Source organism: Pseudomonas sp. FSL R10-2189 (genome assembly GCF_009600325.1).
Lineage (GTDB): Bacteria > Pseudomonadota > Gammaproteobacteria > Pseudomonadales > Pseudomonadaceae > Aquipseudomonas > Aquipseudomonas helleri.
Genome location: NZ_WIVZ01000031.1, coordinates 1 through 56849, shown reverse-complemented (window position 1 = coordinate 56849; position 56849 = coordinate 1). Strand labels below are relative to the sequence as shown.

Sequence of the window (56849 nt, the reverse complement as noted above, 5' to 3'; positions counted from 1 at the left end):
CGCGCCAGCGAGGAACGCGTGCCGCCCAATTCGAACAGACGGTTACTGGCTTCCAGGGCGATTTCAGTGGTCAGCACCTTGGCTTTGGCCACTGCTACCGAAGCGCGCGCCACGCCGTCTTCACCGGGGTTTTCGCGCTCGCGGTCGAGCACCCGTCCCGCCCGCTCCAGCAAGGCCTCGGAGGCGTCCAGCTGGATGCTCAACTTGCCGATCTGGATGATGGTCAGCGGGTCTTCACTGGCTTTATCCAGCCCCGAGTCGATCCATGGGCGAGCGTGATCACGCACAAAACTCAGGGTGTCGCGCAAGGCGGCGCGGGCAATACCGGCATCAATGGCGGCGGTGGTGATTTGTGCAATCGGTCCGGCCAGGGTCGGGTTTTCATAAGACTGGTACGTCTTGAACACGTTAAAGGCCGGCACCCGCAGGTTTTCTGCGAGCACCGTGCCGCTGGCGGTGTTGCGCTGGCCAATGCTCGACCAGTCATCCACCACGGTCAGGCCCGGCGTGCGCCGTGGCACAAACGCCAAGTGCGCTTTATCGTCGGCATTCAGCGCCAGCACCCCCAGCCAATGGGCGTACAACGAGCCGGTGCAGTAGCCTTTGCGGCCATTGATCACCACCTCATCGCCTTCGCTGACAAAGCGCGTCTGGATGTCTTGCACGGTCTTGCCGCCGGTTTCGGAAATGGCATTGGCAAAACGATTACCCTTGAGCGCCAGCCCCAAGAACCAGGCCTTCTGTTCTTCTGTGCCTTGCAGACGAATGTCTTCGAGCAGGCAGTAATGGTTCTGCGGGATCTGCCCGAGGGAAGCATCGGCCGCCGAAATAATGGCAATCACCTCGGCCAGCGTGGCGAACGACACCTCAGCACCGCCGTACTCCTTGGGCACGGTAATACCCCACAGGCCGCTGTTGGAGAATACGTCCACCACCTCAGCAGGTACTTCGCGCTGGCGGTCGCGCTCGGCATCACCTTCGAGTAAAAAAGCGGCGACTTTATGGGCAACTTCAATGGCTTCTGCGTCCGTGCGGATGACATGGGCATCGGGAACAGACAGTGGGTAATGGGCGTCGGCTGGGGTGTTCGACATGGGGTTCTCACTCTTGACTCGTGTTTAATCGCCAACAGATGCGATCGTTATTCACAACAGAGCAGAATCCATGCCAGATAATTTTTTGTTTAAATTCAGTAAGTTATTGTTTATTCGAAGCATCAATAGTTGGCCTGGCAACAGTCTGTAGAACAACTGTTGCCAGGCCAACACTGCCTGCGCAAACCCAGGATCACAGCCTTCGTGCCTCGGCAGTTCCTACAGGGTTGGCGCTACGCAGGCGAGCTTGTGAACATCAATGACCGACGACAGCAGCCCCGGCCTGGCGCCGCCCCTTGGGAAAACCGTGCTGACGAGCGTTGAACACGATCAACAACCCTGCCAGCAACAACACCAGCAACGCCCAGGGCAACGCACTCACACCGACTTGATCGAGCAACACGCCACCCGTGAGCGCTCCTGCAGCGATGGCGCTGTTCCAGACCACCACGTTCATCGACAACGCCACATCGGCACCCTCACCTGCCGCGTCTGCCAGCGCCGTCTGCAGCAAGGTTGCCGCGCCGCCAAAGGACAGGCCCCAGATGAAAATACCGGCGTACACCACCGGCGCAGACTGGAAGAACAAGCCAAACAACAGGGCAATCGCGGTAAACGCCGCAAGACTGACCAGCACCACCCTGCGTAAATGGCTGTCGACCAGCCGACTGGTCAGCCAGATGCTCAACAGCGCCGCCAGGCCAAATACCAGCAACACAAGATCCACCTGATCGGCCAGCCCCGCTGGCGTCACAAACGGGGCGATGTAGGTGTAGAGCATGTTGTGCGCGAGCATCCAGGTCATCACCACCGCAAGCACGGAGCGCACCCCGGGGGTCAGCAGTACCTGACGCAAGCCGATGCGCCGGGCGCTAACCTGCCCCGGATAATCCGGCACTTTGGCCAGCACCCAGACAATCAGCACCACGGTCAGTATCGACATCAGGCCGAAGGCGCTGCGCCAGCCCATCAGCGCCCCCAGCCAAGTGCCCAGTGGCACACCCAGTGACAGCGCGATGGGCGTACCGACCATCGCCACCGCCATGGCACGGCCCTGCAAGTGCGGCGCAACCATACGTCGTGCGTACCCCGCCAACAGGCTCCAGGCCAGACCGGCCGAGGCGCCCGCGCAAAAGCGCGCCACCAGGGTCACGCCATAGTGTGACGACCACGCGGTGATCGAGTTGAACAGCAGAAAACCCACAATGGTCAGCAGCAAAACATTGCGCCGCCGCCAGCCCTGGGTGGCGATGGTCAAAGGAATCGCCGCCAGCAATGAACCCAGCGCGTAGACCGTGACCATCTGCCCGGCCATTGCCGAGGAGATCTCAAGGCCGCTGCTGATTTGGGTCAGCAAACCCGCCGGCAACGTCTCGGTGACAATGCAGATAAACCCGGTCATGGCCAGCGCCAGCAGCGCGCCCATGGGTAATCGCTCAGTAGTGTCGCGCTCTTCAACCATCGCCTGTCCCAACCTGCCTTAGTTATGTATCGATAGGTACAGATGTTGGCGATGCAAAAGCGATTGGTCAACAACTTTTGTATCGACTAGTATTTATGTCTTGTGAAAAAGGAGGCTGACAATGGCCCAGATGGGACGCCCACGTACGTTTGACCGTGACGCGGCAATCACTCAAGCCATGCACCTGTTTTGGCAGCATGGTTATGACTCCACCTCGCTGAGCCAGCTCAAGGCGAACATCGGCCCAGGCATTTCGGCACCGAGTTTTTATGCCGCTTTTGGCTCCAAGGAGGCCTTGTTCAAAGAAGTCATGGAACGTTATCTGAACTCCCATGGCCGCGTGACCGAGAGCCTGCAAGACCCCGGCATTGCCCCGCGTGAAGCCATCGAACTGGCGTTGCGCCGCTCAGCCCGCATGCAATGTGAACCGGGGCACCCACGTGGCTGCCTGGTAACGCTGGGGCTGATGAGTGCCTGTTCGGCTGAAACCCTGGAGATATGCGCGCCACTGGCCCAGGCACGCGCACGCAACCGGGCCGGGTTTATTGCCTGCATCGAGCGCGGCGTCGCCTCGGGCGAACTGTCGGCGCAGACCAACGTTGTTGCGTTGGCCACTGTGTTTGAAAGCTTTTTGCTGGGGCTGACGACGCTTGCCCGGGACGGCCTGGAGCACGCAGTACTGGACGCCGCTGTCACCCAGGTGATGAGCGCATGGGACGTGATGCGCGTGGCCGCGTAACGGCTTGCGCTCACGTCTGTTTTTGCCGGGTCAGCTCATCAATCAGCAGTTGCGTCGGGGCGGTTAATGCCACGCCTTTGCGGGTGACGATTTCGTACGGCTCGCTGCGTGATTTCAACTCCAGCGCCAAGCGCATCAGCATGCCGTGGGTCACGGCCATTTGCGCAACGTCCACCGGCATTACGGCGACCAGTTGCGGGTCCTGCAAGAGCAATGACAGCGTGGTGAAGGTCGATGAGGTTTCAATCGGATACGCCGGAAAGTTAAGCCCCGCTTCCCTGAACTCCCGCTCAAGGGTCAGGCGCATGGGCATGTTGACCGGGAACACCACCCACGACGAATCTGCCAGTTCGCTCAACGCCAGCGACGTACGGCGCGCAAACCGGTGCGCGGTGTTAGCGACCACGATCAGCGGCTCCTGCTCGCGCAGGCGGCTGTCATAAACCGCCGGATGTTTGCTGACGCTGGTGCGGCATATGGCCAGATCCAGGCGCCCTTCGTCGAGTAATCCCAACAGGCGAGCGCTGGTGTCTTCAACGATTTCTACCGATAGCTGCGGCTGTTTGGCGCGCAATTGCGCCAGGCATTCCACCAGCACCGGCACTGCCCCCATGATCACCCCCACCGACAGACGCCCGCCATGGCCTTGCAAAATGCCGAGCATTTCTTCGCGCAGGTGTGCCACATCGGTGTGTATCAAACGCGCGTAACGGATCACGCAACGCCCCAGATCATTGGGCGTCAGGCCTTTGGGCGTGCGCTCGAACAAGGTTGCGCCCAGCGTCGATTCAATTTCGTGCAGCGCTTTGGTCGCGCCGGGCTGGGTAATTGCCACAGACTCGGCGGCCTTGTGCAGCGAGCCAAATTCGTCCAGCGCAATCAACAACCGCAGTTGTTTGAGGCGCAGGCGGGAAATGATGGTGGTCAGGGATGGCAGCATGGGGATGACTATTGGTTATCGCTCAATCAGCATCTGTCATTAGGCAGCATCCCTGACAAAAATTAAAGTGAGCGCCAGAAGGGGTTAACAACCCGCCATAAAAATAATCTGCGAGAGTTCACTGTATGCGCTTGATCCAGTTTGAAACAGCTCAAGGCCAGCGCCACGTCGGGGTGATCGAGGGCGATGAGATCCATGTGGTGCTGGGCACCGAAACCACCCGCGAACTGGCCCTGGAGGCCATCCGTAAAGGCCACGGCCTGGTCGCTGAAGTGCTGGCCCGTGGCACCGAGGCAAGTCCTGTCAGTTATAGCCAGACACTGGAGCAAGGCCGCGTACTCCCGCCGCTGGACCATGCAGATCCGGCCCACTGCCTGATCAGCGGCACCGGCCTGACCCACTTGGGCAGCGCCTCGACACGCGACAAGATGCACCAGCAAAACGCAGCCGATCACAGCGCCATGACCGACACCGCACGTATTTTTCAGTGGGGCATTGAAGGTGGCCGCCCGGCATCCGGCACGGTGGGCGTGCAACCGGAGTGGTTCTACAAGGGCGACGGCTCGATCGTGGTTCGCCCCGGCAGTGCGTTCAATAAACCGACCTTTGCTGAAGATGCCGGCGAAGAACCCGAGCTGACCGGCCTGTATGTAGTAGGCGACGATGGCAAGCCCTACCGCGTAGGCTTTGCGTTGGGCAATGAATTTTCTGACCACGTCATGGAGCGCCGTAACTACCTGTACCTCGCCCACTCTAAATTGCGCAATTGCAGTTACGGCCCCGAGCTGCGTGTCGGCGAGCTGCCGCGTCACCTGACCGGCATGAGCCGCATCCTGCGCGGGAACGAGGTAGTCTGGGAAAAAGAGTTTCTCAGCGGTGAAGACAACATGTGCCACAGCCTGGAAAACCTTGAATACCACCACTTCAAGTACCCGCAGTTCCTGCGCCCTGGCGATGTACACGTGCATTTCTTTGGTACCGCCACTCTGTCGGTGGCCGACAACATTCACACCCAGGAAGGTGACCGCTTCGAAATCAGCATGCCGGAGTTCGGTGCACCGCTGATCAACGGCATACAGGCAGGCGCCGCTGAACTGCCAGCCGGGCACGTCGTAACGTTGTAGCAAGGCTTTGTGGGCTTGCCTGCAAGCCCACTCCCCGCTTGATAAAAAACATAAAAAAGCGAGACGAACATGAACAGCAAAATTGCACCGGCCGCCCCCAGCCAGGCCGCCGGGCTTGCAGACGCCTCACGACCTACCACGGTGCGCTGGCGCATATTTTTGATCCTGCTGCTGTTGTCGGCGATCAACTACATCGACCGCGCGTCACTGTCGGTGGCCTTGCCCCTGATTTCCAGCGAATTTGAAATGACCCCGGCCCTGGAAGGCCTGATGCTCAGCGCGTTCTTTTGGTCCTATGCGCTGATGCAAATCCCTGGCGGCATGCTCCTGGACCGTTTTCAGGTGCGCAATATCGTCGGTGTGGCGACCGTGGGCTGGGGCTTCTTCCAGGCCATCGCTGGGGGCGCCCACAGCTGGATGACTTTGCTCGCCACCCGTATCGGTCTGGGCGTTGCCGAATCACCGATCATGCCCGCCGGGGCCAAATTGAACGGTGCCTGGCTGACGCCCAATGAGCGGGGCCGCGGGGCAACCCTGGTGGATGGCGGCGCACCCTTGGGCACAGCCTTTGGCGCCATCATCATCGCGGGTCTGATTACCTGGTTCGACTCGTGGCGCATTGCGTTCGTGATCGCCGGTGTCGGCACCATGATCGTCGGTGTCTGGGCCTGGTGGTACATCCGTAATAACCCGGCCGAACACCCTAAAGTCAACGCGGCTGAACTGGCCTATATCACCAACGCCAATGCCGAGGCGGCGAAAACCAACGGCGAACGCAAAGCCATCCTCAAAGACTTGCTGAAAAGCCGCTCGGTATTGGCCATGTTCGCCGGGTACGCCTGCTACAACAGCGTGTTCTACGGCTTGCTGACCTGGATGCCGAGCTACCTGCACAAGGCGCACAACCTCGATATCAAGGCCATGGGCGGTGCAACCTTCCTGATCTTTATGTGCGGGTTTATCGGCGAGATCTTCGGCGGTTGGCTGGCGGACAAATGGAAAGACGCAGGCGGCGCACCGAACAAGGTGATGCGCACCATGTTCGGCGGTTCGGCGGCGATTGCTGCGCTGTGCATCCTGCTGGTGGCCTACACCCCGGACGCTTTCACCGTGATTTCGCTGCTCTGCGTGGCCCTGTTTTTCATTCGCTGGTGCGGTATGTACTGGTGCTTGCCAGCCATTTTGGGCGGTAAATCCAAGGCGGGCGTACTGGGCGGCAGCATGAATTTCTGCGGCAACATGGTCGGCGTCATCGTACCGATCCTGATCGGCCTGATCGTGCAGTTCACCGGTTCGTACTTCCTCGCGCTGATCTTCTTCGTGGTGATGGCTTTCGGTCTGATGCTGTTCTCATCCCTCATCGACTACCGCGAGCGCGGTCTGGCCTGAGCCTTTCACTGAGGTAACTGTTGATGCAACTCATAACTAAAACAGGCAGTGAAAATGCTGCCAACGCCGTGATTCGACTCAACCCGCTGGACGATGTGCTGATTGCCCGCCAGCCCATTCCCAAAGGCCTGATCCTTGAGTCCGAAGGGCTGACAGCGCTGGACGCCATCCCTTCGGGCCACAAGATCGCGACCCGTGATCTGCAGGCCGGCCAGGCGCTACGCCGTTATGGACAGATCATTGGCTTCGCCAGCCAGCCGATCAAGGCCGGTGAACACGTGCATGTGCACAACCTGGCCATGGGGGATTTTTCGCGCGACTACGCCTTTGGTGTGGATGCGCGGGGGATTCATACGCCCAACCAGGACACCTTTATGGGCATCGTGCGCCCGGATGGCCGCGTCGCTACCCGTAACTACGTGGGCATCCTGACGTCGGTGAACTGCTCGGCGACGGTGGCCAAGGCCATCGCCGATCACTTTCGCCGCGACATCAACCCGCAGGCCCTGATCGACTACCCCAACGTGGATGGCGTGGTCGCCCTGACCCACAGTTTTGGGTGCGCAGTCGACCCCGGCGGCGAAGCCCTGGCCATGCTGCGCCGGACCTTGGGCGGCTATGCGATTCACCCCAACTTTGCCTCGGTGCTGATGATCGGCCTGGGTTGTGAAACCAACCAGATCGCGGATTTGCTGGAGGCCCAAGGCCTGGAAAAAGGTGAATTCCTGCGCGCCTTTACCATTCAAGGCACAGGCGGCACGTCGAAAACCATTGCCAGCGGTATCGAGCAGGTTAAATCCCTGCTGGCCGAGGCCAACCGCGTCGAGCGTGAGCCAGTCAGCGCCAAACACTTGATCATCGGCTTGCAATGCGGCGGTTCCGATGGCTACTCCGGCATCACCGCCAACCCGGCACTGGGCAATGCGGTAGATCGTCTGGTCGCAGCGGGTGGGACTGCAATCCTCTCCGAAACCCCGGAAATCTATGGCGCCGAGCACCTGCTCACACGCCGTGCGGTCAGCCGTGAAGTCGGTGAAAAGCTGATCAAGCGGATTCACTGGTGGGAAGACTACTGCAAGCGCATGAACGCCGAGCTGAACAACAACCCGTCGGCGGGCAACAAGGCCGGAGGCTTGACCACCATCCTCGAAAAATCCCTGGGCGCCGTGGCCAAAGCCGGTTCCAGTGACCTGGTCGATGTCTACGAATACGCCGAGACGGTGCGCGCCCACGGCCTGGTGTTTATGGACACGCCGGGCTACGACCCGATTTCGGCCACCGGCCAGGTGGCGGGCGGCGCCAACCTGATTGCGTTCACCACAGGGCGCGGTTCGGCCTATGGCTGCGCGCCCTCGCCGTCGATCAAGCTGGCCACTAACACCCGCCTGTGGGAGACCCAGGAAGAAGACATGGACGTGAACTGCGGCGGCATTGCCGACGCCAGCATGACCATCGAAGAACGCGGCGAGTACATCTACCGCCTGATGTTGCGCATCGCCTCCGGTGAGCGCAGTAAAAGCGAGCAGCACGGTTACGGCCAAAACGAATTTGTGCCATGGCAGATCGGTGCAATTACCTAAGCCCGTGATGACACACCACACCTGTGGGAACCGGGCTTGCCCGCTCCCACGGGTTTTATTGTTTTTTCAAGGAGATGGACATGACCCAGATTACCGGCCAGAACTTTATTGGCGGCCAGCGCAGCGGCGCTGGCGCTGTTCATTTGCAAAGCCTGGATGCAACAACCGGTGAAGCCTTGCCGTATCAGTTTGTGCAGGCCACCGACGCCGAAGTAGACTCCGCCGCCAACGCGGCCAGCGCCGCCTTCGCGGCATTCCGCAGTTTGCCCGCCAGCCGCCGTGCGGAATTTTTAGAAGCCATTGCCGAAGAAATCGACGCGCTGGGCGACGAGTTTGTGGCCATTGTTTGCCGTGAAACCGCCCTGCCCGCCGGGCGTATTCAGGGTGAGCGCGGCCGCACCAGCGGGCAGATGCGTTTGTTTGCCCAAGTCCTGCGCCGTGGCGATTTTTATGGCGCGCGGATCGATCAGGCCCTGCCCGACCGCCAACCGCTGCCCCGCGCTGACCTGCGCCAATACCGCATCGGCGTCGGCCCGGTCGCTGTCTTCGGCGCCAGTAACTTTCCGCTGGCGTTCTCCACCGCAGGCGGCGACACCGCAGCCGCACTGGCCGCCGGTTGCCCGGTGGTGTTCAAGGCCCACAGCGGCCACATGGCAACCGCCGAATGGGTGGCACAGGCGATTATTCGGGCTGCTGAGCGTACCGGTATGCCTGCGGGCGTGTTCAACATGATCTACGGCGCCGGGGTTGGCGCAACGCTGGTCAAGCATCCGGCGATTCAAGCAGTCGGCTTTACCGGCTCGCTGTCGGGTGGTCGCGCCCTGTGTGACATGGCGGCGGCACGCCCGCAACCGATCCCGGTATTTGCCGAGATGTCGAGCATCAACCCGGTGGTGTTGCTGCCAGAAGCCTTGCAACAGCGCGGCGAACAGATCGCCAAAGATCTGGGTGGCTCGGTGATGCTCGGCGCCGGTCAGTTCTGCACCAGCCCTGGCCTGGTGCTGGGGATTGCCTCACCAGCGTTCAGCGCCTTTGTCGATGCGCTGGGCTCGTTTTTCAGCGCCCAACCAGCGCACACACTGCTCAATGCCGGTGGCCTGAAAAGCTATGTCAAAGGCCTTAGCCATTTGGCCTCGGTCGAAGGCATTCGCCATCTCGCAGGTTCGCAACAACAGGGCAATCAGGCGCACCCGCAGTTGTTCCAGGCCGATGCCAGCCTGCTGATCGGCGGTGCCGAGGTGCTGCAAGAAGAAGTCTTTGGCCCGACCACCATCGTCATCGAAGTGGCCGACAAAGCGCAGTTGCTGCAAGCGCTGCACAGCCTGCACGGTCAACTCACGGCCACGCTGATCAGTGAACCCGCTGACTTGCAAGCCTTTGCTGAAGTAGTGCCGGTGCTTGAGCACAAGGCTGGCCGCTTGCTGATCAACGGCTACCCGACCGGGGTTGAGGTGTGTGATGCCATGGTCCATGGCGGGCCTTATCCGGCGACATCGGATGCCCGTGGCACATCGGTCGGCAGCCTGGCCATCGACCGTTTCCTGCGCCCGGTGTGTTTCCAGAACTACCCGGACAGCCTGCTGCCCGATGCGCTCAAGAACGCCAACCCGCTGGGGATCCAGCGCCTGCTCAACGGTCAGCCAAGCCGTGAGGCGCTGAACTGACGCTTACTGGTCAGCCGCGTAAATAACCGTTTGCGCGCTGTCCGGGGCCACGGACTTGAGGGTGAAGTAGGTGTCACCCTCATCCGTGAGAATCTCGTACTGCACTTTGCCGGGTACGCGATTTGCCACGCTGACGTGCTTGATGATTTTCAGCACGCGCTGGAATTTCACATTCTGGGTGCCGTTCTGCGCGGGACCGGTGAGCACGTTGACGGTCTGGAACCAGTCTTGATTCTTCTTGTGCGACACCAGCGTATCGGTCAATGCCTCAAAGCGTTCAAGGCGGGTAAACCCCCACAAGGTTTGCTCTGCCGACGCCTTGCCCTGAGCGTTTGAGCCGGTAAACACAAACAGATTAATGGCCGGATTGTCTTCACAAAAAAAATCGTAGGGCACCAGCCCATCGACCATTTTCTTGCCCGCGACAAAGCCTTTTTTATGCACCAAAAACATGTTCACCTCCACTCAATGGCATCACCACAACCTCAGACAGTGCTGAGCGGGAAGTCTACGGGGGCAAGGCGTACAGAGCCGTCAAGGCTATGTAATATCGTGTAAAGATCATAAAACGTGTGAGCTGCCGCCCCGTCTTCGACGCCGCGCTGTCGCGCAGCAAACAGGCCGCCGAGTATCTTCAGCATCCCCCAATCGGTTCCCTCTCCTTCGGGAGAGGGCTAGGGTGAGGGGGCTCTTGACTTGAGTACATATCCGTTGCTGCGGCAACGGCCACTTAGGGTTCCGGCCTTACGCCGCGTCACTTTGCAAAAGCGGCAAAGTAACCAAAACGCTTTTGCCCCTACCCCTCGGTGCCTCGCTTTGGCTCGGCATGCCCTCACCACAGGCCTTGCTCCGTAGGCCCGCCGCGATCGGCCATCCATGGCCGTGTCGCGGCTAACCCGGCGTCCTGCCGGGTTACCCACTGCGCAAAACCTGCGTTCGGCCAGCGTGGTTTAATGGGGCCTTTTAGATCAAGATCAAAACCAAGATCTAGATCAAAAGATCGCGAGGCGAGCTCGCTCCTACACGGGGTCTTTGGGCAGGCTGATTTCTACGGTGAGGCCGCCCGAGGGTTGGTTGTAGGCGACGATGGTGCCGCCGTGCATTTGCACCGAACGTGAAGCAATTGCCAAGCCCAATCCAAAACCGCCACCGGGCTCGCTGGCGCCGCGTTCGAAGGGCTGGAAAATGCTCTTCAGGCGCTGTTCTTCAACCCCCGGCCCATGGTCGGTAATTTGCACCTGCAAGCTGTTGCCCGCCAGACTGGTCTGGGTGGTTACCCGCACACGCGTGCCGGGGCGGGTATGGCGAACGGCGTTGCGGATCACGTTTTCAAAACAGCGATACAGCAGTTCACCGCTCACCCGACTGACAAAAGGTGGCCCCGCCTGCAAGGTGACTTCGCAGTCTTTGACCCCTGCCTCAAACTGCGCATCCTCAACGATCAATCTGAGCAATTCGATGATGTCGACCAGCTCCCGCTCGATGCTGTCGGGCCGCCCCTGAACACGGGCCAGAGTCAGCAGCGTTTCAATCAGGGTGTCCATGCGTACCGACTCGCGCTCGATGCGCTCGACCATTTCTTTGCGTCCGGGGTCTTGATGCAACAGCCCGATCGCCACTTGCATGCGCGTCAGCGGTGAGCGCAATTCGTGGGAGATGTCATGCAGCAAGCTCTGTTGCGCCTCGACCAGCAGCCTCAGTTGGTTGGCCATGCGGTCACAGTCTTCAGCCAGGTCGACGATTTCATCACGGCGCCCGCCCATCATCGGTTTGACCCGCGTACCAAAACGGCCCTGGGCCACGTCACTCATGGCGCGGCGCAAAAAGGTCAACGGCCAGGTCAGGTAAAAGGCCATGTAACCGCTGAATAACGCGCTCATCACCGTGCCGATAATCAACGGCATCAGCCCCGGCCCCTCGCCGAACTCCGGCCCGGGCTCGCCGTGTTCACCCGGCGCGCGGGTCGAGCGGATAAACAGTTCGATGCCTTCCTTGCTCAGCACCGCGCGCTCGAACACCGGGTGCAATACAGGTGACCCGGCCAACAATTGCCCGCTGCTGTCATACACGCCAATGGCCTGGTCATCGGGGTGGCGCCAGACCGTGAGCAGTTGCATGCCCGATTCGACACCAAAGGTTTCAAGCAGGTGAATTTCGCTGGTCAGGATGGTGTCGAGGTGCGGGTCTCCCGGTTTTGATTTACTCAGGATCACAAAACCCATGCCAACAAAAAACGTCAGCGTGGTGGCCAGCCAGAACGCCAGAAACAGCTTCCAGAACAGTCGACTCGCTTTCATTATTCAGCGATCAACAGGTAGCCCAGGCCGCGCACGCTCTGGATCCAGGCTTTGGCATCTGGCCGCGGACCGAGTTTTTGTCGAATGCTGCTGATATGCACGTCGATACGCCGGTCGTAGCGGGTTAACGGGCAGCCCAGGGCATTGAGTGACAAGTCTTGCTTGCTCACCACTTGCCCGGCGCAACGGGCCAGTTCTTCGAGCAGGCTGAATTCAGTGCTGGTCAGGCCCAACTCATTGCCTTGCCACAGCGCCTGGCGTTTGCCGGGCCAAAGCACCAGTTGCCCGGTCTTGATCGCTTCGGTGGCGGTCTGATCAGGGGCGGGGTTGACCCGACGCATGATCGCCCGCAAACGCGCCACCAGTTCACCCGGCGAGCTGGGTTTGGGCACGTAGTCATCCGCGCCCAGCTCAAGGCCGGTGATGCGGTCAATGTTGTCGCCACGGGCGGTCAGCAACACCACCGGTACCTGGCTGCGTGCACGAATGCGCCGCAGCACTTCAATCCCCGACAGCCGGGGCAGCATGACGTCCAGTACAACAATGCTGTAGCGACCGGACAACGCCTGGACTTCGCCCTCTTCGCCGCTGTGCACGGCGGTTGCAGCAAAACCTTCGCGCTCCAGATATTCACTGAGCAGTGCAGTCAGTTCCTGGTCATCGTCGACGAGCAATACACGGATCATGGCGAACTCTTGCAAAGGGGGGCCAGGCATTATCGTAGCTGAACCGTGCAGCGTCATCGCGTAACGCCAACCTTTACCTAACTTGACACTGGGTTAACCGCACCAAACGCCCCGAGCTTTTATGCTGGCGCTCCACCCGCTTGCGTGGCTCGCGGAGCATGGCGTCTGCTCGAGTCATCCGCACGCCCGCCAGCGCTGCTTGTCGATGTGTTCTGGAAATAAAGATCTTGATGAATTTTCCGCGCCTGCTCTGCTCGGTTGCACTGCTGCTCAATGCCACCCTTGCACATGCCCAGGGTTTCAAAATTTCTGATATTCGAATCAACGGCTTGCAGCGGGTTTCCGCCGGTAGCGTGTTCGGCGCCCTGCCCTTGAATGTCGGCGAAGAAGCGGATGATCAGCGCTTGGTCGAATCCACCCGCGCACTGTTTAAAACCGGGTTTTTCCAGGACATTCAGTTGGGCCGCGATGGCGACGTTCTGGTCATCACCGTGGTTGAACGCCCGTCTATCTCCAGCATTGATATAGAAGGCAACAAGGCCATCTCCACCGATGACCTGATGAAGGGCCTCAAGCAATCGGGGCTGGCCGAAGGCGAGATTTTCCAGAAGGCCACCCTTGAAGGCGTACGCAACGAACTACTGCGCCAATACGTGGCCCAAGGCCGTTACTCGGCCTCGGTAGACACCGAAGTCGTCTCCCAACCGCGTAACCGCGTGCAGTTGAAGATCAAAATTGACGAAGGCCAGGTGGCGGCGATCAAGCACATCAACGTGGTCGGCAATAGCGTGTTTGATCAGGCAGAACTCGACGACCAGTTCACCCTCAAGACCACCAACTGGCTGTCGTTCTTCAAGAACGATGACAAATACGCCCGCGAAAAGCTCACCGGTGACCTTGAGCGCCTGCGCTCTTATTACCTGGACCGCGGCTACATCAACATGGAAATCATCTCGACGCAGGTCTCGATTTCGCCTGACAAAAAGCAGGTGTTCATCACCGTCAATATCAATGAAGGTGAAAAGTACACCGTGCGCGACGTGTCTTTGCGCGGCGACCTGAAAATCCCCGAGGACCAGATCAAAGCCTTGTTGCTGGTGCAGAAAGGTCAGGTGTTCTCGCGCAAACTGATGACCACCACCTCGGACTTGATCACCCGGCGCCTTGGCAACGAAGGCTATACCTTTGCCAACGTCAACGCTGTGCCAACGCCGAATAAAGACGACCACACGGTTGATATCGTGTTTGTGGTCGACCCGGCCAAACGCGCGTACGCCGACCGTATCAACTTCCGTGGCAACACCAAGACCGAAGACCAGGTGCTGCGCCGTGAAATGCGCCAGATGGAAGGTGGCTGGGCCTCGACCTACCTGATTGACCAATCCAAGGTGCGCCTTGAGCGTCTGGGCTACTTCAAGGAGGTCAACGTTGAAACACCGGCTGTGGCGGGTGTCGACGACCAGGTGGACGTGAACTACACCGTTGAAGAACAGGCCTCGGGCTCGATCACTGCCAGCGTAGGCTTTGCCCAGAACGCCGGTTTGATCCTCGGCGGCTCGATCACCCAAAACAACTTTTTGGGCACGGGTAACTCCGCCAGCCTTGGCCTGACCCGCTCCGAGTACCAAAGCAAATACAACATCGGCTTTACTAACCCCTACTTCACCCCGGACGGCGTGAGCCTTGGCTACAACGCGTTCTACAACAAAACCGACTACAACGATTATTACGACGATGGCGTGTCGTACTACTCGATCAACAGCTACGGTGCCGGGATCACCCTGGGTTACCCGATCAACGAAACTTCACGGGTCAGTTTTGGCCTGACCGCGCAGCACGACGAACTCAAGCCCGGCACCTACAGCGCCGATGAGATCTATGACTTCATCCAGCGCGACGGCAAGTCCTTCACCAACTTCAAGGCCAACCTGGGCTGGTCGGAATCGACCCTGAACAAAGGGATTCTGGCGACACGCGGTTACTCGCAAAACCTCAACCTGATGGTCACGGTGCCCGGCAGCGACCTGAGTTTCTACAAAATCGATTACAGCGGCCAGACCTTCCTGCCGCTGACACAGTCCACCTCGCTGCGTTTTCATACCAACCTGGGCTACGGCAATGGTTACGGCTCAACCGACGGCCTGCCGTTCTATGAAAACTACACCGCAGGCGGCGAAGGTTCAGTGCGCGGCTTTGAAAGCGGCACCCTCGGCCCACGCAACACCCCGGCCACCGGCAAGTACGCGAGCATGGGCCAGGAGTACTACACCGATCGCAAAACCGACGCGCTGGGCGGCAACATCATGATCACCGGCGGCGTCGAATACCTGTTCCCGATCCCCTTCATCAAGGACAACAAATCACTGCGAACTTCGTTGTTCTGGGACGTCGGTAGCGTGTATTCGGACAAGTGCTACTTGAGCACCACCACCGGCTGCGACGGCGTAGACCTGAGCCAGATGGCCAGCTCGCTGGGCGTGGGCGTGACGTGGTACAGCCCGATGGGCCCGCTGAGCGTCAACCTGGCCTTCCCGGTGCGCAAACCGACCGATGCCGAGACGCAAATCTTCCAGTTCTCGCTGGGGCAAACGTTCTAACCCGCCCAGCGAGAACGTTATTTACATAAACCAGCGGTACTCACGTGCGCTGATGTCTTGCATAAACGCCAGATGGTCCTGGCGTTTGTTTTCGCAATAAACGTCGACGAACTCGGCCCCCAAACCTGCGCGCAACTGCGGTTGGGGCTGCATGACGCGCACGGCTTCGAGCATGTCCAGCGGGAAGTCGACGCCGCTGTTGCGGTCTTCGTTGAGCGGCGCAATCGGCTCTTTGGCCGATTCAAGCCCGTGCTCAAGCCCCACCAGAATCGCCGCCAGCACCAGATACGGGTTGGCATCGGCGCCCGCCAGACGGTATTCCACCCGCAGGTTTTTGCTGTCTGACTCGGGAATCCGCAAACACGCATCGCGGTCCTCAAAGCCCCAACTGGCGCGGGTGGCGATGTTGGTGGTGCCGCCCAGACGGCGGAATGCGTTGTGGTTGGGAGCAAAAATCGGCATGCACGCGGGCAAGAGTTCCAGACAGCCCGCAATGGCGTGGCGCAACGGTTGCTGTTGATTGGCCGCCAGCAGGTTGTTGCCCGCCGCGTCATACAGGCTGACGTGGACGTGCATGCCGCTGCCCGGCTGATGCAAGTAGGGCTTGGACATAAAGCTGGCCCGGTAACCGTGTTTCATCGCAACACCCCGGGTGCTACGGCAGAACAATGCTGACCAGTCGGCGGCACGCAAACCATCGTCAAGGTGGCCAAAGTTGATTTCAAACTGGCCCGGGCCCAGTTCGGCAGTGATGACCGTGGCATCGATACCCTGGATTTGCGCCGCCTCAACCATCTCATTGAGCACCGGGGCAAAACGCGACAGGCGCTCGATGTGCATGTTGGGCTGGTCATCGGTGTCGTCGGTGAACGGGTCACGGGCAAATTGCGGCAGGCCATCGCGCAGGTGCTTATCAAAGAGGTAAAACTCCAGCTCAAACGCCACCACCGGATGAATGCCTTTGCTGGCCAAGCGATTAAGCACTTGCGCGAGGACTTCACGCGGCTCGAATTCGATGGGTTTTGCCGTGCCGTCGGAGGTAATCAGCATCTGCCCCAGCGGCTGGCCTTCCCAGGTTACCGGCTTGAGTGTGCCGGGCACCAGACGGCGCACGGCATCGGGGTCACCATCGTTAAAGCAATAATCACCGATCTTGAACAACCCGCCCTGCGCCCCCAGCAGCACGCAGTTTTGCGGCAACTTGAGCGCGCTGTCCCCCGCGACTTTTTCCAGCATGTCGATCGGATAACGTTTGCCGTAGAAATGCCCCGGTATGTCCAGCGAAATCAGGTCGACATACCGCACATCCGGGTAGCGCTGGCGAAAGGTCCGCACTTCGGCCAGCAGGTCAGAGCACGCAGCATCCATCGTATTCATCCTTAACTCAGGTGTAGACCCACAGCACGCGTGTGAGCTGTTCGGTCAGGTTGGCGTAACGGCACAAGGTGTTGCTGTCGAACTGAAAGCTGTCGCCGGCGCGCAAGGTCACCGGGTCTTCGTCGTCGCCCAGCCATAAGGTCAACTCGCCCTCCAGCACATAGCCGCCCTGCTCGGAGCTGTCGAGCATATGCCGCTCGCCGCTGGTGGCACCCGCCTCCAGCAGACTTTCGAGCATGGAAAACGATGCGCGGATTTTCGGCGAAACCAGAATGTCGGTGATGCCGTTAGCCAGGTACAGGGTGCGGCGCTCGTCCGGCCGGGTGACCCAGGACAAGGCTTTGGGCTTGGGCATGTTGTAGAAATAGGTGGTCGGCACGTCCAGCGTTTCGCTGATGGCGGTGAGATCTGCCACCGTCGGCCGCGACAGACCGCGTTCGACCTGAGACATAAAACCCACCGACCGGCCAATTTTGTCGGCCAGTTCCGTGAGGGTGACTTTTTTGTGCTTGCGCAGATCGTGAATGAGGATCGCCAGCGCAGCGATTTCTTCTTGTTTATTCACGCCCTGATTCCGCACAGCCTTGAAGGCACATTTTTACCGCCATGAAATTTATTTAGCTTAATTTCATGAAAAATTACTCGGTAAATTTCACAAGCGCAAGGCTATTTTTTGACCAGAGAAGAGCGCGCCAGGGCAAAAAACCTCTCGGCATACCCTTGAAAAACACTAAGCGGCTGTTTTTACGTGATTTTTTTCATTCAGGGGGTTCACAGGTCGAGAAAATGTCGATATATTCTCGCCCACTCTTACAGCAGATCTTAAAGACCTCGCAGTAAGCAGCGTCACACAGAGTGCAAGGCACTCTTCGCAACAGATACAGGGGCGTCGCCAAGCGGTAAGGCAGCAGGTTTTGATCCTGCCATGCGTTGGTTCAAATCCAGCCGCCCCTGCCATTTTCCAGTGTTATTCAGCCGCCAGGCACCCAACGAATAACCCATTAAACCCGTAAAACCTGTAGTCGCTGCCGAAGCATGAGGCTGCGAAAACCATTTCATACACCTCTTCTCGCAGCCTTCGTGCCTCGTCAGCGATTACAACGTCGGGTAGTCGATATATCCGGCAGCGCCACCGCCATACAGGGTGTTCGGATCCAGTTCAGCCAGAGGCGCACCGGTTTTCAGGCGTTCGACCAAATCCGGATTGGCAATAAATGGCCGCCCGAAAGCGAATAAATCTGCCTTGTTTTCGGCCAATTGCTGCTTTGCCAGCGCCAGGCCATAACCGTTATTGGCGATGTAAGTGTTTTTGAAACGTCGACGCAGCCCGGCATAGTCAAAGGGCGCAACATCACGCGGCCCGCCGGTCGCACCTTCCACTACATGCAGGTACACCAGGTCGAGCGCCGATAACTGGTCGACGATGTAGTCAAACTGCGCCTGCGGGTCGCTGCAGGTAATCCCGTTGGCCGGGGAAACCGGCGAAATACGGATACCGGTGCGCTGCGGGCCGATCTCGCTGGCCACCGCCGACGCCACCTCCAGTAACAAGCGGGCACGGTTGACGATGGAACCACCATAGGCGTCGTCACGCAGATTGGCGCCGTCTTTGGCGAACTGGTCCAGCAAGTAACCGTTTGCGCCATGGATCTCGACCCCGTCAAAGCCTGCCGCGATGGCATTGGCGGCGGCCTGACGAAAATCGCTGATGATGCCCGGCAGTTCCTCAAGCTTCAGCGCCCGAGGCTCAGAGACATCCACAAAGCTGTTATTGACGAAGGTTTTACTCTCGGCCCGCAGCGCTGAAGGCGCGACCGGGGCACCGCCATCGGGTTGCAGGTCTACGTGGGAGATCCGCCCCACATGCCACAACTGGGCAAAAATCCGCCCGCCCTTGGCATGCACGGCATCGGTCACTGCACGCCAGCCGTCAATCTGCGCCGGGGAATAAATACCGGGCGTGTCCTGATAGCCCTGCCCTTGCTGGGAGATTTGCGTGGCTTCTGAGATCAGCAAACCGGCCGAAGCCCGCTGGCTGTAATACTCTGGCGCAAACTCACTGGGCACAAACCCTTTACCCGCACGGTTACGCGTCAGCGGCGCCATCACAATGCGGTTGGCAAGCGTAAGGTGCCCAAGGGCGTAAGGCTCAAACAACGTCTTTTCGGTCATGGCTGCGGTCCTTTTGAGAAATGACAAAGGACTGTGAGCATAGACCGCGGCGCCTCATGCTGCCGGTGCCAGCAAAAGATCTTTACGACTGCTTCGCAGCCGGACGTAGCCTCGCTGAACTCGTCAATTGATACGGGGTTATTGCCTATTTAGCCCACTCAATTGTCTCGCTGTAAGGCGTTTGGATGTCGCGCTCGGGGATTTCCCAGATCACCAGTTTGGGCGGGGTGTCTTTGAAGGCCGGATTATTGAAGTAGGTGTTCGCCCCCCCCGGAAAACTCGCCGCCATCCTTAGAGAAGTTGCCCACCGGCGCGGCCAGCGCCTGTTGCAGGAAGCCGAGGAAGTTGGAGTTGCGAGAAAAGGAGGTGCCTATTAACGCGATGTTGGGCAGGTTGTCGTCACCAAACAGGTCGTCTTCGCTGGCTACCCCGCTGCTGCCTTCGGTCTTTTTCTCGCTGAATTCGCTAGCCGCCACTGTTTCCGGGGCGGGCTGAGCACTTACTGGCAACCAGTCCAGACCCGCCAGGTGCACCAGGTCGCCCGGGCGGCGGGCCGGGCTTTGCACGGTACGCTCATAGTCTGTGTGCGGGGTGGCGTTGATGCCCATGGCCTGCACGTGCTGGGCAATCGCCTTGGCCGCTGCTGATGAGCCCACTTCGCTCCAGTGAGTATCGCTGCGCAGAAACGCCTCGGCGCCCAAGGGTTGCAGGGTGGGCGCCAGGTCGATGGTCTTGACGCCCGCCTTATTGAGCGCGGCAACCCACACCACGGCGCGGTCCTGCAATTGCGCCGGACGACGCAAACCGCACAGTTGTGAAGCGCCAATCCGGCTCTTGTCCGGTACCACCGCCACCAGCAATTGAATGCCGCGCTTGGCCAGGCGCTGTTGAATGTCGACGACCGCTGCCGCCTTGGTGTCGGCGTTGTCCTGGGCGTGACGGTTGATGCGCATTTCGTCGGTCAGGAACAACCAGCCGTCACAACCCGGACGCACCCTTGCGCCGGTGTCATGGAAGGTCAGCCAACTGGCCGCGCGCTCCAGATCGGCGGCGCGTTCAGGCACCGCCGCCATCGACAATTGCTTGGCAATTTTATGGGTGACTTCGCCATGCAGCACTTGGTCTTGGGTGAGGTTGGGCGGCAACAGTTGTACCTTGCCGCTGACCAGCAACCACATAGCCGAAGCAAAGCTTGCCAGCAAAAACGCGGCGAATACCCAGCCGGACAGCTTGCTGATACGGGCCGTGAATTCACTCGGCATAACCGCTTTAGGGGATGAGTCAGGCATGGGCTCGGCCATCAGAACTGGAAGTACAGGAAAGGCACCGCTTCACGGCTCGCGATCAACGCGAACGAGAGCAGAAAGCCCGCCACCGGCCACACGGCCGCTATCGGTGCATACAGCGCTGAGCCGCCGAAGCGTTGCTCATACCGGCTTTTAAAGGCCGGCGCGAGGATGCAGGCGATCCCCAGCAAAGCCGCCAGGCCGTGGGCCGAACGCAGGGTCACGGCCAGCGCGTCGCCCAGTGCAAAGTCGTGCAAACCAATCTGCCCGGCGTACATGTTCAACGCCGAATGGAAGTCCGGCGCGCGGAACAACGTCCAGGCCATAAACACAAACAACAGGGTCAAGGTGTGCGCCAGCACCGGCGGAATGCTCGGCAAGGTCGAGCGTGACCACAGGCGGTCTACGCACAAAGCAATACCGTGCGCAGCGCCCCACAGCAGGTAGTTCCAGCTGTCGCCGCCATGCCAAAGACCGGCGATGGCCATGGTCAGGAACAGGTTGCGATAGGTTTTCCAGGCGCCATTGCGGTTGCCACCCAAGGCGATGTACAGGTAGTCACGCAACCAGCTGGACAGCGACATGTGCCAGCGCCGCCAGAAGTCCTGAATGCTTCGGGCCAGGTACGGCTGATTGAAGTTTTCCGGGAAGTGAAAGCCCAGCATCAGGCCCAGGCCGATGGCCATGGCACTGTAGCCGGCAAAGTCGAAAAACAGTTGCAGCGAATACGCCAGGCAGCCGATCCAGGCATCGACAAAAGACGGGTTATCCAGATGAAACGCCACGTCCACCAACGGCGACAGGGTGTCGGCCACCAGCACTTTCATGCACATGCCGATCATGAAACGGCGAGCACCCAGCGAGAAGTTCTGCCAGTCGAAGTAGCGTTTGACCAGCTCGCGGCGCACCCAGTCGTAACGAATAATCGGCCCGGCAATCGAGTGGCCGAACATCGAAATATAGGTGGCGTAGTTCACAAAGCTGCGCTCGACCGGCACGGTTTTGCGGTGCACGTCCACCAGATATGAGATCGCCTGCAGCACGATAAACGATAACCCGGCAGGCAACGCCACGCGCTGCCATTCCAGCGGCATGGCGCCCGGGTAGGTGATCCACTCCATCCAGGTGGCCGCCAGGATGTTGGCGTACTTGTACCAGCAGAGCACGGCGGTGTTGAACACGATCAGGGCGACCAACAACCGCACACGGCCCTTCGAGTCTTCCCGCGAGCGGTCAATCAGCAGCCCGCCGACCCACGCGACCACGGTCAACGCCATGTGCAACGCGAGAAACATCGGGTTCAGCCAGCCGTAAAACAACCAGCTGCCGATCAACAAAATAACGTTACGCCACTGCGGCTTGCCCAGCGCATAGATGAGCAGGAACGCTGGCAGAAATAACGTCAGAAACTCGAGAGAGGCGAAGACCATGGCGGCGGCACAATCCGATCAGTTGGATTTAAGTACAGTATCCGTTGCGTGCAACAACCGCGGCCCGCTGGCAGACGGCACCACCATCACGCTGTAACGCTCGCCCGCCTTGAGTTGGCCCAGATCCAGCGCAGCGCCGACATTGGCGTTCGCGCACACCAGTTGCACCGACAATTGCACCGGATTGATCAGGCGGCGCTGGGCGGTGTTGACCGGTACAGACTTGAACAACTCAGCGTTACGGCCTGCAGCAAGCAGCGCGGCATCGGCACATGACGCATCAACGTTAAAAAACGCCAGCGATGCCTTTAAAGCGTTGAAGTCATTCTCGGGTTCGCGCACCACCGCCTGCTGAATACCCGCGCCATCCGGCACTGCAAACACCGTCACAAACTCACTGGGCTCGATCTTCAAATCGATGGGCAACTTCTGCCCGCCACTGACCAGCGCGCCCTTGACCGGTTTGCTGGAGTTCACGGGAAACAACAGCGACACCGGCTGCGCCGTCTCCAGACGCAGCGGCGCCTGCCCAGGCTGAGCAACCACCTCCAGCGGCGCAGGGCTGGCGTTGACGAAGCGTATGAATGCCGAGTCTTCAGCCGGGCCGGTGGCGTAGAGCGCAGGCGCAGCATTTGCCAGGGCGCTGCATACCAACACCGGCCCGGCCATTAGCGCCGAAAAGTGCTTGCTCATTTTTTCAGCCCCTTGACCGCAGGCGTGTCCAGCAACGCTTTGTCGATAGCGTCACCCCAGAGCTTGTAGCCAGGCGCGGTCATGTGTTGGCCGTCGACTGTTGCCCACTCTTTTTGCCCGGGAACCGAAAACTTCAAGGAGTCGATGTAATCACAAGGCGCGACGTTGGCCGCCAGGAAACCCGCCACTTGCTTGACCCGCTCCGGGGTCTTTTTGTATTGAGCGCCCACAGAACCCCAGTTCGGCCCCACCCAGACGCAACGCTTGCCCGTTGCAGCAATCGCTTTGGCCAGGTCGGTGGTCTGCTGCCAGGCCCAGGTTTTAGGGAATTGCGGTTTGTCGTAGCCCGCCATGGTGTCGCCCAGTACAACCAGCACCAGGTCCGGCTTATCCGCAGCGATCAACTCACTGATGGGGGTAGTCGCGGTCTTGTCACTCAACACCACCACCTTGCCGCCGTCCTTACGCTCGGCAGCCCCGCACTGCCCCGCCGGGGAGGCTTTGAGCCAATCACCGGCATTGGAGCCGCAAATGCCCAGGGTGTGTACTTTGGCCCCCTGGGCCACAAGGTCTTCATGCAACGACGTAATCAAATACCCCGGCGTCGCCAAGTGGCTGTCGCCGATCATTAGAATTGTCATGCCCGCCAAAAGAGATGCTGCCACGGTCTAGCTCCTGCACATTAGTTCGAATATGGGGAAAGGTAAGGATTGACCGGCATCGGCATGCGCCCGGTGAAATCTTCGAGCGTGTAGCGCAGGTACAAGCCACCGGTCCACTGCTTGTAGTCCTGGGCGTTGTCCATGCCAAAGCTGCCCCCCAAAATCATATTGCTGCCCAAACGGTACTCGGCGGCCGCGCCGAGGTTGTAGCCGATCCCGTTTTTGTTCTGGCCTGAAGATTTGGTCTGCAACGATGAGCCGGCAGCGGCATAAGCCGCCGAAGCCTGCTCCAGCGATGCCTGCATGGCGCCGTCGTTGGCGAAGTACTTGGCCGAGTCCTGCTCGATGTGTTGCAGGCCCACCGAGCCGCGCAGCGTGTAGCTCCAGCGATCCGCGCGTTGCGACCAGCTCACCGGCACGCCGATGGAGAAGTAGTTTTGCGGGCTGAAGTAGCCGCCACTGCCGTAGGTGAAGTTGTCCTGGTTGTTGTCGTACTTCAGCGCCGTGGCGCCAAGGCCGGCCGTCAACTGGCGCTCTTCATCTCGAAGCAGGTACCAGTAAATACCGGCGCCGCCTTCGGCACGGGTGTTGTCCTTGACGTTGTTGCCCAGCAGTTTGTAAAGGCCCGCGTAACCGTACGCGCCGTAGTCACCGTTGTCGTAACCCAGTTGCACGCGCCCGCCGTTGGCGGTCACGCCGCCCCACTTGAGGCCGCTGCGCGCATCTTTGGCACCGGCAAAAGACACCAGGCTGTCGTTCACCGAGCGGCGCGACAAACTCGCCCCGTAACGCACGTTACTGTCCTCGCTCACCGCGCGATCAATGCTCACGCCCCCCACTGGCGTGCTGTACAGAAAGCCCAGCGGGCTGACACCGATGTCGGCCTTTAGCCCTTGCGAAGGCATCTCATAGCCCACCGCCACACCCACGCCTGAGTCCTTTTGCCGACCGGCCGAACCATTCACCCCACTGGCTGCGGCCAGCGCTGCCGGGGTTGGGTCGGGGGCTGCCAGCACGGTTTGCACCGCAGCGATCTGAGCGGCATTAGGGCCGCCAAAGCGGTTTTTGGCCGAGTCACCGACGCTGCCTGCGTTCAGCGACACCGGGGTCACACGCAAGGCAACACGGTCATCGCCCACCGGCAAGCTGATCTCCAGCGGCGCTTCCACGTCGGTCATTTTGCTCAGGCCCGACTCGCTGTCGTTACTGCGAATGGCCACCCCTTGGGTGATACGCGGGCTGCGCTCCTGTTTGATCTCGGTCAAGGCCGTTTGCATCGCCTGACGCGCTTCTTCTTGCGGGTCGCTGACCGGGGCTGAAGCGACTCGGCGTGGCGCAACGTAATCATCGCCGAACTCAGACACGGCATACCCGCCACTGCTGACACTCGGCGCGATACGCGCTGGATTACGGGTATTGCCCGCGTACACCGGCACGGGCGCAGCGATGTCTTCGTCGGGCGCGGCCAGTTGCTCCTGTACAGGCTCGGGAATCAGCGGCACGCTGCCCTGGGCCAAACGTGACTGGCGACGCTGCCCCTCTGCCCCCACAAACGGGTTGGCGGCCACAGCGGTTTTCGCGAAGGGATTGGTGTCTTGCTTGGGCGGCGCCTGCAATGCCAAGGCGCGGGTGTACAGATCCTGAGCCTTGGCGTTTTTGCCTTGGGCGCGGAAGATACCCGCCGCACTGGCGAGGATCTGTGCATCGTTGGGCGCCAGTTCCAGGGCTTTGTCCGCCGCAGCGGCGGCCCCGCTCTTGTCACCCGACTTGTTCAAGGCCTGGGCCATGCCGATCTGCAATTGCGGGTCATCAGGCGCGGCCCGCAACAAGGGCTTGTACAGTGCGATGGCTTTGGCGCTGTCGCCATTGGCCAGGTACATGCGCGCCAGTGCGCCGTTGGCCAATGGGTCGTTCGGCCGTTGGGCCAATGCCGGGGCCAGGGTGTCGTAAGCCGCGACCAAATCGCCTTTCTCCCGCAGTACGTCAGCCTGACGCACGGTGTACAAAAACAGCAGTTCGTCGTAGGTACGCTGATCCGCCGCGGTCAAAGGCTGGCTCTGCAATTGGTGCAGCAACTGGTTAACCTTGGCGTCATCGCCGGTTTTGAGCAGCACACCGGCATACGCCAGGCGCAACGACGCGGGCGGATTAGTGCTCTGCGCAATGGCGTTGCGCAGCATCGACAAAGCGTGATCCGGATAACCCGCATCGACATACGCCGAGGCCAACATGCCGATGGATTGCGGCTTGCCGTTGGCGGCCAGTTCAGCGCGGCGCAACAAGGTCAGCGCTTGCTCACGGTCGCCCTGCTTGGCCAGCGTCGCCGCCTGGGTGACCAGCGCTTGCATCTGCGCTTCGCTGGCCAGTTGCTGCATTGGCGCCGTGCGCTGACTCACAGGGATGCGATCCAGCGTGCTTTGCGCGGCCGACCATTCGCCCAATTGGCTCGACAGCAAGGCACTCGCGTACAAGACCTCGGGGTCTTGCGGGTTGGCCTTGAGCGCATCGGCCATGGTTTGCCGGGCCTTGTCCGGGGTCTTGGCTTGCAGGTAATACAGTGCCAGGTCGTAGTGCGTCCAGGCATTGCCCGGATCATTGCGGATGGCTTCTTGCTGCGCCGCGATCGCACCCTTGAGATCACCACTGCGCGCCGCATTTTTGGCCTTGCCCACCGCTACCGCGGCTTTCAACGGACGCAAGTCGCCCAAACGCTGTTGCTGGGCCGGGGTCATGCGCTCGACCATCTGCATGGCCTGGCTGGCCTGACCGTTTTGCGCCATCACGGTGATCAACCCGAGCAACGCATCCGGGTTGTCGTTGTCCAGGCTAAGGGCCTGACGATAGCTGGCCTCGGCATTGGTCAACTGGTTTTGTTCAGCCTGTACCCCGCCCAGCGCAATATAGCCTTCGGCCTGACGCGGCTTGCTGGCGATGGCTTGCTGCAACAGGCTGCGCGCCCGTGGCAAGTCTTGACTGGCCCGCGCTTTGTCGGCCTGACCCAGCAGGCTCCAGTAGCGGTTACCGTCCAGCGCCGACTGCCAGCGCTTGTCGGAACCGCGGGCAGCGGCCCGGCCCAGCAACTCATTGGCGTCACTCAAACGGCCCTGACGCTGACGCACCAGACCGAGGCCGCCCAAGGCGTCGGAGTCTTGCGGCTGCTCTTTGAGGCGTGCCAGAAACGCTTGTTCAGCGACGTTGAGCTGGTTGTTTTGCAGCGCCTTGTAGCCGCGCGCCAGGTTGGGGTTCATGTTGGCCGTGCTACCCGCTTTGGGACGGCTGAGCATTTGCGTGCGGATCTCGCTGTCGTTCGGGTTGGCCTTGAGATAAGCCTCAAACAAAGGGATGTCCGAAGGGCGTGGGGTGCCCAGCCAGACCAGCCCCTGGCGCCAGCTTTCGGTGGCTTCACCGCCCAGTTCAGGCAGCGTCGACAGCTGCGCAAGGCGCTGCAAACCTTCAGGACGGGTGCCTTCATTGCGAATCAGCAATTTGGCCAGTACTAGCTTGGCCTTGGCGTTGTTCGGGTTCTGTTGCAGCAAGCGCTCCAGCCCCTGACGGGCTTCATTGGCGCCGCCAGCGGTGTAGCTCAGGTAGTTGTAGAACTCCAGCGCCAGCTCACCTTGCGGCGGCTTGCCGGCAAACGCCTGCCGGTACAACGCCACCGATTTTTCCAGCTCGCCGCTACGGGCCTGAGTGCGCGCCTGATCCAGCAGGTCCGGGTTTTTACCGGCTTGCAGGGCAATGGCTTGCTCCAGTTGCAAGGTCAGTGGATCACCGGGATGGGACTGCTTCAACTGCGCCAGGTAATTGCTCGCGCCGGTCACACGCTTGGCCTTGAGTTCCAGCAGGCCCAGGCCGTATAACGCGTCCACTTGTTGCGGGTCGATCAACAGCAGCTTTTTCCAGACCTCCGTGGCCCGGGCCGGGTCGTCTTGGGTCTGCCAGTATTTACCCTGCTCAAGCAGTGCCTTGCCAGCGTCATTGAGCGCGGCAAAACTGCTGCTGTTAATCAGTGCTGCAAGTATCCCGAAGGCTACGGCGTGGTGGCGCGCGGACATGTTGTCTCCCACATCGGTTGCAACTTCCCGTCATCCAGGAAGTGGTAGCGGTTGTCCATATAGCCCAACGAAAACAGGCTCAATACAAAGAAGTAGTACGGCGGCTGTGCCAGCTTGACCGCTTCAGGCGTCAGGCTTTGCGCCATGAGTTGCTCCACACGCACGGCCTGCTCTTTTTGCAGCGTAGTCTTGCCCAGCGCTTTGAGGTACGGCAGCAACGCCGCCGAGAAACCAAATGGCCCTGCCCCGCTGCGCTCGCCGGTGGTGACCTGAACTTTTTCCGGGGGCACGCCGTCTTCGGTGGTGGTCTGCAACATGCCATTCAGGTGTGTGAGCAAGGGTTTGCGCAACCGGTCACGGGCCGGCATCAGCCCGGCCCACATATAGGTGCGAATGGCGTCATAGCTGCCCAAATCACCCTTGGTAGGGTCGGTCACGAACTCGCCGGTTTTGGCGCCGGTGGCGCGATAAGTCACCCAATCCGCGACAAAGCCGTTGTGAGAAACGGCTTTGATCAGGGTGGCGGTGTTCTTGGCGATGTCCGCCCATGGACCTTTGGGATCGACCTCAGCAAAGCGTCGCAGTACCGGAATCGGCATGTAGCTGGGGTTTAGCTGCCACTGATCAGGGCTGGCCGGATCCGGTTTGATAAAGCCGAACTTGCCCGGCAGCAGCATCTTGCCAAGGCCCGGCAAGGTGGCAACCTCTTGGGCGGCGATGTTGTGCAGCAGATGCCGACCGTCTTCGGTGTAATCCATGCGGTGCCAGAGCCGCCCGGCCTCCAGCAGGGCATAGGCAAACCACAGGTCGCCATCAGACGCCGAGTTGCTGTCCAGCAACACCCATTCACCGTGCTCGTCCAGGCCCCAGAACCAACCCGGCAAATGGGTTTTGATGTCGCCCTGGGCGAGGTTATTCACGCTCCAGCGCCACAGTTTTTCAAAGGTCTCGCGATCATCCGCCACCAGCGCAAAGAACATGGCGTACGACTGCCCCTCTGAAGAGCTGTGACGCTGCGGCGTGCTGGCGTCCATCACCCGGCCGTCAGGCTGCACAAAGTGCTCAACGAATGTTTGCCAAAGCGGCCAGGGCGGCACACTGCAAGCCTCTGCGCGCGCGGTAACCGGCAGCAGCCAGGTCAACAGCAACGCACACAGCAGGCCACCCCGAAAGCGGGCTCGCACAACACTCACACCCGTCACGAAAAGCACTGGGCGCTACTCTTTAAGACGCTTGTTGGCACGCGCACGCAATGCCAGGTAAGCCAGCCCGCTGAGCACCACCACGCCCAGGCCGGTCAGCACCAGCACCCACAGCACATGGCGCGACATCAACCATTGCAGGTATTTGATCGTGCCCAGGTTGCCAACGTAGTAATCCTCGTCAGCCACCAGCGCTTCAACGGCTTTGTCGCGCACCACCACCAGGCTGCCCTGGACCGACTGGGTGTAATCCTCCCCGCCAATCAGGGCGTTGGTCGCATCCGCCAGACCTTCTGGGCCGCCACCCGCGATCACCACCACGCTGCGACCACTTTTAAGTGGCGACTCAAAACCCGTCAGGTAAGTGCTGCGCGCACCACCGGAGAACGCCATGGCCAGTTTGGTTTTACGCACGTTGGCTTCCGGGTCCGGGCTGAACCAGTCACGCACGCGCATCGGCAGGTCAGACAGATGGAATTTCTGCTGGCCGTCGGCATCGTAAGCCGGCAAGCGATCGGCCCACAGCGACAGCAACGGCTGGTTGTTGCCCGAGGCAAACACCAGCAGGTCTTTGTCGGCAGCGCCCGCCACTTTGTCGGCTTCGATCACTTGCACACCCACCGCCGGGTAGCCGGTGGACTGGCCAAAACGGCCGAGCACGGTCAGGAATGCATTCAGTTCAGGAATGCCAGGGTGGTCAGGCAGCACCACCGCGGTTTCTGACAGGTCAGCCATGCGGGTGAACGGGAAACCGGCGTCTTTGAACACACCCAGGTTAGGCATCGCGATGAAATGGTCGTAGCCGGTCAGGTCCAGGGTCGACTCAGGGTCGATGGAGCCGCGCATGTTGTCGATGATAATGTCGCGGCATTCGCCCTGCTTGATGTAATCAAACATGTAGCGCAGTTGCAGACGTGATTGCAGGGCTACCGAGTTAAGCGGCAGGCGCACGCTCAGTTCGCGATCAAGGTTGCCGTTGTTGCTTTTAAGAGTGCTCAGCACGCTGCTGTCGAGTTTTTCCTCGGAGGGCAGGCTTTGCGACTGAATCAGCGCATCGTTAAAGCTGACGATAAACGACGAGTTGTTGGATTTTTCTTGCGGGGTGTAACGGTATTTGAGGTCCAGCGGGGCCCCGCTATCGCGCCAGGTGAACAGGTCTGGCGGAAAGTTCAGCGGCACCACGATGTCGCCCGGGTTGTAACCGGAGACATTGAACTGTTGTTCTGGCAGCAGCTCGCCGAGCTTGACCTTGCGGTCTGTCGGCAACCAGTTTGGCGCGTCGTAAGGCTTGCGTGGCTGCACCACCGTCAGGTTATCGATCACCACGCCGTTGCCCGACAACGCCTGGCTGCCCAGCACTAACGCCGTAGCGGCCCGCTTGAGTTCGGCACTGTCACGCCCGGTAATGAGCAACAACTTGCCGTTGGGGTCGTTGGGGTTAGTGATGATGCTCACGCTCGGGCCCTTGGCCGCTGGCAGTGTCACGCCGTCCAGTTGCAAGTCACCCTGGCCGCTGAGCAATACCACGGCGTTACCGCTTGTAGGGATCTGGTTGAAGCTGGAAGAGAACCGCGCACCGCGATAGCTGGACAGTGCACCGAACCAGGAAGACAACGCACCGGCCGCTTCCAGCGTGGTGTTGTCCGGTGAGGCGGCAAAAACAAATGGCAGCTCCAATGGCCGCGCGTCACGACGATCAAAAAAGGGCAACGGTAAAATCGACAAATCATTGGGCAACGGCAGCGGTGACACATCGAGGGTCAAGTTGGTGCCGTTGTTGATCTTGGCCCACAAGCTGGAGTGCTGCGGGTCCTCGCAACTCATGGTGTAGTGCCCGATGAACTGCAAGCTCAAACGGTTGAACTCAGTGATCAGGTGCGGAGGAATATCGATGGTTTGCTGCTGCGGTTGCCCGGCCTTGTCTTTAGGCAGCGGCAGGCTCGCCGCCACTTCGTCATTGATCAGCACGTTGATTTGCGACAGGTCGGCCAGCAACGAAGGCGAATAGGCGTACTGCAGGTTCAACTTGGCGCCCGTGACAATCGAGTCGGCGCGCACGTTAAAGCTGACGCTGTCGGTTGAGTCCACACCGCGCAAGGTCATGGGGTAATTGCGCCCCAGTTGCTTGAGCGTCACGGTGTAGCTATTGGGGGTGGCCGCAGGAGCCGCCGGCGCAGCGGCCGTCTCGGCGTACGCCGTGCCGCCACTCAACGCCAGCCAGGCACAGGTCAGGCCTGCCAGTGCACGACGCGGGTCGCGCAGATTACTGAAAGCGAAAGGCTTTGAATTCATCATTTGTCCAATACGTTTTCTAGAGTGGATGGGGCGACACGACGACGCGCAACGGCGTTTCGTAGTTCCATAAGCGTGGCTTTGAACAGTGCGGTAAAACCGCGCCAACCGATGCGGGTAACGGCACGCAAAGCCACCAAAGGCGTATCGATTTCGCCATGGCCCCAGGTTGAAGCCCAGGTATCGGCACGTGAAAACGTCAGACGAACCAGTTCGCTTTGCTGACGCAAACTCAAGTGGTCAAACTGCAAACCCAGCAATCCGCCACGGCTGAACACAATGATGGCCGGGAACACGCTCGCCTGATCGTTGCGAAACAGCGAGATCTGCACCCGCGCGCCTTGGGGGGCGCTGACGCCCTCGGGTAGACGCAGGCCCATGCCTTTTTGCGAGAAGTCTTGAGTCACGCCTTCGATGACGCTGCCATCAGGCAAGGTCATGAGCGCAGGCATGACAGCAGCCACCCGAGGCTCAGAACGTACCTGGCGGGTTTCACTGGCAACCGCCACGGCCGCACTGGTGATGATCAGGTTGTAGACCGTCCACACCAGGTTGATCAGCAAGGTAACGACCGCCCCCTCGCTGCCCACTGCCAACTGCACAAAGCCGAAAATCATCCCGGCCAGGTTGATGGCCAGCAGCACGATATAAGGACGGGCCAGCTTCCAGTCGAAGAAGGTCTGATCGATGATCCCGCCCTTGCTGGTCACGTTGAAGCCGCCGAACTTGGGTTTGACCAGCGCCATCAGCACCGGCCCCATGATGTACCAGGCCAGAACCGTCTCGTACACCTCGTTCCAGAACGAGTGGCGAAAGCGCCCCTGAATCGCCGAGTTGGTCAACGCCGCATGGAAAATATGCGGTAACGCATACGCCATGATCATCAAGCCGGTGGCATGGAAAATTTGCGCACCAAAAAACAGGTACGCCAGCGGTGCGGTCAAGAACACCAAGCGCGGCAAACCGTAGAAAAAGTGCAGCATGGCGTTGAGGTAGCACAGCCGTTGGCCCAGCTTTAAGCCCTTGCCGAACAACGGGTTGTCGGTGCGAAAGATCTGCGCCATGCCCCGCGCCCAGCGCACCCGCTGGCTGATATGGCGGGACAAACTTTCGGTGGCCAGCCCTGCTGCCTGCGGAATCGCCAGATACGCCGTGTTGTAGCCCGCGCGGTTGAGTTTTAGCGCGGTGTGGGCGTCTTCGGTCACGGTTTCTACCGCGACGCCGCCCACTTCAAGCAGCGGGTCACGGCGCAATACCGCACAAGAACCACAGAAAAAGGTCGCGTTCCACAGGTCGTTACCGTCTTGCACCAGGCCGTAAAACAACTCCCCTTCGTTAGGCACCGAGCGGAAGGTGTTGAGGTTTTTTTCAAACGGGTCCGGTGAAAAGAAGAAGTGCGGGGTCTGCAACATCGCAAGCTTGGGGTCTTTCAAAAACCAGCCAATGCTGATTTGCAGGAACGAGCGGGTTGGCACGTGATCGGCATCGAAAAAGGCCACGTACTCGCCGCTGGTCACCTTCAAGGCTTCGTTTAGATTGCCGGCTTTGGCGTGACGGTTATTGTCACGGGTGATGTAGCCGACGTTGATCTGCTCGCAGAACTCACGGAAGTCTTTGCGATTGCCGTCGTCGAGCACATGAACGCGCAGCTTGTCCTTGGGCCAGTCCATGGCTTGAGCTGCAAAAATCGTCAGCTTTACGATATCCAGCGCTTCGTTGTAGGTCGGAATAAACACATCGACAACCGGCCACTCGCTGGGCGGCCCCTTGAGCAGCACCGGCTGGCGACGCAGCGGCCAGGCCGTTTGCAGGTAGCCGAACACCAGCACCGCCAGGGCATACAGTTCGGCCAGCACCAGACCGTAACCAAACGCAATGTCGAGCCAGCTTTCAAAGTCCAGTGTCGCCGTGACGCGCCAGTACATGTAACGCAGCGAAGCGGTGAGTGACAGGCCGATGAGGATCAACACTGTCAGGCGCCCCGGAATCTTGCGCAACACCAGCGCCACCGCGAAACAGCCCACGGCGAACATGCACTGCGCATAAAACTCAAACGGCGTAATGATGATTAAGATGCCCAGCATCACGCATAACAGCGTCACGCCCAGGCCCAGTACGTGACGCAGCCCGGACGGCCACTGTTCAATGCGATCAGATATCGCCTGGGCCCAACGCTGAGTGCGGGTTGGCGGGGCGGCCGCATCGGCTTCTGGAGTGGTCGTTATCACTGGGCTTCAACCCCTTGAGCACGCGAGGCTTTGAACCGGGCCTTGAGTTGTTCTGCAAGCTGCAACACGCCCTCACTCGCTGGCGAAGGCTCGGCCGCCGACATGGGGTTGCGTCCGTAGGCCAGCGCTTCACCCAGGGTATTGTCCAGAGGCACGACCGCGATCAACTGCTGCCCAAGGCGGCGTTTGAACACCTCAAGCATGTCCCGTGAAAACTCACGGCTGACGTCGAACTGATTCACCACATAGGTGCAATGTGAAGACGCGGCGCGGGCATGGGGCGCATTCAGCAGGCGATCGATCGGGTCCAGTGTGTTGAAGCTGGCCGCATCGGCCGTGGTGACCACAATCACTTCGTCGGCCACGTCCAGGGCTTGCGCCAGTGACGCTGTAGAACCGGTCGGAGTGTCTATGAGCACCACATCGTTTGCAGCCAAGTCCATGTGGTCCAACTGGCGAGCCAGCCAGTGGTGGTCTTCGTGCATGGCATGCGTCAATGCGTGATGTTCGTCGTCGCCCAACACGCCGTAGGCCAGCAACAAGGCGCCATCAAAGCCGGGTTGCAGCCTGTCATGCCAGGAGTGCCCTGCCCCGTTCAGGCTGCCGATGCCGGACTCGCCGTGTTCGACGCCAAGCTGATAGTGCAACGCGTTTTGCGGGTCCAGATCGATGGCCAGGGTGCGGCCGTCCTCCAGGCGCAAACGGCTGGCCAGTCCGGCCGCCAACGTGGTTTTACCGACACCGCCCTTGAGCGACACCACCACCACAACATGCGCCTTGCACTTGGCCGGACGACCCCGCGCAGCCTCTTGGCGCACTGCCTCTTCTGCCAGCGCCTGCGCCTCAACCTCACGAGCCTGAACCACCTCGGCGAGCAGATTGCGCAAACGGTTGGGTGCAGCAGGCAAAACCGTCAGAGATGGCTGTGTAATAAGGGGTTGCGAGGTGGGTGGAACGAGTTGAGCGTCAACAGGGTATGCCAGATTTTGCTCTGCCTCGGCGACCGGCACGGGCTCAGGCTCTGGCTCGCTGACGGGGTGCTCCAGCATTGAAGCGACAGGCTCGATTGAAACAAGGGGTTCGCTGAGCGGCGCTTCAGCACTGTCTGCGACTACTTCAGTAGTCACCGCAACTTCAGGGCTGGCCGGGGCTTTTTCCGGCTCTGGGGCAGGAGGATTCTCTTTGTAATCGATCTGACTTTCGAACTCGTGATAACTACCAGCACTTGCTCCGAATCTGCTGAAAAGACTCGATATGTCATCTGTACGGTTCATAGAGAATTCCCGTGACGCTAGCTTTTTATTAAAGGACATCTGCACGCCACATCGATAGCTTCAAGGTAGGCCATCAGTATGGCATCGTCAATATTTTGAATATGTCAGACCTTAAATCTGGGATCCAATTAAAAAAAAACATTCTATTCGTCATTATTTTGACATATCGGAAATTTTGAAATTGACGCGATAGCCCCTCAATCGCATTGCGGCCGCGCCTGCCGCCCTGCAACCCGCTAACGGCGGGCCTTCTAGCCAAAAAACAGCGATATGCCGGAACTCAAACCTATCTCACTACTGTTACAAATAACGGCACCGGTTTGACGGAGCGAACGCCAGCAGAAAAATAGAAGGTGCCCCGTAGTGTCCGTTAAAAAGACTAGTTCCATCTCATGATTTTGGAGCGGCCACCTGCGCAAAATCAGGCATTTCGTACGACGTTTCCCTTTCAATCCGACGAAACATCCTAGAAAATCTCGCGCGCTTGCGTCGGCCAACATCGGGCACTAGTCTCGGCCCACTGCTGAAAAAAACAGCAGTCGGGTTTAGTAGCTCGGTTTGTAATCCGGCGCATACCGCCACCTCGTTGAGGCGTATTTTTTCGCTCTCGATTTTATGGTGGCCGTGCGCAGGGCGTTCTCGAGCGCGCCGGGTTCCGGATACACCGGTCTACTAACCTGCGTACGGCTACCACCTTAATTCGTTTAGTAGCGAACGGTGATAGCTCCCTTATGCTGTATCCGGAGTTGTAACCATGAAAAAAATCGTACCTGACCCACCTGCTTTAACCCCAGAAGCTGCTGCGAGCCATGAGCTGTCGCTCGATCGTGTCGCCGCTAATCGCGCGCTGGATTTTTACCTGCTCGACCAAAAGCCCTCTCGCCACGCGGACTCGTCCGCGTATGCAATCCCTGATAGCGTTAATTCAGAAGCGGCTTTGGCCCAAGCGTCAGACTTATTGCGCTGCCTGGGCGCCTCGGCGATTGAGGCGGGGAATGGTTTGAGCGGGCATCAGCGCCACTTAGTGTTGTCGCTCGTGCACCTGGCAGAACTCGCCCAGGCGTACGTCGACAAGTCACTGGACAGCGTGAGCACGCACTAAAGCAGTACGCGCCTGCTTGGCGACAGGCGCGTTTGAAGTGTGCAGATTACTGAGATGAGCAGATTGAGCCTTGAGAGGATCCGCGCTTATGAGCGACAGGATTTGCGTCGTCGCACCGTTGCGTAGCTACTTTGAGGCGAAGGGTCAATCTGACGCATTAAAGGGAAGGCTTGAATATGAATCAAGACGGGACAGGCGCAACAACCTGGTCATCAGCAGTTACTGCTGGCTCCAATGACACGATGTAAGGGTCGCTCTCTGCCAAAAGCTTGGCAAATTCGCTTGGCACCTTGCCACCCTTAATCATCGCAGCAAAGACGGCGTAGACATCATTTTTGCCACCCGCTTTTCTAAGCGTGTCCTGATCATTGATCCATACATAGATGATCGTTTTAGGGGCATCTGAACGAAATTGAAAAAACAGACGGTAGCGCGGAGCCATACCCTGCTTTTTAACCCGAAGCCAATGCTTATTGGTCTTTCCCAGCGTCGTACCTTGACGGTAGCCAGGGTGCGCCGGGTTGGCAGGTACATTGACCAAAATATTTTCGGCAATAGCATCTAGAAGCTTGTAGGAGGGATGACGATGAAATTCATCTGGATCCTTCTCTGCAGCCTTCTCAACCTCTGCTGTAAGCGCCTCAAGGCGCTCCAAGAAAAACGGGTGAGCATAAAGTGCCCACCCGTTGACAATGTTAAGAGTGCTTTCAGTCACGTAATCTTTAGCCTTCTAGAAGCTCACTACGACGATTTTGCTCAGCCTTAAGGCGAAGGGACTGAATTCGATTCAGAAGACCAGCAGGTATAGGCTGGATACTCTCTGGCTGATTTTTGATGTCATCGTGGAGAAAATCTAGAAAGTCGGCTTTGGTCTGGAGCTCAGCCTTTTTCTCTGCGAAAGACACAACATTGGTTTTAGACATAATGTCTCACCTTTGGAAAATGCGCTAACCCCTATCAGGTATAGCATGGTCTGCGTCTTGCGACCTTGACCTGCGCGAACACCGGTCAACATAGAACTTTCTAAGCGCTGTCGAAAACCCTTGCGGGATCGGCCTCAAATGAGGCAGGAGCGATTATGTAGCCTTAACAAGCTTTGTTCAACTCAATATCTGAAAAATCAAATCTCGTGCTTATGATCGCTCAGCACCTGCATTTGCATCATATGAACAAAAGCCTGGCAAATCCAAAGACAACAAAAAAGGGCCCACCTTTCGGTGAGCCCTTCTAGACCGCCCAGCAGAGCGGATTTTGTTTGGTAGGCGCGATTGGACTCGAACCAACGACCCCCACCATGTCAAGGTGGTGCTCTAACCAACTGAGCTACGTGCCTGCTGTGGGGTCGCATTCTATAGATTTGCGGAGGGGTGTCAACACCTTTTTTGCAGCTAACCCCATGAATAGTCGAAATTTTTATTTTCACCCCGAAAATACTCAGCCAGCGCTGGCTGGCGGGCGAATTTCAACTGAGGTAGCATCGGGCGCACTCGTAAAAAATATAAAACAGAGGTTGCAGAATGGCGAACACACCTTATCCCCAGTCCTACTATGCGGCTTCGGCTAATCCGGCGCCGGAGCGCCCTGCCCTGCAGGATGAGGTTGAAACGGATGTCTGTGTGATCGGCGCCGGTTATACCGGGCTGTCGAGTGCTTTGTTTCTGCTGGAGCACGGTTTTAAGGTCACGGTGCTAGAGGCGGCCAAAGTGGGTTTTGGCGCGTCAGGGCGTAACGGCGGCCAGATCGTTAACAGTTATAGCCGCGACATTGATGTGATTGAGCGCACGGTCGGCGCCAAGCAAGCCCAACTGTTAGGCCAGATGGCCTTTGAAGGCGGCAAGATTATTCGTGACCGCGTTGCCAAGTATCAGATCCAGTGCGATTTAAAAGACGGTGGTGTGTTTGCCGCGATCACCAGCAAGCAAATGGGTCACCTCGAAGCACAGAAGAAGCTGTGGGAGCGCTACGGCAATACGCAACTTGAGCTGCTGGACAAGCGCCGTATTGGTGAAGTGGTTGCTTGCGATCTCTACCAGGGCGGCCTGCTGGACATGAGCGGCGGGCATATCCACCCGCTGAATCTGGCGTTGGGCGAAGCGGCTGCGGTCGAATCCCTGGGGGGCACAATTTACGAGCAGTCGCCCGCCGTGCGCATCGAACGAGGCGCCAACCCGGTGGTGCATACGCCACAAGGTAAGGTACGTGCCAAGTTCATTATCGTGGCGGGCAACGCGTATCTGGGCAATCTGGTGCCTGAGCTGGCGTCCAAGTCCATGCCGTGTGGTACGCAGGTCATTACCACTGAACCGCTGAGCGAGGAGCTGGCCAAAACGCTGCTGCCTCAGGATTACTGCGTCGAGGACTGCAACTATTTGCTCGACTACTATCGCCTGTCGGGCGACAAGCGCCTGATCTTCGGCGGTGGCGTGGTGTACGGGGCGCGCGATCCGGCCAACATTGAAGCGATTATTCGACCTAAGATGCTCAAGGCGTTCCCGCAGCTCAAGGACGTTAAAATTGATTACGCATGGACAGGCAACTTCCTGCTGACGCTGTCCCGTTTGCCGCAGGTTGGGCGCATTGGCGACAACATCTATTACTCCCAAGGCTGCAGCGGGCACGGGGTAACGTATACGCACCTGGCGGGCAAGGTGCTGGCCGAAGCGCTGCGCGGGCAGGCTGAGCGTTTTGATGCGTTTGCTGACTTGCCGCACTACCCTTTCCCCGGCGGGCAGTTGTTGCGTACACCGCTGACGGCGTTGGGTGCCTGGTATTACAGCTTGCGTGACAAGTTCGGGTTTTAACGGCTAAAGAAAGGGCTCGCGATCTTTTGATTTTGGCCGTTGCATCGAGTGGGAGGGTTTGTGTGCGCCACACCCTGTAGGAGCGAGCTTGTCTCGCGATCTTTTGATCTTTTAAAAGATCGCGAGACAAGCTCGCTCCTACAGTGGGTGTTTGTTATTGCAGGGCTTTGATGGCTTTGCTCGCGGCTTGCTCCTGGCCCAAGCGGGACAGGTCGTTAGCCGCCTTTAACCACCGCTCTTTGTCGACATTCACCGGCAGTTGGTCCGGGGCCAAAATCAGCACGGCCCAGCTGCCGGCATCTTTCCAGCTGGACTCAAACTTGCTGAATTCCATGATCCGGCGCCGATCCATGCCTGCGCGCAACAATACGGTTTGTTTGTTGCGGTCATAGCCCGCCAACACTGCATAACGCGGTTCGCTCCAGACCCGGCCATCCATAAAGCGCACCATCACCGGGTGGCCTGCGGCAACTTGGGTCAACAGTGCTGTGAGTGCAGGATCCAGCCGATACACCATCAGCCCGTATTGCCCGGCCAGTTGCTCCATATTGCTTTGCAACGAAGCTTCGGCCTCTGGCAGTTTGAGTGGTTTGGTCAAAAGGCCCGGAGTGATTCTGATGCGCTGCTCACCCAGCATGCTGGCCAACACCTGCGGGCCGCTTTGATGGGCGTTACCGCGAAAAAAAGGCACACCGTTAAGCTCAACCCGCTCTGGCAGATGACGCATTTGCGCCTGGTCAACACTGGCACAGCCCACCACGGTCACGGCCAATGCGGCCAGCAGCCACAGACGCAGCCCTTTCAATCCACTCAGTCCCTGCATACGCCCTCGCTTTGAATGAACGCCAGACCGCAAGGTCTGCCATGGTCGACGATCATAGGGCGCCAACAGGGTCTGGTATAGCCTTAAAGCACAGTGAAAGTTCCTACATAGAGCCAATCAGTTGGTGCAGCACGACCTTTGGTCAATAGACTGAAACACTGCTCAAGCTAGACTGTCATCTGAAGTGTGTTTATGCCCGTCGTGGGCAAAGGAGGCACTTATGAGCCCGACATTGACCATTATCTTGCTGATCACCGGATGGCTGGCCGTTGCCGCCGCCATGCTCTGGGGCCTGATGCGCATCAGCCGTCATCATCACCCGCACCCGCAGCCAGAACCCAAGCAAAAACCCGCCCAACCGGCCCCTGCCGCCGCCAACGCGCACTAAATGCAAAAAACCGTCCACCCTGACAAGGATGGACGGTTTTTGAGTAGCCGCCTGCGCTTACTTGGTCACGCCTGCCTGACGTTTTTCCCGAGCCCGACGCGCGAGAATGTTCAGGGTTTCTACAGTGGCGGAGAACGCCATCGCCGCATACACGTAGCCTTTTGGTACATGGGCGCCAAAACCTTCTGCGATCAGGGTCATGCCGATCATGATCAGGAACGCCAGCGCCAGCATCACCACGGTCGGGTTTTCGTTGATGAACTTGGCCAGAGGCTCCGAAGCCAGCAACATCACCATCACCGCCACTACGACCGCAATCACCATGATCGGCAAGTGCTCGGTCATACCAACCGCCGTCACGATACTGTCGATGGAGAACACCAGGTCCAGCATCAGGATCTGACCGATCGCAGCGGCAAAACCAACAGCTACTTTGGACGACACGCTCTCGGCCTTGTCCTCGGCGTCAGGGGTCATGTTGTGGTGAATTTCACTGGTGGCTTTCCAGACCAGGAACAGGCCACCGGCGATCAGAATCATGTCCTTCCAGGAGAACGCCTGCCCCAAGACTTCGAATACCGGCGTGGTCAACTGCACGATGTAAGCGATGGTGCTGAGCAAGCCCAAGCGCAGAATCAGCGCCAGGCCGATACCGATACGGCGGGCCTTGGTACGAAATTGCTCGGGCAGCTTGTTGGTCAAAATCGAGATAAAGATCAGGTTGTCGATCCCGAGCACCACTTCCATCACGATCAGCGTGGCCAGTGCAATCCAGGCCGTAGGGCTGACCGCCAGTTCTAAAAGGTATTCCATAGGTGTGTTCTGACCCTTCTGTAAGACAACTTAAATAGTGTGCGATGTTTCTTTATTTTCTTCAGCCGGTGGCTGCTGTTCAATCAAGCGCCCGCCGGTGGCATCGTTGAGCGCCTGTTCGGCCGCCTTGTGGGTGTCATCAATGGCCTGCTTGGCAGCCTCAGCGGTTTTGCTAAGCATTTGCTGTGCGGCTTTTTCCGCCTGATCACAACCGCCCATCAGCAACAAGGTGGACGCCAACAGCGCGGAATAACCTGCTTTTTGCATATTCATCGTGAAGTGCCCTCTTTAAACCTGCGGCCAACAACGTGGCCTGCGAATAACGCGCGATTTTAGAGAGGCAAACACTTCAGGAAAATTCGTATTTTTAAACGCTATACTTCGGTTTTTACGAAGTGTTGCAGATCATATGCTCAATTACCGCCAACTCCATTACTTTTGGGTCGTTGCCAAAACCGGCAGCATCGTGCGCGCCTGCGAGCAATTGAACCTGACAGCACAAACCATCAGCGGGCAAATCAGCCTGCTGGAAGACACCTACGGCCTGCCCTTGTTTCGCCGGGTCGGGCGCCAACTGGAGCTGACCGAAACCGGGCGCCAGGTGTTGCCCTATGCCGAACAGATCTTCCAGGTGGGCGCCGAGCTGGAAAGCATGCTGCGCATGGCGCCCAAGGAGCAACAGGTTATCTTGCGGGTCGGGGTTGCCGATGTGGTGCCCAAGTCGATTGTGTATCGGCTGATCGCCCCGACCATGGAGCTGGACAAACCCGTTCGCATTACCTGCCGCGAAGACAAGCTCGACCGGCTGCTGGCAGACCTGGCGATTCAACGGCTTGATTTGGTCATTTCCGACAGCCCGATGCCGTCCCATCTAGACATTAAAGGCCTAAGCCAAAAGCTTGGCGAATGTGGAATCAGTTTTTTTGCCACCGCAAGCCTCGCCCAAGCGTATGCCGAACACTTCCCGCAGAGCCTGCAAGACGCGCCCCTGCTGATCCCGGGCCCGGAAACAGTGATCCGCACGCGCCTGTTACGCTGGTTGGCCGAGTTGAAAATCCAGCCGAGAATTGTCGGTGAGTTCGATGACAGCGCGCTGATGCAGGCGTTTGGCCAATCCGGCACCGGCGTGTTTATCGCCCCCAGCGTGATCGCCGACGAAGTCATGCGCCAGTTTGACGTTGAATTGATCGGCCAGACCGAGGCCGTCACCGAATCGTTTTATGCCATTACCGTCGAGCGCAAGATCCTCCACCCCGGCATCGTGGCGATTACCGAGGGCGCGCGACGGGAACTCTTTACCGAAAACCGCTGATCAGGCGCAGACCGCCCGCGGCTTTATGGCCATCAACAACGATGCAAGGATGATCGATACCAGAATAAAACCGGCCCCGGCAAAGCCCAGGCTGCCCAGCCCGTAGGTATCAATCACATGCCCGCCAAACAGCGCGCCAAGGCCGATCCCCAGGTTAGCCCCGGCAATGTTCAACGATGCGGCAAAGGCCGGTGCCTGCGGCGCGGCTTTCATTAGCCGCACATGGCTGACCAGAAACAGCGCCGCCTGGGTCACCCCCCAAACGCCCATCGCGGCCGCCAGCCCCAGCGTGGAGTGAATGCTCGGCACCAGCGCCACCATGCCGCCAATCATGAACGCGCAAAACACCATCGACGCAATCAGCGGATGGCGGTCTACCATGCGCCCGCCCAACGAATTGCCAATCAGGCCAACAGCGCCAAAGCCCATCAAGCACCACCCCACCAGCGTGCCGTCAAACCCGGCCAGGCGCTCCAGGATATCGGCCAAATAGGTGTAGGCCGTGAACATGCCGCTGAACACCAGCACTGAGAGCACGATATGCCCGATCATCAGCGGGCTGCGCAGCAAGCCGAACTGTGAGCGCAAGGTGACACCCTCTTTGACGCCTTTAACTGCCGGCAAATACACCCACAGCAGCAAGGCCTTGGCCAGGGCGATCACGGCCAGAATTGCGAACGCACTGCGCCAGCCCCAGGCATCCGAGATCAACGTCCCGACCGGGATACCAAACACCGTCGCACAGACAATCCCGAAGCCGATCTTCGCAATTGCACGGCCCGCGTATTCAGGGCCGACAATGTTGACGGCGGTTTCGCTGGCCAGCGCCCAAAACACCGGCAAACCCAGCGCAGGCAGCAATCGCGCAAACGCCATGACCCAAATATTCGGCGCCAGCGCGGCCACGGTATTGGCGAAGGCAAACATCAGCAAAATGCCGATAAACAAGCGCTTGCGCTCAAAGCGGGCGAAGTAGGCCGTCAAAAACGGCCCTAATGCCGCCACGGTGAAGGCGAACAACGTGACCAGCAAACCGGCCTGCGACACGCTGACTTCAAGGTCACGGGCGATCGCAGGCAACAGCCCGACAATAATGAACTCGGTGGTGAGCACGGTGAAACCGGCCGCAGACAGCAGCAGGATGGGCAACAGCATGAATAACTCCAAAGACGACAACGCCAGCGAAAGCCCGAAAGGCCCGCTGATTTAAAGAAAGTGGGGGATGCGCAATGGTAACAGAATGCTTCTGCATGATGGGGAGTTGGCGTAATAGACCTACGCGCCAAGGTGCGGCAGATCGCCCTTACGTAGGAAAGCTCCTACATCTGTATGGTAAAGTCCGCCCCCCGTTCTGACCTTAGTCAGACAAGCGTGCTCTGCACGCATGACTGAATCCGCCCCTACTCTGCTTAACTCATCACGTTTAAGCGCGGCTGCTGGCCGTTATTGCCTGCCGGCTAAAGGTTGAGTCAACGCCAGAGTCGTTGAATGCGCTACCCACAACAACTAGAGACACTCCTTATGACTGATGCTCCACCTACCCTGCTGCAAACGCTCAAACGCACCAGCCTGGTGACCCAAATTGTCATCGGTCTGATTGCCGGTATTTTGCTGGCCTGGCTGGCACCTGCGGCGGCACTCTCGGTGGCTTTTGTCGGCAAGGTGTTCGTCAGCGCCCTGAAAGCCGTGGCGCCGATTTTGGTGTTTGTGCTGGTCATGGCCTCGATTGCCAACCACAAACAAGGCCAAGTCACCCACATCCGCCCAATCCTGGTGCTGTATTTGATCGGCACGTTTGCCGCAGCAGTTGTCGCCGTGATCGCCAGCACGCTGTTCCCGTCCAGCCTGATTCTGCTCACCGAAGACATCACCGTGTCCGCTCCCGGGGGCATCAGCGAGGTCTTGCAAAGCCTGCTGTTGAGCGCGGTGGACAACCCGGTCAGTGCCCTGATGAACGCCAACTTCATCGGTGTTCTGGCTTGGGCGATTGGCCTGGGCATTGCTGTTCGCCATGCGGGCGAAACCACCCGCACCGTACTCAACGACTTGTCCAACGGCGTGACCTTGATCGTGCGTGTGGTGATTCGCTTCGCGCCATTGGGCATTTTCGGTCTGGTCAGCGCGACCCTCGCCACCTCCGGTTTTGGCGCCCTGCTGGGCTACCTGCACCTGCTCACCGTGCTGATCGGCTGCATGCTGTTTGTGGCCTTGGTGGTCAACCCGCTGATCGCGTTCTGGAAGCTGCGCCGCAACCCGTACCCGCTGGTGTTCATGTGCTTGCGTGAAAGCGGGATCACCGCGTTCTTCACCCGCAGCTCGGCGGCCAACATCCCGGTCAACATGGCGTTAAGCGAACGTCTGGGTTTGCATGAAGACACCTACTCGGTGTCGATCCCATTGGGCGCGACCATCAACATGGCGGGTGCGGCCATCACCATTACCGTCTTGACGCTGGCAGCCGTGCATACGCTGGGGATTGATGTGGATGTGCCGACCGCTATTCTGCTCAGCGTGATGGCCGCCGTGTGCGCCTGTGGCGCTTCGGGTGTTGCCGGGGGGTCGCTGCTGTTGATTCCGTTGGCGTGTAGCCTGTTTGGTATCCCGAGCGAAATTGCTATGCAGGTGGTGGCGGTCGGTTTCATCATCGGCATCCTGCAGGACTCCGCTGAAACCGCACTCAACTCGTCAACCGACGTGCTGTTTACCGCTGCTGTGTGCCTGGCCGAAGAAGAACAGGCCTAGGCCTTACAAAACAGGAGCACCCGCGCAGGTGCTCCTGAGTCTGTCACGCGTGGCTTAGCGCAATGCTTAGAACGCGCCCATGTAGTCACGCTTGCCAATTTCAACGCCGTTGTGGCGCAGAATCGCGTAAGCGGTGGTCACGTGGAAGAAGAACTGCGGCAGGCCGTAGGTCAGCAGGTAAGCCTGGCCGGTGAAGCGTTTTTCTTTCGGTGTGCCCTGACGGGTGATGATTTCGATCCCTTCCTTGCCGTCGATTTGCGCAGGTGTGATGCCGTCAACAAACGCCAGCACCTTGCTGATCAGAGCTTGCAGGTCAGCAAAGGTCACTTCGCTGTCATCGTATTTAGGCAGCTCGATCTCAGCCAGACGGCCCGAAACACCTTTGGTGAAATCAACCGCGATTTGCACCTGACGCACCAGCGGGAACATGTCCGGAGCCAAGCGTGCTTGCAGGAACACACTCGGGTCAATGTTCTTGGCTGCAGCGTGAGCCTCAGCCTTGCTCAGCACACCGCTCAGGGCGTTAAGCATTTGTTTGAACACAGGAACAGAAGCAGCGTACAGAGAGATAGTCATGAAAGTCTCGACAGTCTGTGGGCGGGAAGTGAATGTGCGGCGATTATAGGCATACGCCGCGTAAGAAGCGGCTTGTCTTTTAGTCAGTGTTGAACCTATAAGGGGCGGATGACAATTGAGTGTGATCGCAACACTCTGATCTCCTTTTAAACGCACAAGGAAAGCGTGATGAGCACTGAACACGACAGCGACACCGGAGCTCGGCTTAACAGCACGGAAATCCGCATCCTCGGTTCCTTGATCGAGAAGCAGGCCACCAACCCCGAAACCTACCCCCTGACCCTCAATGCGCTGGTGCTGGCCTGCAACCAGAAAACCAGCCGCGAGCCGGTGATGAACCTGACCCAAGGCCAGGTCGGCCAGAGTTTGCGTGCGCTTGAGGGCCAGGGCTTTACCCGTTTGGTCATGGGCAGTCGCGCTGATCGTTGGGAGCACAAAGTCGACAAGGCACTGGAGCTGGTCCCGGCCCAGGTCGTTCTGCTGGGTTTGCTGTTTCTGCGCGGCCCGCAAACCCTTAACGAATTGCTCACCCGTAGTAACCGCATGCATGACTTTGAAGACACAGACCAAGTCCAGCATCAGCTCGAACGGCTGATTGCCCGTGATTTGGCGCTGCTTATTCCGCGCCAGTCGGGCCAGCGCGAAGATCGCTACACCCACGCACTGGGCGACCCTGCCGATATAGACGCAATCATTGCAGCCCGCCAGCAACCCGCCGAGCGCAGCCCTTCAGGTGTGTCCCTTGAGCGCTTTGAAGCACTCGAAGCGCGCATTGCGGCACTGGAAGCGCGTTTGAGCGAACTGGAGTAGCACCCTGCATAGCCCCCATCAGATGCCACGCCGCTCAATCAGGCATCGGGGGCTCCTATCAAACATAAAATAAGTGATTGATTCTAAAGGCCCTGTAGGAGCGAGCTTGCTCGCGATCTTTTGATCTTGATCTAAGAGCCCCCCTCACCCTAGCCCTCTCCCGAAGGAGAGGGAACCGATTGGGGGATGCTGAAGATACTCGCTGTCCTGTTTGCTGCGCGACAGCGCGGCGTCGTAGACGGGGCGGCCACTCTTATAAAAAAGCCACTCATTATCAGGAATCTTCCGGCGCGTTAAAGCGACTCGTCTTTAAATACATCCGATGATCGAGGACTAGGCTAAACACTTCATATCGTAAAACGACGGCGTCATGGAGTGCTTCAGTAATGACCTTGTGTTCAATAACACCTAAAAACCTTAAACCCGGCAGCCGGGTCGCCATCGTCTCCCCGGCCGGGGCCGTGTCTAATCCAGACCTGCTGACGCACACTCACAACATGATCATTGAGCAGGGCTATACACCTGTTTACGGTGAGTTTGCGCTCGCCAGACATGCGCATCATTACACCTATGCGGGCACGCCCGAACAACGACTAAGGGACTTGCAGTGGGCGCTGGACGACGACTCGATTGATGCCATCTGGGCGACCCGTGGCGGCTATGGCAGCGTTCAACTGCTGGAGCACATCGACCTGAGCCGTTTCGTACATAATCCCAAATGGTTAATCGGCTACTCCGACATCACCTTCTTGCAGAGCCTGCTGGCAAGGTACGGAATTGAGTCGGTACACGGCCAAAACATCATCAGCACGCCAACCCCGTCAGCCGATTCTTATCAGAATATTTTCAACCTCTTTAAAGGCATCAAACCGACGTACCAACTGGACAATAACCTGCTCAATGAACCGGGCTCGGCGTGCGCCACCCTGATTGGCGGAAACATGACCGTCGTGACCGCACTCTCTGGCACCCGCTTTAACTTCAATTACGACAACGCCATTCTGTTTCTCGAAGAAATCGGTGAGAACGCTTACTACAAGATTGACCGCTACCTTAAAAGCCTCGAACAGACAGGGGCTTTTGAAAAGATTAAAGGCCTGATTATTGGCGGCATGAAAAACATCGCGGATGACACGTCGCCGCACAGCCCCATTGCTCAATCAATCATTGCCGAACGCGTGGCCCAGTATTCCTTCCCCAAAGTGTTCGGGTTTCCCAATGGCCATATCCCGGACATGCGCCCACTGATCATCGGCGGCACCGTGAGCCTGCGTGTTGACGAAAATGGTGTGCGACTGGCGCACCTTTAAGCGCTAAGCGCCATAAAGGCCGAATCTCGGCCTTTATGGCTCAACCATCAACTGCGTGCAAACGCCACGGCCGCCTGGAACTGCTCTGGGGTTGGGCGCACGCCGGTGTACAGGGTAAATTGCTCAACCGCCTGGATGGCAATCACTTCCAGGCCCGTAATGACCCGTTTGCCTTGCTCACGGCCACGAATAATCATCGGCGTTTCGACGGGGATCGCTACCACATCAAACAGGATCTCGGCCTGATCGATCGCCTCAGCGGCAAACGCCAGATCATCTGCCTCAGCACCGCCCGCCATGCCAACCGGGGTAACGTTGATGAGCATTTGCGGCCGCTGCTGACCCAGTTCGGCCTGCCATGAGTAGCCGAGGTTTTTCGCCAGCGCAGAACCCGTGACTTCGTTACGGGCCACGATCACGCCATTGTGATACCCGCCATCGCGCAAGGCCGAAGCCACGGCCTTGGCCATGCCGCCGCTGCCGCTCAAGGCGAACGTAGTGTCCTTGGCAACCTGGTGATCACGCAGCAATTGCGCAATGGCGATGTAGTCCGTGTTGTAAGCCTTCAGGTGTCCGTCGGTATTAACGATGGTGTTGATCGACTGAATGGCCTGCGCCGAGGCGTCCAGTTCGTCGACCAGCGCAATACTCGCCTCCTTGAAGGGCATCGACACCCCGCAACCGCGAATACCAAAAGCCCGGATCCCGGTAATGGCCCCGGCGAGGTCTTTGGGGCTGAAGGCTTTGTAGTAAAAGTTCAGGCCCAACTGCTCGTACAGATGATTATGAAAACGCAGTCCGAAATTCCCGGGTCTGCCTGACATTGATATGCACAGCCGGGTGTCTTTGTTCGGATTCATTTGCATGTTCATCTCCTCGTGCTTTCGGATATACGGCTCAAGCCGCCGCGATAAATTTGCAGGATCATAGACCTCGCTGAAACGTGTCAGCGAGCCCAAGACCTTACACAAACTTTACCGAAACATTTTGCAATTTTTTCTAAAAAGATTGTCTCAATGTTATCCCCGCTATTTCATATGGCCTGGTGCAGGCCAAGACGCGGGGTTGAAACCAGAGGAATCGTCATGATGCGTACCTTCCCCAAAGTTGCTTTGCTGATCGGCGCCCTGGCTGTCGCTGGCCAGGCATCCGCCCATGGCGGTTGGGGTGCTGGCCCGGCGCTACTTGGCGCAGTGGTCGGTGCTACGGTTGTTGGCTCGATAGTCGCCAGCCAACAGCGCCCGGTTTACGTTGAACACCCGGTCTATGTGCAACCACAACCGGTTTATGTGCAGGCACCTCCGGTGTACTACCAGGCGCAGCCAGTTTACGTACAACCACAACCGGTTTATGCACCCGCCTATTACGGCCGACCACAACCGGTGTACTACGGCCCGCCCCGCGGTTATTACGGCCCACCACGCTGGTAATCGCAGTCAACACCCCAGCGGCAAGCTTGTTCAGTTGCCGCCAGGTTTGAATTGAGGTTGCGATTGTCACGCACTGGACACAGTATTGGCTGAAACTACGGCATCAGCATGCACACACTTTGAACGCTCTGGCCGTGACACTTCGCACACTATAAAAACAAGGACGACCTGTATGCCGACACAAAACCCGCACCGCACTGTAGGGCTGTGCACTTCCAGCAAGGTCTACAACACGCTGACCGAACTCAAACAGCTTGAAGGCCACCGCACCGCCAAGCTGGTTGCACTGCTGGCCCAACACCTGGTCAGCCAGGGTTTGCTGAGTGACCATGAAGTGATGCAGATGCTTGATCAAGTTGTCGACTAGACTGCGTAGAAACAACCTCACCCGCATCAATGGCGACTATCACGCGTAATGATTTTTTACGCATGGGCCCAAGCCTTAAAGTGGCGCCATTGTTTGATAGCAGGAGGTTCCTATGCCAAAGGTCCATATCATGTCGGTTGTCGGCAGCGCAGTCCCCGAACCGCTTCGCGCGGACGGTCTGCTGGCGTGCTGGTATGTGGTCATTGACGGTGTTCCCGTCAGCGGCCCGTTCAAATCACGCGCCGCAGCGCAAGTTATAGCCACCAACGAAACAGATAGAACAACGCCACACTTAACACGACACTGAGCAACACATTGCGGGTCCAGAGCATCAGCCCTATCGCACACACAGCCGCCAGCAGGTACGGGTTGGTGGGGCTCAGATCAAGGGTGTGATCCTTGATAAAAATGATCGGCCCGCAAATCGCCGTTAACATGCCTGGCACCGCAAACCCCAGAAACTCACGAACCCCGCGATTCAAGCGAATCGGCAAGCGCGGCTCGAGAAACAGATAGCGGTTAAAAAACAGAATCAGCGTCATCCCGCCAATAATCAGCCATACCGTCATGCGAAGTACGCTCCTAGTCGTTTGCACAGATACCCGACGGTCATACCCGCCAACCCCGCCAGCACAATTGCCGACTCCCATTGCCAATAACTGAACAGCACCACGCTCAATAACGAGACGGCGACGCAAATCAGCGTTGGCACATTGCGCACAATCGGCGTGATCAGGGCAATGAACGTTGCGGCAATCGAGAACTCCAGCCCCAACTGATCCAGCCCCGGAATACTTTTACCGACAATCACCCCCAGGCAGGTAAACAGGTTCCAGCCCACATACATGCACAAGCCAACGCCCAAGGCATACCAGCGGTTGAAGGTTTTTTGGTCATACGGGCTGACCAACGCAAAAAACTCATCGGTCAACAAAAAGCCAAGGCTGGCACGCCACTTGGCCTCCATGGGCGCGACGATGGGGCGCAAATGCATGGCATAGAGGATGTGTTGCGAAGTCAGTAGCAGCGTGGTGATCAAAATGGACAGCGCACTGGCGCCCCCTTTGATCATGCCAATGGCCACCAATTGAGCCGCCCCGGCAAACACAAAAAGCGACAGCCCTTGGGCTTGCATCGGTGTCAATTGCGCATCAATCGCCGTCGAACCGGCTAAAAGCCCCCAGGGCGCGCACGCCAGCGTCAAGGGCAGACAAGCAATCGCGCCACGAGTAAAAGCGACGCGAGGAAGCGAAGTAGGCATCAAAAAACATCCCGGCAGTAAGCAGCGACAAAGGGTCGCAACTTGATCAATGAAAGTCTTGAACGATCTTGCTCTTCGTCAGGTCGTAACGTTTAGCCGCCCTTATTGAGCAGCCCGGCGGGTTTGACGAACCACTGTTCGTGGTCTTTAGTCAGCCCCACTATTCATTCGTTTAAGCCTATTCACAGCCAACACGAGGAACGACCATGAAAGACCTGAAATCCGCCAAGGAAAGCAGAAAGGCCGATCTGCGGACACCTTCGGCGCTGAGCGAAGAAGCACGCATCAACATTGCTGCAGAAGTGAATGCATTGCTCGCCGACACGTTCGCCATTTACATGAAAACCAAGAACTTCCACTGGCACATGTCCGGCCCGCACTTCCGTGACTTCCACCTGCTGCTGGATGAGCAATCTGATCAGATTTTTGCCACCACCGATGCCATTGCCGAGCGCGTGCGCAAGCTGGGGCGCACCACAATCCGCTCGATCGGGCATATCAAAAAGCTTCAGCGCCTGCTGGACAACGATGCTGATTTCGTGACCCCGGAAGACATGCTGGCCGAATTGCGCGAAGACAACATCCAGCTGGCCGCCTACATGCGCGCCACCCACGAGCTGTGCTCTGAGTCGGGTGACGTGGCCACCACCAGCCTGCTCGAAAACTGGATCGACGAAGCCGAACGCCGCGTCTGGTTCCTGTTTGAGTCGTCGCGCACTCGCTAACATGTGAGCCGCAGGAGGCCACCGTCCTCGCCGATATTCCCTCTCCTTCGGGCGAGGGAATATCAGATCAAAAGATCGCGAGACAAGCTCGCTCCTACAGGGCCTGCAGATTCAGCCGGGCTCATGAATTTTGTTTCACGGTGGTCACAACAGACGACTTGTATAGTGACCCCGCTCATTCAATGAACCTTGGCCCGCACTCTCCCGCGGGCTTTTTTTTGCCTGTCACACGCCTTGCTTGAACACCAGTGCTTTCAGCCCGCACTCAGGATCGGCATCCGGAAACTCCGGCGGGTTTTCCAGCCGTTGCTCAAAGCGCAGGCTCGGCGCCTCGGCGGTCACGCCATTGATCAAAAATTCGGAGCCCAGCGAAGGATCGTTCATGCACGCCAGTACCGTGCCGTTTTCAGTGAGCAATTCCGGCAAGCGCCGCAGCACGCGCTGGTAATCCTTGGTCAGCAAAAAACTGCCCTTCTGGAACGAAGGCGGGTCGATGATGACCACATCGTAAGGCCCCAGGCTTTTGACCTTCCCCCAGGACTTGAACAACTCATGCCCAAGGAAGCTCACCTTGCCGGTGTCATGCCCGTTTAACCGGTGATTGTCCCGGCCACGGCTCAGGGCCGCACGTGACATGTCGAGGTTCACCACATGCTCGGCGCCGCCTTCAATGGCCGCGACAGAAAACCCGCAGGTGTAGGCAAACAGATTCAACACCCGCTTACCCTCAGTATTCTCCCGCACCCAGTTACGGCCATAACGCATATCCAGAAACAGCCCGTTGTTCTGCTTACGGCCCAGGTCCACCTGATAACGCAACCCGCCTTCGGTGAGCGTCCACTCGTCCACCGGCTCACCCGCCAGCCATTCAGTATCACTTTGCAATGTGTAGCGATGCTGCATCACCAGCGTGTGGGCGCCACAGGCCTGCCACACCGGCGACTGCACAATCGTCAACAGCATCTGCTTCAGAGCTTCAAGCTGGGCAGGCTCCGGCTCTTTAAACAACGAGACCAACACCACACCTTGCAGCCAGTCCACCGTCAACTGCTCCAGGCTCGGCCAGCAGCGGCCGCGCCCATGGAAGATACGCCGTGTTTCAGCCGGCGCAGTCTCCAGGGCGGTGATTAAGTGCAGGTGCAAAGTGGTTAACGCTTCAGGGGTCATCAGGCTGGCCGGTCAATTTCAAAGGCCGGCATTTTACACAATTGCGCAGTGGCACTTAAGCAACACGCCCCTGCCCTGGGCACAGGTCGACAACGCAGCTTTCGAGCTGCGTTCAGTCGTCACGAAATTATCGTTTTACAATCATTTATTATCGATTTACGATACACCCACTGCACAGACCTACCCGGAAGGACTGCGCAGCCTCCGGACACTTAAATCGATGACTACGCACAAAAGGATTGTTCGATGACAACAGATCTCTTGGCCAATCGCAGCCGGGTCCTGGCAACCGCCACATTGGTACTGGTGGTCAGCATGCTGCTGGCCAATATCGCTTACTGGATTTTCCCTGACGCACTCGGCAGTTTTATGGGCGGCTTCAACTTGACCGCGATGATTGGCCAACTGAACGCCAACATCTCGCTCATGCCTTGGTGGCAAGCGGCTGGCGGGATCGTCCTGTCCAGTATCCCGCTGCTGATACTGGCAAAAGGCTTACTGGCACTGCGCAGCCTGTTTCTGGCCTACAGCAAAGGCGAATACTTTTCGTCAGAGTCGGCAGACCTGCTGGGTAAAGTGGGCATGAGCGTGTTGCTCTGGGTACTGGCCAGCCTGGTGCTGACACCGGTGATGAGTGTATGGATCACCTTCACCCGACCTGTGGGGGAACGGTTGCTCAGCATAAACTTTGAGCCGTCACATATTGTTGCGTTTTTTCTCTCAGCCTCTCTTATGATCATCGCTCGCAGCTTGTCCAACGCGTGTTCGTTGGCAAGAGAGAATGAGCAGTTTGTCTAAGAGGGCACGATGCCGATAGCCATAAAACTGGACGTCATGCTGGCCACACGCAAGATGAAGTCCAAAGACCTCGCGCAAATGATCGGGATAACCGAACAGAACCTTTCACTGCTCAAGCAAGGAAAAGTCAAAGGCATAAGGCTGGCCACCCTCGAAGCCATCTGTGCCGCTCTGGATTGCCAACCCGGGGACTTGCTGCATTTTCAACCGGAGCCCTAACCCGCCCCTCCTTGGCACCTAAACTGCAAAACGCCCATGAGCCTGACACCTCATGGGCGTTTTGCGTTTTAAAGCCCTTTGATTCCCCGTTGCAAGGTCTGTTCAGCCAGCCAACAGCATTGCGCTGCTAGGCTCGTGCGATGCACGCTTCACGGGCGTGTGAAGCAGCAAAATCCTCACCGGCACGGCGCACAATATCCAGGCTCACCTACCGCGTGAAATTTCTCTGCTAACCCCCTGCAAATACAGGCATTTCTAACGTTATTAATCCATACTCCAAAAATGTAACGCTATATGTATACCAACGGTTGCCGTTCAGAATTCCCTAACCATCATTGAGTCAATCTGCGTGAAAATTCATCTTTCGATTTTGAGCCTATTTTTAGTTCTGACAGGCACAGCCGCTCCTTCAATCGCCGCAGCGACGGAAGGCACCATGTCCCCCCGGGACATGTCGAAACTGCACATTGCTTCTGGCAGCGCGCTGCTGATCGACCTGCAAACCAATAAAGTCATTTACGCCAGCAACCCGGACGTGGTCGTGCCCATCGCATCGGTTTCCAAACTGATGACCGCGATGGTGGTGCTGGACGCCAAGCAATCGATGGACGAGTACATCTCGGTCAACATCAGCGACACCCCGGAAATGAAAGGCGTGTTCTCGCGGGTCAAGCTGGGCAGTGAGTTGTCACGCCACGAAATGATGCTGATCACCTTGATGTCCTCAGAAAACCGCGCGGCGGCCAGCCTGGCGCACCACTACCCGGGCGGCTATGTGAAGTTTATTGCCGCCATGAACGCCAAGGCCAAGAGCCTGGGCATGATGCACACCCATTACGTTGAACCCACCGGCCTGTCGCCGCGCAACGTTTCGACGGCTCGCGACCTGAGCAAGCTGCTCGCCGCCGCGCGCCACTACCCGATGCTCAGCCAGTTGAGTACTACCAAAGAAAAATCGGTGACGTTCCGCAAACCCAACTACACCCTGGGCTTTCACAACACCGACCATTTGATCAACAAAGACAAATGGAACATCAAGATCACTAAAACCGGCTTCACCAATCAGGCAGGCCATTGTCTGGTGCTGGTGACCGAAATGGGCAATCGCCCCGTGTCATTGGTCATTCTGGATGCATTCGGCAAATACACTCACTTTGCCGATGCCGGGCGTATCCGTAACTGGGTTGAAACCGGCAAAGCCAGCAGCGTGCCTGACGTAGCGCTGCGCTATAAAGCCGACAAAAACCTGCAACAGCATCAACCTAAAACGGCGCATGTCGCCGAGTAACACGGCACTCGCTAAAGAACAGGCACCTGCCCCGGGGAGAGAGTCGGAGCAAGTGCCTGTGTGTTGCCCGTTAACGCTTGGGTGAAGGCTTGGGTGTTTTCTTGATGGTTTCGACGGTGGTTTCTTTCGGGCGGCGCTTGGCCTCCTCCAACGGAATAAACAGACCTGTTTCTGAATCACGTGCGCGTTTGTTTTTCATCTAAAGCTCCAGTCAATGCCCCGATGTTGAGGCCTGTCTTGGCAGACTAGTTGAAGCTTTGGGCCCTTTCGGGCGATAGAAACACGCGCTTGCAGATCCGTTGCAATCTCCCCCTCCTCCTGCAAAAAAGAACCCCGCCTATAAGACGGGGTTCCAGCACCGACTCACATCAGTTTTGCAGAGCAGGCTGTTGATCCCCACTATTGATCGGGATGCGTTTGGCTTTTGCTTCTTCGGGCACCACCCGCTGCAGGTCGATGCTCAGCAAGCCATTTCTCAAGTTCGCGTTTTTGATCTCGATATGGTCATCGAGGCGGAAGGACAGTTTGAATGCCCGTTGCGCGATACCCTGATGCAAGTAGGTCACGCCTGATGCTGGTTTTTCAGCGCTGCTTTCGGTGTTGTCACCGAAGGTTTCACGTTTGCTGCCGCTGACGCTCAACACACCTTTTTCAACTTGCAGGTCCAGATCATTCTGGGTGAACCCTGCCGCCGCGATCACGATGCGATAGCTGTCATCACCGTGCTTTTCAACGTTGTAGGGTGGATAGCCAGCGCTGGAGTCGTTACGCAGCGCGGTTTCAAACAGATCACTAAAACGGTCAAAACCGACAGAATTACGGAACAGTGGCGCCAGAGAAAATGCAGTGTTCATAATTTAGCCTCCTGATTTCAGCGAGATTTTGTCTTCGCGACCCGGTTTCGGCATCGCTTAACCCCTAAGTAGGGATCAGCAAAATCATTTCAAGAGGCTTTTTTGAAATTTTTTACGCGCCTTCCACAGGCGGGTTGTTGACCAGATGCCGAACCTTTTCACAGTCGGTTTCGCGGCGCATGGCATTGAACAGCACCACGGCTTCAGGGTAGTTGCGCGTCAACATGGCCAACCACTGCTTGAGCCGCCCCGGCGCCGAACGCGGCGTCAGTTGCGCCTCAGCTTGCGCCCAGAAGTCGCGGATCATCGGTTGTAAATCCGCCCAGGTCATTTCAACCACCTCTTCGCCTGCCCGCGCAGCAGCGATTTGCCGGGCAAGGTCCGGGCGCGACACCAGACCGCGACCGAGCATGATGTCTTCAGCCCCGCTGATTTCGCGGCAACGGCGCCAGTCTTCAACCGACCAGATATCGCCATTGGCAAACACCGGCACCTTGACCACCTCTTGCACCTGGGCGATGTACTCCCAATGCGCTGGCGGCTTGTAGCCGTCCATTTTCGTCCGCGCATGCACCACGATCTGGCTGGCGCCCCCCTCTGCCAGGGCAATCGCGCATTCATTGGCGCTGTCAGGCGTATCGAAGCCCAGGCGCATCTTGGCCGTCACCGGGATATGCGCAGGCACCGTACGGCGCACCTGCAGCAAAATCGCATGCAGCAGCTCAGGCTCTTTGAGCAGCACCGCACCGCCACGGGACTTGTTCACGGTCTTGGCCGGGCAGCCAAAGTTGAGGTCGATGACCTCGCTGCCCAATTGGCAGGCCAGCGCCGCGTTGTCCGCCAGACACGCCGGGTCAGAACCCAGCAGTTGCACGCGCAAGGGTACGCCAGCACGGGTTTTGGCACCGTGTTGCAGCTCAGGGGCGAACTTGTGGATATAGGCTTCGGGCAACAGCCGTTCAGTGACCCGAATAAATTCGGTCACACACCAATCAATACCGCCGGTGCGGGTCAGGACATCACGCAGGATGTTGTCGACCAACCCCTCCATCGGCGCCAAAGCAATTTGCATGGGTGACTCTCATAAAAAAACGTGCGGCAGTTTACGGGGTTATGTGACCAATCGGTATCTTGATCAGGGCGCCACGACCGCCGAACCGTAGCCTTCCAGAAACTCCGGCGGCAGGCGTTTGGGCTTGCCCGTCGACAGTTCGATACAGACAAACGTGGTTTGCGCGCGCAGCAAGGTCGCGCCATCACTTGGCCGGATCAATTGAAAGTGCCGGGTCAGACGCAGGCGCTTGTCAAAATCGACAATCCACGTCGCGAGCTGCAGCTCATCCCCTTCATAGGCGCTGGCCAGATAATCGATTTCGTGGCGCGCCACCGCCATGGCCCGGTCGAGCCTGCGGTATTCGGTCAAATCCAGCCCAAGGCGCTGGGAGTGGCGCCAGGCGCAGCGCTCCAGCCAAACCACATAGGCGGCGTTATTGGCATGGCCAAAACCGTCGATGTCTTCGCTCTGCACCTGCAGATCAATGATGAACGGCGTCGCCAGATCCCAATTCATGCCTGTCTCCCTGCCTACAAATAAAGCGCGCAGTGTAACGCACCCGATCTGCGCTGAGGCAGGCCCGGACTGATAGCAAAGATAAAAGGAATGGAAATGGCCGAACGCCAGACAAACAAAAGGGCCATTCAATAAATGAATGACCCTTAAAAATCCCGCAGAGCGGGTAATCGTGGCGTCCCCTAGGGGACTCGAACCCCTGTTACCGCCGTGAAAGGGCGGTGTCCTAGGCCACTAGACGAAGGGGACA

52 protein-coding genes, 3 tRNA genes and 1 pseudogene (1 of these 56 running past the window's edge) are annotated in these 56849 nt (G+C 58.5%); 21 read left to right on the top strand and 35 right to left on the bottom strand.

What is annotated here, in order from left to right; genetic code table 11:
- Both GHO32_RS19980 and GHO32_RS19975 read right to left on the bottom strand, forming a co-directional pair.
- Positions 1 to 1094, bottom strand: the 5' portion of a protein-coding gene (locus GHO32_RS19980) for an SfnB family sulfur acquisition oxidoreductase (RefSeq protein WP_048388518.1). It extends 130 nt beyond the left edge of the window; the window shows 1094 of its 1224 coding nt (coding positions 1-1094); the start codon lies at positions 1092 to 1094; its stop codon lies beyond the left edge, outside the window.
- A gap of 256 nt (positions 1095 to 1350) precedes the next feature.
- On the bottom strand, positions 1351 to 2556 hold the full coding sequence (locus tag GHO32_RS19975; protein ID WP_153335648.1) for an MFS transporter: 1206 nt from the start codon (positions 2554 to 2556) through the stop codon (positions 1351 to 1353).
- A gap of 121 nt (positions 2557 to 2677) precedes the next feature.
- On the opposite strand from GHO32_RS19975, the gene GHO32_RS19970 reads away from it, so the two are divergent.
- Positions 2678 to 3295 carry a TetR/AcrR family transcriptional regulator gene (locus GHO32_RS19970; protein WP_153335647.1) on the top strand — a complete coding sequence of 206 codons (618 nt, stop codon included), beginning with the start codon at positions 2678 to 2680 and terminating at the stop codon, positions 3293 to 3295.
- 10 nt (positions 3296 to 3305) lie between these two features.
- On the opposite strand, the gene GHO32_RS19965 is transcribed toward GHO32_RS19970, so the two are convergent.
- Positions 3306 to 4235, bottom strand: a complete 930-nt coding sequence (locus GHO32_RS19965; RefSeq protein ID WP_153335646.1) for a LysR family transcriptional regulator — start codon at positions 4233 to 4235, stop codon at positions 3306 to 3308.
- A 125-nt stretch (positions 4236 to 4360) separates the two neighbouring features.
- On the opposite strand from GHO32_RS19965, the gene araD1 reads away from it, so the two are divergent.
- The 4 genes from araD1 (at position 4361) to GHO32_RS19945 (ending at position 9992) form a co-directional block, all read left to right on the top strand.
- Positions 4361 to 5359: an AraD1 family protein gene (gene araD1, locus GHO32_RS19960; protein WP_153335645.1), complete on the top strand. Its 999-nt coding sequence runs from the start codon at positions 4361 to 4363 to the stop codon at positions 5357 to 5359.
- A 69-nt stretch (positions 5360 to 5428) separates the two neighbouring features.
- The gene (locus GHO32_RS19955) at positions 5429 to 6748 is read left to right on the top strand and encodes an MFS transporter (protein WP_048368912.1); all 1320 of its coding nucleotides are present in this window, start codon (positions 5429 to 5431) and stop codon (positions 6746 to 6748) included.
- A 23-nt stretch (positions 6749 to 6771) separates the two neighbouring features.
- Positions 6772 to 8328 (top strand): UxaA family hydrolase, encoded by a 1557-nt coding sequence (locus tag GHO32_RS19950; protein WP_153335644.1) that lies wholly within the window; start codon positions 6772 to 6774, stop codon positions 8326 to 8328.
- An 80-nt stretch (positions 8329 to 8408) separates the two neighbouring features.
- On the top strand, positions 8409 to 9992 hold the full coding sequence (locus tag GHO32_RS19945) for an aldehyde dehydrogenase (NADP(+)) (protein WP_153335643.1): 1584 nt from the start codon (positions 8409 to 8411) through the stop codon (positions 9990 to 9992).
- A gap of 3 nt (positions 9993 to 9995) precedes the next feature.
- Here the strand turns inward: GHO32_RS19945 and GHO32_RS19940 are convergent, their stop codons facing one another.
- From GHO32_RS19940 to GHO32_RS19930, 3 genes are all read right to left on the bottom strand, one after another.
- Positions 9996 to 10445 carry a hypothetical protein gene (locus GHO32_RS19940; protein ID WP_153335642.1) on the bottom strand — a complete coding sequence of 150 codons (450 nt, stop codon included), beginning with the start codon at positions 10443 to 10445 and terminating at the stop codon, positions 9996 to 9998.
- A gap of 566 nt (positions 10446 to 11011) precedes the next feature.
- Positions 11012 to 12292: an ATP-binding protein gene (locus GHO32_RS19935; RefSeq protein ID WP_372239831.1), complete on the bottom strand. Its 1281-nt coding sequence runs from the start codon at positions 12290 to 12292 to the stop codon at positions 11012 to 11014.
- The gene (locus GHO32_RS19930) at positions 12289 to 12975 is read right to left on the bottom strand and encodes a response regulator transcription factor (protein WP_048368907.1); all 687 of its coding nucleotides are present in this window, start codon (positions 12973 to 12975) and stop codon (positions 12289 to 12291) included. The genes GHO32_RS19935 and GHO32_RS19930 overlap by 4 nt, the downstream gene beginning before the upstream one ends.
- Positions 12976 to 13205: 230 nt before the next feature.
- On the opposite strand from GHO32_RS19930, the gene bamA reads away from it, so the two are divergent.
- Complete coding sequence (gene bamA, locus GHO32_RS19925) at positions 13206 to 15572, top strand: outer membrane protein assembly factor BamA (RefSeq protein WP_153329826.1); 2367 nt, start codon at positions 13206 to 13208, stop codon at positions 15570 to 15572.
- A 21-nt stretch (positions 15573 to 15593) separates the two neighbouring features.
- Here bamA and GHO32_RS19920 read toward each other — a convergent pair whose 3' ends face one another.
- Positions 15594 to 16940 carry a glutamine synthetase family protein gene (locus GHO32_RS19920; RefSeq protein WP_153335640.1) on the bottom strand — a complete coding sequence of 449 codons (1347 nt, stop codon included), beginning with the start codon at positions 16938 to 16940 and terminating at the stop codon, positions 15594 to 15596.
- A gap of 16 nt (positions 16941 to 16956) precedes the next feature.
- On the bottom strand, positions 16957 to 17514 hold the full coding sequence (locus GHO32_RS19915; RefSeq protein ID WP_048368902.1) for a helix-turn-helix domain-containing protein: 558 nt from the start codon (positions 17512 to 17514) through the stop codon (positions 16957 to 16959).
- Between the two features lie 317 nt (positions 17515 to 17831).
- Here GHO32_RS19915 and GHO32_RS19910 point away from each other — a divergent pair.
- Positions 17832 to 17906, top strand: a tRNA-Gln gene (locus GHO32_RS19910).
- A 138-nt stretch (positions 17907 to 18044) separates the two neighbouring features.
- On the opposite strand, the gene GHO32_RS19905 is transcribed toward GHO32_RS19910, so the two are convergent.
- The 10 genes and pseudogenes from GHO32_RS19905 to bcsQ form a co-directional block, all read right to left on the bottom strand.
- Positions 18045 to 19121 carry an alkene reductase gene (locus GHO32_RS19905; protein ID WP_153335639.1) on the bottom strand — a complete coding sequence of 359 codons (1077 nt, stop codon included), beginning with the start codon at positions 19119 to 19121 and terminating at the stop codon, positions 18045 to 18047.
- Between the two features lie 145 nt (positions 19122 to 19266).
- Positions 19267 to 20422, bottom strand: a pseudogene (locus tag GHO32_RS19900) (cell division protein FtsQ).
- Positions 20422 to 21837: an MBOAT family protein gene (locus GHO32_RS19895; protein ID WP_048368900.1), complete on the bottom strand. Its 1416-nt coding sequence runs from the start codon at positions 21835 to 21837 to the stop codon at positions 20422 to 20424. Before GHO32_RS19895 ends, GHO32_RS19900 begins: the two are co-directional and overlap by 1 nt.
- An 18-nt stretch (positions 21838 to 21855) precedes the next feature.
- Positions 21856 to 22506: an alginate O-acetyltransferase AlgF gene (locus tag GHO32_RS19890; RefSeq protein ID WP_256665497.1), complete on the bottom strand. Its 651-nt coding sequence runs from the start codon at positions 22504 to 22506 to the stop codon at positions 21856 to 21858.
- 20 nt (positions 22507 to 22526) lie between these two features.
- Positions 22527 to 23159 (bottom strand): SGNH/GDSL hydrolase family protein, encoded by a 633-nt coding sequence (locus GHO32_RS19885; protein WP_153335656.1) that lies wholly within the window; start codon positions 23157 to 23159, stop codon positions 22527 to 22529.
- A 53-nt stretch (positions 23160 to 23212) separates the two neighbouring features.
- The gene (locus GHO32_RS19880; RefSeq protein WP_153335636.1) at positions 23213 to 27247 is read right to left on the bottom strand and encodes a cellulose biosynthesis protein BcsC; all 4035 of its coding nucleotides are present in this window, start codon (positions 27245 to 27247) and stop codon (positions 23213 to 23215) included.
- The gene (gene bcsZ / locus GHO32_RS19875; protein ID WP_371924485.1) at positions 27223 to 28458 is read right to left on the bottom strand and encodes a cellulose synthase complex periplasmic endoglucanase BcsZ; all 1236 of its coding nucleotides are present in this window, start codon (positions 28456 to 28458) and stop codon (positions 27223 to 27225) included. Before bcsZ ends, GHO32_RS19880 begins: the two co-directional genes overlap by 25 nt.
- Before the next feature lie 6 nt (positions 28459 to 28464).
- Positions 28465 to 30741: a cellulose biosynthesis cyclic di-GMP-binding regulatory protein BcsB gene (gene bcsB / locus GHO32_RS19870; protein ID WP_153338168.1), complete on the bottom strand. Its 2277-nt coding sequence runs from the start codon at positions 30739 to 30741 to the stop codon at positions 28465 to 28467.
- Complete coding sequence (gene bcsA, locus GHO32_RS19865) at positions 30741 to 32969, bottom strand: UDP-forming cellulose synthase catalytic subunit (protein ID WP_368668404.1); 2229 nt, start codon at positions 32967 to 32969, stop codon at positions 30741 to 30743. Before bcsA ends, bcsB begins: the two co-directional genes overlap by 1 nt.
- Positions 32966 to 34096: a cellulose biosynthesis protein BcsQ gene (gene bcsQ, locus GHO32_RS19860; RefSeq protein WP_372239830.1), complete on the bottom strand. Its 1131-nt coding sequence runs from the start codon at positions 34094 to 34096 to the stop codon at positions 32966 to 32968. Before bcsQ ends, bcsA begins: the two co-directional genes overlap by 4 nt.
- Positions 34097 to 34997: 901 nt before the next feature.
- On the opposite strand from bcsQ, the gene GHO32_RS19855 reads away from it, so the two are divergent.
- Entirely contained in the window at positions 34998 to 35345 is a 348-nt protein-coding gene (locus tag GHO32_RS19855; protein ID WP_153336210.1) for a DUF6124 family protein, read from the top strand.
- Positions 35346 to 35526: 181 nt separating this feature from the next.
- Here the strand turns inward: GHO32_RS19855 and GHO32_RS19850 are convergent, their stop codons facing one another.
- The 3 genes from GHO32_RS19850 to GHO32_RS19840 all read right to left on the bottom strand — a co-directional run bounded on the left by GHO32_RS19850 (position 35527) and on the right by GHO32_RS19840 (position 36678).
- A complete protein-coding gene (locus GHO32_RS19850; RefSeq protein WP_368668402.1) occupies positions 35527 to 36060 on the bottom strand; it encodes a type II toxin-antitoxin system YhaV family toxin in 534 nt (177 codons plus the stop codon).
- A gap of 7 nt (positions 36061 to 36067) precedes the next feature.
- The gene (locus tag GHO32_RS19845) at positions 36068 to 36268 is read right to left on the bottom strand and encodes a hypothetical protein (RefSeq protein ID WP_153336209.1); all 201 of its coding nucleotides are present in this window, start codon (positions 36266 to 36268) and stop codon (positions 36068 to 36070) included.
- Between the two features lie 333 nt (positions 36269 to 36601).
- A tRNA-Val gene (locus GHO32_RS19840) sits at positions 36602 to 36678 on the bottom strand.
- Positions 36679 to 36862: 184 nt separating this feature from the next.
- Between GHO32_RS19840 and GHO32_RS19835 the strand changes: the two genes are divergently transcribed.
- Positions 36863 to 38146 carry an FAD-binding oxidoreductase gene (locus GHO32_RS19835; protein ID WP_123750512.1) on the top strand — a complete coding sequence of 428 codons (1284 nt, stop codon included), beginning with the start codon at positions 36863 to 36865 and terminating at the stop codon, positions 38144 to 38146.
- Between the two features lie 154 nt (positions 38147 to 38300).
- Here GHO32_RS19835 and GHO32_RS19830 read toward each other — a convergent pair whose 3' ends face one another.
- On the bottom strand, positions 38301 to 38969 hold the full coding sequence (locus GHO32_RS19830) for a PA2778 family cysteine peptidase (protein ID WP_178113915.1): 669 nt from the start codon (positions 38967 to 38969) through the stop codon (positions 38301 to 38303).
- A gap of 220 nt (positions 38970 to 39189) precedes the next feature.
- On the opposite strand from GHO32_RS19830, the gene GHO32_RS26505 reads away from it, so the two are divergent.
- Complete coding sequence (locus GHO32_RS26505) at positions 39190 to 39357, top strand: hypothetical protein (protein ID WP_178113914.1); 168 nt, start codon at positions 39190 to 39192, stop codon at positions 39355 to 39357.
- Positions 39358 to 39414: 57 nt separating this feature from the next.
- Here the strand turns inward: GHO32_RS26505 and GHO32_RS19825 are convergent, their stop codons facing one another.
- A complete protein-coding gene (locus tag GHO32_RS19825; protein ID WP_048368891.1) occupies positions 39415 to 40170 on the bottom strand; it encodes a TerC family protein in 756 nt (251 codons plus the stop codon).
- A gap of 30 nt (positions 40171 to 40200) precedes the next feature.
- Positions 40201 to 40443 (bottom strand): hypothetical protein, encoded by a 243-nt coding sequence (locus GHO32_RS19820; protein ID WP_153336208.1) that lies wholly within the window; start codon positions 40441 to 40443, stop codon positions 40201 to 40203.
- A gap of 136 nt (positions 40444 to 40579) precedes the next feature.
- Here GHO32_RS19820 and nhaR point away from each other — a divergent pair, with 136 nt between their 5' ends.
- Complete coding sequence (gene nhaR, locus GHO32_RS19815; RefSeq protein WP_153336207.1) at positions 40580 to 41482, top strand: transcriptional activator NhaR; 903 nt, start codon at positions 40580 to 40582, stop codon at positions 41480 to 41482.
- Here the strand turns inward: nhaR and GHO32_RS19810 are convergent, their stop codons facing one another.
- A complete protein-coding gene (locus tag GHO32_RS19810; RefSeq protein ID WP_153336206.1) occupies positions 41483 to 42637 on the bottom strand; it encodes an MFS transporter in 1155 nt (384 codons plus the stop codon). It lies immediately after the preceding gene.
- Between the two features lie 366 nt (positions 42638 to 43003).
- On the opposite strand from GHO32_RS19810, the gene sstT reads away from it, so the two are divergent.
- Positions 43004 to 44224, top strand: coding sequence for a serine/threonine transporter SstT (gene sstT / locus GHO32_RS19805; RefSeq protein ID WP_153336205.1), 1221 nt, complete (start codon positions 43004 to 43006; stop codon positions 44222 to 44224).
- 66 nt (positions 44225 to 44290) lie between these two features.
- Here sstT and GHO32_RS19800 read toward each other — a convergent pair whose 3' ends face one another.
- On the bottom strand, positions 44291 to 44800 hold the full coding sequence (locus GHO32_RS19800) for a DUF1993 family protein (RefSeq protein WP_123750508.1): 510 nt from the start codon (positions 44798 to 44800) through the stop codon (positions 44291 to 44293).
- A gap of 168 nt (positions 44801 to 44968) precedes the next feature.
- Between GHO32_RS19800 and GHO32_RS19795 the strand changes: the two genes are divergently transcribed.
- Both GHO32_RS19795 and GHO32_RS19790 read left to right on the top strand, forming a co-directional pair.
- The gene (locus GHO32_RS19795; protein WP_153336204.1) at positions 44969 to 45610 is read left to right on the top strand and encodes a YceH family protein; all 642 of its coding nucleotides are present in this window, start codon (positions 44969 to 44971) and stop codon (positions 45608 to 45610) included.
- Between the two features lie 386 nt (positions 45611 to 45996).
- Entirely contained in the window at positions 45997 to 46920 is a 924-nt protein-coding gene (locus GHO32_RS19790; protein ID WP_153336203.1) for an LD-carboxypeptidase, read from the top strand.
- Positions 46921 to 46967: 47 nt separating this feature from the next.
- Here GHO32_RS19790 and GHO32_RS19785 read toward each other — a convergent pair whose 3' ends face one another.
- The gene (locus GHO32_RS19785; protein ID WP_153336202.1) at positions 46968 to 47786 is read right to left on the bottom strand and encodes a shikimate 5-dehydrogenase; all 819 of its coding nucleotides are present in this window, start codon (positions 47784 to 47786) and stop codon (positions 46968 to 46970) included.
- Between the two features lie 219 nt (positions 47787 to 48005).
- On the opposite strand from GHO32_RS19785, the gene GHO32_RS19780 reads away from it, so the two are divergent.
- The 3 genes from GHO32_RS19780 (at position 48006) to GHO32_RS19770 (ending at position 49024) form a co-directional block, all read left to right on the top strand.
- Positions 48006 to 48350, top strand: coding sequence for a hypothetical protein (locus tag GHO32_RS19780; protein ID WP_153336201.1), 345 nt, complete (start codon positions 48006 to 48008; stop codon positions 48348 to 48350).
- A gap of 172 nt (positions 48351 to 48522) precedes the next feature.
- Positions 48523 to 48717: a hypothetical protein gene (locus tag GHO32_RS19775; protein ID WP_153336200.1), complete on the top strand. Its 195-nt coding sequence runs from the start codon at positions 48523 to 48525 to the stop codon at positions 48715 to 48717.
- Positions 48718 to 48829: 112 nt separating this feature from the next.
- Entirely contained in the window at positions 48830 to 49024 is a 195-nt protein-coding gene (locus GHO32_RS19770) for a hypothetical protein (protein ID WP_153336199.1), read from the top strand.
- On the opposite strand, the gene GHO32_RS19765 is transcribed toward GHO32_RS19770, so the two are convergent.
- Together GHO32_RS19765 and GHO32_RS19760 are read right to left on the bottom strand one after the other, a co-directional pair.
- Positions 48972 to 49286, bottom strand: a complete 315-nt coding sequence (locus GHO32_RS19765; RefSeq protein ID WP_048368880.1) for an AzlD domain-containing protein — start codon at positions 49284 to 49286, stop codon at positions 48972 to 48974. The two genes, GHO32_RS19770 and GHO32_RS19765, sit on opposite strands and share 53 nt — an antisense overlap.
- Complete coding sequence (locus tag GHO32_RS19760) at positions 49283 to 49978, bottom strand: AzlC family ABC transporter permease (RefSeq protein ID WP_048368879.1); 696 nt, start codon at positions 49976 to 49978, stop codon at positions 49283 to 49285. Before GHO32_RS19760 ends, GHO32_RS19765 begins: the two co-directional genes overlap by 4 nt.
- Positions 49979 to 50184: 206 nt before the next feature.
- Between GHO32_RS19760 and GHO32_RS19755 the strand changes: the two genes are divergently transcribed.
- The gene (locus GHO32_RS19755) at positions 50185 to 50703 is read left to right on the top strand and encodes a Dps family protein (protein ID WP_123750503.1); all 519 of its coding nucleotides are present in this window, start codon (positions 50185 to 50187) and stop codon (positions 50701 to 50703) included.
- 225 nt (positions 50704 to 50928) lie between these two features.
- Here the strand turns inward: GHO32_RS19755 and GHO32_RS19750 are convergent, their stop codons facing one another.
- Entirely contained in the window at positions 50929 to 51870 is a 942-nt protein-coding gene (locus tag GHO32_RS19750) for a class I SAM-dependent methyltransferase (RefSeq protein WP_123750502.1), read from the bottom strand.
- A gap of 246 nt (positions 51871 to 52116) precedes the next feature.
- Here GHO32_RS19750 and GHO32_RS19745 point away from each other — a divergent pair, with 246 nt between their 5' ends.
- The 3 genes from GHO32_RS19745 to pbpG all read left to right on the top strand — a co-directional run bounded on the left by GHO32_RS19745 (position 52117) and on the right by pbpG (position 54175).
- The gene (locus GHO32_RS19745; RefSeq protein ID WP_153336198.1) at positions 52117 to 52668 is read left to right on the top strand and encodes a DUF2975 domain-containing protein; all 552 of its coding nucleotides are present in this window, start codon (positions 52117 to 52119) and stop codon (positions 52666 to 52668) included.
- Between the two features lie 9 nt (positions 52669 to 52677).
- Positions 52678 to 52887, top strand: a complete 210-nt coding sequence (locus GHO32_RS19740; protein ID WP_153336197.1) for a helix-turn-helix transcriptional regulator — start codon at positions 52678 to 52680, stop codon at positions 52885 to 52887.
- Positions 52888 to 53236: 349 nt separating this feature from the next.
- A complete protein-coding gene (pbpG, locus tag GHO32_RS19735; protein WP_048368874.1) occupies positions 53237 to 54175 on the top strand; it encodes a D-alanyl-D-alanine endopeptidase in 939 nt (312 codons plus the stop codon).
- 70 nt (positions 54176 to 54245) lie between these two features.
- Here pbpG and GHO32_RS26915 read toward each other — a convergent pair whose 3' ends face one another.
- From GHO32_RS26915 to GHO32_RS19715, 5 genes are all read right to left on the bottom strand, one after another.
- The gene (locus GHO32_RS26915; RefSeq protein ID WP_256665494.1) at positions 54246 to 54374 is read right to left on the bottom strand and encodes a hypothetical protein; all 129 of its coding nucleotides are present in this window, start codon (positions 54372 to 54374) and stop codon (positions 54246 to 54248) included.
- Positions 54375 to 54543: 169 nt separating this feature from the next.
- On the bottom strand, positions 54544 to 55029 hold the full coding sequence (locus tag GHO32_RS19730; RefSeq protein WP_153336196.1) for an Hsp20 family protein: 486 nt from the start codon (positions 55027 to 55029) through the stop codon (positions 54544 to 54546).
- A 112-nt stretch (positions 55030 to 55141) separates the two neighbouring features.
- Positions 55142 to 56101, bottom strand: coding sequence for a tRNA-dihydrouridine synthase (locus tag GHO32_RS19725; RefSeq protein ID WP_153336195.1), 960 nt, complete (start codon positions 56099 to 56101; stop codon positions 55142 to 55144).
- A gap of 63 nt (positions 56102 to 56164) precedes the next feature.
- Positions 56165 to 56599, bottom strand: a complete 435-nt coding sequence (locus GHO32_RS19720) for a thioesterase family protein (protein ID WP_048388601.1) — start codon at positions 56597 to 56599, stop codon at positions 56165 to 56167.
- A 173-nt stretch (positions 56600 to 56772) separates the two neighbouring features.
- Positions 56773 to 56848: transfer RNA gene (locus GHO32_RS19715), tRNA-Glu, on the bottom strand.
- Position 56849 lies beyond the last annotated feature (1 nt).

Excerpts from the sequence above, each read along its gene's own strand:
- GHO32_RS19975 (WP_153335648.1), bottom strand. The coding sequence starts at position 2,556 with ATGGTTGAAGAGCGCGACACTACTGAGCGATTACCCATGGGCGCGCTG.
- GHO32_RS19970 (WP_153335647.1), top strand. The coding sequence starts at position 2,678 with ATGGCCCAGATGGGACGCCCACGTACGTTTGACCGTGACGCGGCAATC.
- GHO32_RS19965 (WP_153335646.1), bottom strand. The coding sequence starts at position 4,235 with ATGCTGCCATCCCTGACCACCATCATTTCCCGCCTGCGCCTCAAACAA.
- araD1 (WP_153335645.1), top strand. The coding sequence starts at position 4,361 with ATGCGCTTGATCCAGTTTGAAACAGCTCAAGGCCAGCGCCACGTCGGG.
- GHO32_RS19955 (WP_048368912.1), top strand. The coding sequence starts at position 5,429 with ATGAACAGCAAAATTGCACCGGCCGCCCCCAGCCAGGCCGCCGGGCTT.
- GHO32_RS19950 (WP_153335644.1), top strand. The coding sequence starts at position 6,772 with ATGCAACTCATAACTAAAACAGGCAGTGAAAATGCTGCCAACGCCGTG.
- GHO32_RS19945 (WP_153335643.1), top strand. The coding sequence starts at position 8,409 with ATGACCCAGATTACCGGCCAGAACTTTATTGGCGGCCAGCGCAGCGGC.
- GHO32_RS19940 (WP_153335642.1), bottom strand. The coding sequence starts at position 10,445 with ATGTTTTTGGTGCATAAAAAAGGCTTTGTCGCGGGCAAGAAAATGGTC.
- GHO32_RS19930 (WP_048368907.1), bottom strand. The coding sequence starts at position 12,975 with ATGATCCGTGTATTGCTCGTCGACGATGACCAGGAACTGACTGCACTG.
- bamA (WP_153329826.1), top strand. The coding sequence starts at position 13,206 with ATGAATTTTCCGCGCCTGCTCTGCTCGGTTGCACTGCTGCTCAATGCC.
- GHO32_RS19920 (WP_153335640.1), bottom strand. The coding sequence starts at position 16,940 with ATGGATGCTGCGTGCTCTGACCTGCTGGCCGAAGTGCGGACCTTTCGC.
- GHO32_RS19905 (WP_153335639.1), bottom strand. The coding sequence starts at position 19,121 with ATGACCGAAAAGACGTTGTTTGAGCCTTACGCCCTTGGGCACCTTACG.
- GHO32_RS19895 (WP_048368900.1), bottom strand. The coding sequence starts at position 21,837 with ATGGTCTTCGCCTCTCTCGAGTTTCTGACGTTATTTCTGCCAGCGTTC.
- GHO32_RS19890 (WP_256665497.1), bottom strand. The coding sequence starts at position 22,506 with ATGGCCGGGCCGGTGTTGGTATGCAGCGCCCTGGCAAATGCTGCGCCT.
- GHO32_RS19885 (WP_153335656.1), bottom strand. The coding sequence starts at position 23,159 with ATGATCGGCGACAGCCACTTGGCGACGCCGGGGTATTTGATTACGTCG.
- GHO32_RS19880 (WP_153335636.1), bottom strand. The coding sequence starts at position 27,247 with ATGTCCGCGCGCCACCACGCCGTAGCCTTCGGGATACTTGCAGCACTG.
- bcsB (WP_153338168.1), bottom strand. The coding sequence starts at position 30,741 with ATGAATTCAAAGCCTTTCGCTTTCAGTAATCTGCGCGACCCGCGTCGT.
- GHO32_RS19855 (WP_153336210.1), top strand. The coding sequence starts at position 34,998 with ATGAAAAAAATCGTACCTGACCCACCTGCTTTAACCCCAGAAGCTGCT.
- GHO32_RS19845 (WP_153336209.1), bottom strand. The coding sequence starts at position 36,268 with ATGTCTAAAACCAATGTTGTGTCTTTCGCAGAGAAAAAGGCTGAGCTC.
- GHO32_RS19835 (WP_123750512.1), top strand. The coding sequence starts at position 36,863 with ATGGCGAACACACCTTATCCCCAGTCCTACTATGCGGCTTCGGCTAAT.
- GHO32_RS19830 (WP_178113915.1), bottom strand. The coding sequence starts at position 38,969 with ATGCAGGGACTGAGTGGATTGAAAGGGCTGCGTCTGTGGCTGCTGGCC.
- GHO32_RS26505 (WP_178113914.1), top strand. The coding sequence starts at position 39,190 with ATGAGCCCGACATTGACCATTATCTTGCTGATCACCGGATGGCTGGCC.
- GHO32_RS19825 (WP_048368891.1), bottom strand. The coding sequence starts at position 40,170 with ATGGAATACCTTTTAGAACTGGCGGTCAGCCCTACGGCCTGGATTGCA.
- GHO32_RS19820 (WP_153336208.1), bottom strand. The coding sequence starts at position 40,443 with ATGAATATGCAAAAAGCAGGTTATTCCGCGCTGTTGGCGTCCACCTTG.
- nhaR (WP_153336207.1), top strand. The coding sequence starts at position 40,580 with ATGCTCAATTACCGCCAACTCCATTACTTTTGGGTCGTTGCCAAAACC.
- GHO32_RS19810 (WP_153336206.1), bottom strand. The coding sequence starts at position 42,637 with ATGCTGTTGCCCATCCTGCTGCTGTCTGCGGCCGGTTTCACCGTGCTC.
- sstT (WP_153336205.1), top strand. The coding sequence starts at position 43,004 with ATGACTGATGCTCCACCTACCCTGCTGCAAACGCTCAAACGCACCAGC.
- GHO32_RS19800 (WP_123750508.1), bottom strand. The coding sequence starts at position 44,800 with ATGACTATCTCTCTGTACGCTGCTTCTGTTCCTGTGTTCAAACAAATG.
- GHO32_RS19795 (WP_153336204.1), top strand. The coding sequence starts at position 44,969 with ATGAGCACTGAACACGACAGCGACACCGGAGCTCGGCTTAACAGCACG.
- GHO32_RS19790 (WP_153336203.1), top strand. The coding sequence starts at position 45,997 with ATGACCTTGTGTTCAATAACACCTAAAAACCTTAAACCCGGCAGCCGG.
- GHO32_RS19785 (WP_153336202.1), bottom strand. The coding sequence starts at position 47,786 with ATGCAAATGAATCCGAACAAAGACACCCGGCTGTGCATATCAATGTCA.
- GHO32_RS19780 (WP_153336201.1), top strand. The coding sequence starts at position 48,006 with ATGATGCGTACCTTCCCCAAAGTTGCTTTGCTGATCGGCGCCCTGGCT.
- GHO32_RS19775 (WP_153336200.1), top strand. The coding sequence starts at position 48,523 with ATGCCGACACAAAACCCGCACCGCACTGTAGGGCTGTGCACTTCCAGC.
- GHO32_RS19770 (WP_153336199.1), top strand. The coding sequence starts at position 48,830 with ATGCCAAAGGTCCATATCATGTCGGTTGTCGGCAGCGCAGTCCCCGAA.
- GHO32_RS19765 (WP_048368880.1), bottom strand. The coding sequence starts at position 49,286 with ATGACGGTATGGCTGATTATTGGCGGGATGACGCTGATTCTGTTTTTT.
- GHO32_RS19760 (WP_048368879.1), bottom strand. The coding sequence starts at position 49,978 with ATGCCTACTTCGCTTCCTCGCGTCGCTTTTACTCGTGGCGCGATTGCT.
- GHO32_RS19755 (WP_123750503.1), top strand. The coding sequence starts at position 50,185 with ATGAAAGACCTGAAATCCGCCAAGGAAAGCAGAAAGGCCGATCTGCGG.
- GHO32_RS19750 (WP_123750502.1), bottom strand. The coding sequence starts at position 51,870 with ATGACCCCTGAAGCGTTAACCACTTTGCACCTGCACTTAATCACCGCC.
- GHO32_RS19745 (WP_153336198.1), top strand. The coding sequence starts at position 52,117 with ATGACAACAGATCTCTTGGCCAATCGCAGCCGGGTCCTGGCAACCGCC.
- GHO32_RS19740 (WP_153336197.1), top strand. The coding sequence starts at position 52,678 with ATGCCGATAGCCATAAAACTGGACGTCATGCTGGCCACACGCAAGATG.
- GHO32_RS26915 (WP_256665494.1), bottom strand. The coding sequence starts at position 54,374 with ATGAAAAACAAACGCGCACGTGATTCAGAAACAGGTCTGTTTATTCCG.
- GHO32_RS19730 (WP_153336196.1), bottom strand. The coding sequence starts at position 55,029 with ATGAACACTGCATTTTCTCTGGCGCCACTGTTCCGTAATTCTGTCGGT.
- GHO32_RS19725 (WP_153336195.1), bottom strand. The coding sequence starts at position 56,101 with ATGCAAATTGCTTTGGCGCCGATGGAGGGGTTGGTCGACAACATCCTG.
- GHO32_RS19720 (WP_048388601.1), bottom strand. The coding sequence starts at position 56,599 with ATGAATTGGGATCTGGCGACGCCGTTCATCATTGATCTGCAGGTGCAG.